The organism is Microbacterium sp. R1, from assembly GCF_015159725.1.
GTDB lineage: Bacteria > Actinomycetota > Actinomycetes > Actinomycetales > Microbacteriaceae > Microbacterium > Microbacterium oxydans.
Map to the genome: position 1 here is coordinate 111640 of NZ_JADDUD010000004.1, position 55775 is coordinate 167414.

Consider the following 55775-nt stretch of genomic DNA (forward strand, 5'->3'; position numbering starts at 1 on the left):
CCCTAGCGGGTCGCGGCGCGCAGCGCGATGCGGATCATGTCGCCGAAGGTCTGCTCGCGCTCCTGCGCGGTGGTCTCCTCGCCCGTGATGATGTGGTCGCTGACGGTGCAGATGGCGAGGGCGCGCCGACCGTGGTACGCCGCGAGCGTGTAGAGCCCGGCGGCCTCCATCTCGACACCGAGGATGCCGTGCTGCACGAACGGCTCCGTGAGTTCGGGGCGCGTGCTGTAGAACTGGTCGCTCGAGAACAGCTGCCCCACGTGCACCGTCGACTCGAGCGGTTCGGCCTCACTCGCCTCGACAGCGGCACGCAGCAGCGAGAAGTCGGCCACGGGTGCGTAGTCGAGTCCGTGGAAGCGCACGCGGTTGATGCCGGAGTCGGTGCTGGCGCCGTTCGCGATGATGATGTCGCGGATCTTCACCCGCTCGGTCAGGGCGCCGCACGAACCGACTCGCACGATCGTCTGCACGTCGTAGGAGTCGAACAACTCGTTCGCATAGATCGCCATCGACGGCTGGCCCATGCCCGAGCCCTGCACCGAGACGCGGTGCCCTTCCCAGGTGCCGGTGAAACCGAGCATGCCGCGCGTCCCGGAGTACAGCGCTGCATCGTCGAGGAACGTCTCGGCGATCCACTTCGCCCGCAGCGGGTCGCCGGGGAACAAGACGATGGGGGCGATCTGACCGGGCTCTGCGGCGATGTGCGTGCTCATGGCCTCAGCGTAGCCAGCCTCACCCCGGTGCGCCGGCGAGCCCCAGTGCGGTGATGAGCTCGTATGCAGCCGAACGGGCCTGCACGATCACGGTCCCGACCTGCACGCCCTTCGCCGAGACCGAGAGGAGCAGCTGGCCGTAGGGGGCGAGGATGAAGCTGAGCAGCGACAGCTGACTCTGCCCGATCGACACCGAGACGACGGCGGAGAGGCTCGGCTCCGTTCCGCGCGAGATGATCTCGGCCTCGGCCCTGGCGACGGCGAAGAGCGAACCGTTCATGGCGGCCAGGCGGTCTCCGGTCTCGGCGAGGGTGCCGACGGAGGCGATGTGCAGGCCGTCGGCGGTCGAGAGGACGGCTGTGGTCAGTTCGGGGAATCGCTCCTCGAGATGACGCAGCCGGGTGAGCGCGGCCTGGCTCACGACGCCCGACCAGAGCGCCCAGTTCGCCGCGAGATCCGGATGCATGAGCACGCCGTCCTGCGTCGGCCCCGACTCGCCGGTCGACGCGGGGTCGTCCGCTCGGATGGGGACGTTCATGACTCTCCTCCCGGGAGGTCGAGGGCCGCGCACGCCACCCGCATGACGCTCTCGCGGTCGCGCGCGTCGGCGGCGAGCACGCGAGTGAGGGGTATCCGATACCTTTCGAGGCTCGCACCGAGCGTCCGGCGCACCTCGTCGAGGGCTTCGGCGGCCACATGCGTGACCGCGATCACCGTCCGCTCGTGGTCGCCGGTGAGACCCGCGAGCCACTCGTCGGCGTCCGCAGAGATGCTCCCGCGGTCTGCACGCAGCCACAGCAGCATGCGGGTGTCGGAGGCGGAGACGCTCTGCCGGGCATGGGCGAAGCGGTCCTGGCCGGGAACGCCGATGAGCGCGACCGAGATCTCGTCCGTGGGCTTCCACGTGCCGTAGTCGAGCCCCACCGTGGTCGTCGTCTTGTCCGTATCGCCGTACTCCGCTGAGCCGGCCGAGATCGGGACATCGGTATCCACGGTGACGACATCGCTCAACGCGCGGACCGCCGTGGTCTTCCCGGCACCGACCGGCCCGGCGAAGACGAGGCGGAACCTCGTCGGCAGATTCCGACGTCGTCGGCGCACGCGTGTGGCCGCCGGTTCTGCGGCGGTGTCGACGGTCGAGGCTTCGGAGCCGGTCAAGCGTTCAGCGCCACCACGTGGCGGTTGACGGCGGACCGGAGCAGGGCGATGTTCGTCGCCTGGCGGTCGGCGGCGAGGTAGATGAACGTGTCGTCGTCGATCATCTTGAGCAGGTGCAGCTGCGTGTCGAGCGTCAGCAGCATGTCCTCGAGTGCGGCCTCGAGGCGGAGCGCTTCGATCGTCTTCCGCTTGCTCTTCACCATCTCGCTGTTGTACGCGCTGGCGACATCGAGGTCGAAGTCCGGCCGGACCGAGTTCGACGCGAGCGGCAGACCCGATTCGACGTCCACCACGGAGGCTCCGATGAACCCGTTGATGTCGTTCGCGATGTCGGCGATGAGTGCGTTCAGTTGATCTTGCGTGGCCATGATGAGGCATCCCCAGTTCCGTCGTCGCGCAGGTGACCGCACCGTGCGGCCACCCCCAGTGCGCAGACGAACGGATAAAGTGTATAACGTTACCGACTGTGCTGCGCGACGGTGGTCGGACACGCCTGGCGAGGAGTGATCGCCCGGGGAGGCTCAGCCCTCGCGGCGGCGCACGATCTCATCGATCCAGAGCGGGGCGAACGGTGAGGTGCAGCCGGGCGCGGTCGGGTAGTCGGCGAGCACCTGCAGGCGCTCGCCGATCTCCCGCGCTCTGGCGCGATGCTCGGGGTGGAAGATCCCGATGTTGGCGAGGGTCTCGTTCATGGCCCATTGCAGGCGTGACGGCGCCGTCGCCAGATCCCGCTCGATCAGATCGAGCAGCTGCGAAAGGTCCAACCCCTCCGCGTCCTTCATCACGCGCACGGTCGTGAGCGACCACGCGGCGGCGGCCACTGTCGGGTCGGGGTCGTCGAACCAGCGCAGTCGCAGCTCCTCGGCGAGTGGAGTCTTCTTGGCGACGTAGTTGACGAACCAGTCGTTGACCTTGGGGGCGCGGGTCTCGCGCAGCATGGCGTCGAGCTGGTCGGCGCCGAAATCCCTGGGGCGACAGATCAGGAGGGCGAGCAGCCGCGCAGGTGTCTCGCCCGTGGCCCACAGATCTTCGGCGAGGTGCTGATCCGTCTTGATGCGCTTCGCCAGGGCGCGCAGTCGGCTGAGGTTGATGCCGTGGTCGTCCCCGCGCTTCTCGTTGGCTGCGCGCACCTTCGGGTCATCCAGCGCGGCCAGTTCCCCGAGCGCTTCGACGGTGTTCATCTTCCCAGCGTAGGCCGGTTCGAATCGCGCGGATGGTTCGATTCCGGCGCCGGATACCACCCCGTTGCGCGATTCGAAGACCGCTCAGTCCTCGTCGACCAGCTCGCCGCGGATGCGACGGAGGTCTTCCATGAGCGACCCGATCAGGATCCAGTGCTGTGATGACGGCGGACGGATCACCAGGGGAGCGGTGAGGGCGGGGATCGCCGACGTCATGTCGTCCGGCTCCGGAAGCGCCTCCGCGATCTGCACGGCGAGACGCACGTCGTGGCCGGCTCGCCGCAGCTGCTCGGCGATCGCCGTGACCGCCGGCTCCTCGCCGATCGTGTCGTCGTAGTGGTCGAAGTACGCGCGGGTCATGCCGATGGTCTGCGTGACGATGGGGGAGAGCCGGTCGAGCAGTGCCCGCAGCTCGCGCAGGTCGGCGCGGTGGGTCGAGCGCCGCGGGTTCAGGGTGAGCGACTCCTCTCCCGCGGCGATCGCGGCTTCCGCCGCCTCCTTCATCGGACGCAGCAGTCGCACCTCCAGCATCAGCTCCTGCAGTCTCGCGGGCGTCTGCGGTTCGGGCAGCGCGTCGGCCAGGCGGTCGAGGCTCGCGGCGAGCTCGCGGCCCAGCAGGCCCACATCCCGGCGGGCGGGTGCGACCAGCACCGGTGGCACGATGAGTGCGTTCACGACGATGCCGATCACCACGCCGATCAGCGTCTCCACGATGCGGGCGAATGCGTACTCCGGGCTGGAGGACCCCAGAGCCAGCACCAGCATCGCGGAGATCGCGACCTGGTTCCCTGTGCCTGGAGACGCGCGGAAGATCCAGGCCACCAGCATGGCGACGACGATCGCGAGCAGCACGATCCAGCTCGGCGACCCCAGCAGCAGACCCAGCGCCACGGCGATCACGACACCCGCGATCACCCCGATGCTGCGCTCGAGCGCCTTCGACAGCGACTGGTTCACACTGGGCTGCACGACCAGGAGGGCGGCGATCGCGGCGAAGACGGGCAGTTGCGCCGGGAAAACCCATCCGGCGATGAGCCAGGCGGCGATGGTCGCGGCTGCCGACTTCACGACCTGCAGCAGCGGAGAGCGCTGTGAGGCACGGATCGCGGCGGGGATGCGCATGACCTCAACGCTAGTCGTGTCGGTCGGTGCGTCGGGGAGCGCCGCTACGGGGCCGGATGAGGGTCGCCCATCGCGCGTCGACCGGAATGTCGGGGAACCGGCGGCGGATGTCAACCCCGTCGCCGATCCCCGCGATCTGCGGCTGAATGGGATCACACGAACGACGAACAGTGAGGAGCATTCCATGGTGCAGATCATCGAGACCATCGACGTCGACGTTCCCGTCCGCACGGCCTACAACCAGTGGACGCAGTTCGAGAGCTTCCCGAAGTTCCTCGACGAGGTCGAATCGATCACCCAGATCGACGACACGCACACCCACTGGAAGGTGAAGGTCGGTGGCGCGACTCGCGAGTTCGACGCCGAGATCACCGAACAGCACCCGGACGAGCGTGTCTCGTGGAAGAGCACGGGAGGCGAGAGCGAGCACGCGGGCGTGGTGACGTTCCACACGCTCACCGACACCTCGACGCGGGTCACGGTGCAGCTCGACTGGGAACCTGAGGGACTGCTCGAGAAGCTGGGCTCGCTGGTCGGCGTGGGGGGACACGCCGTGAAGAAGGACCTCGAGAACTTCAAGGAGTTCATCGAGGGCCGCGGGGTCGAGACCGGCTCATGGCGCGGCGACGTGGAAGCCTGACCGGAGATCAGATGCAGAGAAGGCCCGACGGCTCAGCCGTCGGGCCTTCTCCATGTCGGAGGATGTCGGGCTCGGTCTTGCGAACCAGGAGGTGCGGGGTTACGCTCTGCCTAACTAATAGTCGTTAGGCACTCACATGACCAGAGCAACGATCCTCGCGGAAGCACGCACGATCTTCGCGCGCCAGGGCTACGCGGAGACGAGCCTGCGCGAGATCGCCGAGGCCGTCGGGATCAAGACCCCCTCGCTCTACGCGCACTTCCCGAGCAAGGAGGCGCTGTACGCGGAGGTGTACGCCGCGGTCTCGGTCGAGCACACCGCCTTCTTCGACGAGCTGGTGCGCAGCAGCAGCACCCTCGAGCCGCTCGCTCGTCTGCAGCACCTGCTGGGCGGGATCGAGGCGTACTACCGCGACCGTCCCGACCTCGCGGAGTTCAGCCTCAGGGCCGCGGTCTCCGAGTACGGGCCCGGTGGCGAGCAGCTGCGTCAGATCTTCCTCGACTCGGAGTCGACCCTGGCTGCAGCCGTGCGCGAGACCTACGACGACGGCGTCTCGGCTGGGGCCTTCGTCCCCGGCGATGCCGACGGCTTCACCGCGCTGGTGTTCGTCGTCATGGATGGTCTGTTCCTGCAACTCACCCATTACACGCCGGAGATCTACCGCGAGCGCTTCGACCAGGCCTGGCGGCACCTTTCCACGATCCTCTCCCGATGAACCCTGCCGCACAGATGCGGTGACCCTCGACGATCGCCGGCAGGGAGCCACGAGCTCCTTCCGGCACCGCGTCACCCGGCCGCACCGCGAGCCGACCCCCCCCGACCCGCCCTGCGAGGCGTCCGCACTCCGGGAACCCGAATCCCCGCCGACGCACTCGCAGGGCCACATCCCAAGGAATGATGATGACCACCACCGACTACGAGCACGGCGTCGTGCCCCAGGACCAGCGCAAGAGCTGGCTGTCGATCGCCACCGTGTGGATCGCGATCGGCATCGACCTCTCCGGGGCGTTCCTCGGCGTCTCGCTCGCATCCGGAATGGCCTTCTGGCCGGCGATCGCCGCGACGATGCTCGGTTCGCTCCTGCTCGGTCTGCTCGCGATGGCATGCGCGTACGTCGGAGCGGCCACAGGACTCTCCACCGCGATGATCTCGCGCGCCGTGTTCGGCCGGGTCGGTGGTGCGATCCTCGCCCTGGCGATCGCCGTCAGCCTCGTCGGCTGGTACGCAGTGCAGGCGGGCTTCTTCGGCGCCAACGCGCAGATCGCCTTCGCCGAGTTCACCGGCATCGATGTGCCCGTGCAGGTGTTCACGGCGATCGGCGGCGTGCTGATGGCCATCACCGCGTTCTGGGGCTACCGCTCGATCAACCGCCTCAGCACCCTCGCCGTGCCGTTGCTGCTCCTGCTCCTCATCGTCGGCGTCATCGTCGCATTCACCGTGAACGGTGCGGCGGGGCTCGATGCTCCGGTCGAGGCGACGTTCACGTTCGGCGGTGCGGTCTCGCTCGTCATGGGCATCTTCATCCTGGGCGTCGTGCTCGCCCCCGACATGGCGCGCTGGGCCAAGACCCCGAGACAGGCCATGATCGCCGGCTTCGTCGGCTTCTTCTTCGGCAACTCGATCATCCTGGTCGTCGCGATCCTGCTCGCCCGCATCATGGACGGCACCGAGCTGATGGCGATCTTCTTCGCGCTCGGCCTCGGTGGCGTCGCGGTGATCGTGCTGATCCTGGCGCAGCGGACAACGAACACGACCAACCTCTACTCGGCGGGTCTCTCGTTCGCGTCGATCAGCGAGCGGCTGAGCCGACGCACCGTGACCGTCGTGCTCGGCGTGATCGGCATCGTCGTCGGCGTGATCGGGGCCGCCGACTACTTCGTGCAGTTCATCCTCGTCATCGGCACCATCATCGCCCCCTACGGCGGCGTGTACCTGGCATCGTTCTTCACGGGCCGCAAGACGGTGCGCTGGGCCCATGGCGCCACCGTGCCGATGGTCGACGGCTGGTCGATCGCCGCCTGGGTGGTCGGCATCTTCGTGGCGGTCGCGACCACGAACCCGGCGGACGGACCCGGCTTCGGATGGTTCACCCTCACGTCGATCTCGGCCCTCGACGGACTGCTCGTCGGCTTCGTCGCGTACCTCGTGCTGCTTCCGCTTCGCCGCCGCGTCGCTCCCGATGCGCCGGCTCCGGCCCCGGACGAGGTGATCGCATGAGCGCTGTCGTCACGACGCCCATGATCACCGAGGCCGACATCGACGAGATCGCGCTCGGTGCCGCCGTGCTCGGCACCGGTGGCGGAGGAGACCCGCACGTGGGATCGCTCATGGCCAAGCGGTTGATCCGCCTGCACGGACCCGTACGACTGCTCGCGGTCGATGAGCTGACCGACGACGACTTCGTCATCCCGATCGGAGGCATCGGCGCGCCATCGGTGAGCGTGGAGCGCATCCAGGCCGAGTCCGAGCTCAGGGCGGCGCTGGACGCCATCGAACGCGCGGTCGGTCGCACGCCCACGGCCGTGATGCCCATCGAGGTCGGCGGAGGCAACTCGATGATCCCGATCGCCGCGGCCGCCCTCGCCGGGCTGCCGGTGGTCGACGGCGACGCCATGGGTCGTGCCTTCCCCGAGGCGCAGATGGTCACCTTCCACCTGGCCGGCTATGGACCCGGGACGACAGTGCTCGTCGACCATCACGGCAACGAAGTGGTCAGCCGTCCTGTCGACGGTGCATGGTCGGAGCGCATCGCGCGGTCCGTCACCGTCGAGATGGGCGGAGGGGCGACCATGATCGACTACGCGTACGGCGGCGACGTGGTGCGCGAGTGCGCGATCCCTGGCACGCTCGGGCTGGCCCAGCGCATCGGTCGTATCCTGCGCGGACGGGATACGGCCGGCAGGGAGCTGCGCGACGACGAGCGCATCGACGCCCTGTGTGCCGACCTCGACGCCGTGCGGCTGTTCGACGGGAAGGTCGCCGACCTGCAGCGCGCCGTCGACGGCGGCTTCACCCGCGGTGCGGCTGAGCTCGTCGGTGTCGGCGACGACCGGGGGAGCGCGTTCCGGCTCGACTTCCAGAACGAGATGCTGCTCGGACGGAGGGACGGTGTGCTGGCTGCCGTCACTCCCGACCTGATCGCGGTGCTCGACCTGGCCACGGGCATGCCGATCACGACCGAGTCCCTGCGCTACGGCGCCCGGGTCGCGGTCATCGCGATCCCCAGTCACGAGAAGTGGCGCACGCCGATCGGTCTGGAGACAGCGGGACCCGCTCACTTCGGCTACGACGTGCAGTGGGTTCCGGTGGAGGACATCGCACAGCGGTCCGCTGCGCGCACGACGGACGGGGAGGTCGCGTGATGGCCGGCAGGTATCGCATCGGCATCGACGTCGGTGGCACGAACACCGACGCCGTGATCCTCGACGAGCGTCTAGAGGTGGTGGCCTCGGTCAAGCGTCCGACGACGGCCGATACGGGCGATGGCGTGGCTGCTGCGATCGACGCCGTGCTGGCGGCCTCGGGTGTCGACGCCGCGCTCATCGGCCATGCGATGCTCGGGACGACGCACTGCACCAACGCGATCGTCGAACGGCGCGGTCTCGGCCGCGTCGGCATCCTCCGCCTCGGGGCACCGGCCACCACGGCTGTCCCTCCCCTGGAGGGGTGGCCGGACGATCTGCGGGCGGCGATCGGCGAGCACGTCCACCTGCTGGCCGGCGGATTCGAGGTCGACGGCCGCGTGCTCTCCCCTGTCGACGAGGAGGCGGTGCGCGCAGCCTGTCGGAAGATGCGCGGCGAGGTCGACGCGGTCGCCGTCGTCGGCGTGTTCTCCCCCATCGATGAGAGCCAGGAGGAACGCGTCGCCACGGTCGTGGTCGAGGAGCTCGGCGTCCCGGTCTCGCGGTCGGCACGGATCGGCTCGCTCGGGTTGCTCGAGCGCGAGAACGCGACCGTGCTGAATGCCGCGCTGATGCAGACGCTCCGGCAGATGGCCGCGGGCTTCGTCGCGGCTCTGCGGGACCGGGGCATCCCTGCCACGCCGTACTTCGGCCAGAACGACGGCACTCTCATGCAGCTCGAGTACGCGCTCGAGTTCCCCGTGCTCACCATCGGCTGCGGGCCCACGAACTCCATCCGCGGAGCCGCGCACCTCTCGGGTGCCACCGACGCCCTCGTGGTGGACATCGGCGGTACGACGACCGACATCGGCGTTCTCGTCGACGGGTTCCCCCGCCAGTCGGCGCACGCGGTCGAGATCGGCGGCATCCGCACGAACTTCCGCATGCCGGATGTGCTCTCGGTCGGCCTCGGCGGCGGCACGATCATCCGTGAGACCCCGGCGGGTGCCACAGTCGGTCCGGACAGCGTCGGCTATCGGCTCCCGCAGGAGGGACTCGCCTTCGGTGGCTCCACGCTCACGGCGACTGACGTCGCCTTGGCGGTCGGCGGGGCTGCGATCGACGGCATCGACGCGCCCGTCGTCCCCGCAACGGTAGGAGCGGCGGCCTGGAGCGCGATGCGGGCGATCCTGGAGGACTCGATCGACCGGATGAAGCCGAATGCCGCCCCCGTCCCGGTGATCCTGGTCGGCGGTGGGGGGATCATCGCCCCGACCGTGCTCGACGGCGTCGCCGAGCTGATCCGTCCCGACCACTTCGGGGCTGCCAACGCGGTCGGCGCCGCCCTCGGCGAGGTCGCCGGACAGATCGAGAAGATCTACCGCGTGGACTCCGCCGACCAGCGGGCCTCTCGGGCGGATGCTGCGGCGGAGGCGACAGAGCGTGCCCGACTCGCCGGTGCCGACCCGGCGACGATCGAGGTCGTCGCGGTGGAGGAGCTGCCCGTCGCGTACTCCGACGGTACGGCCGTGCTGATCCGCGCTCGAGCGGTGGGGCGCCTGGCCGCCTGACGTCCCCGTCGCACGCCTCGGACGGGTGGGGTTCCGCCCGTCCGAGGCGCGTGCTTGCATGGGCGCATGGAGCACGACGCGAAGCTGCGCGGCGAGACGAGGGCGATCTGGGCGACCGCGCTCTGCTTCGTGGTCGGTGCCGTCGCGGGCATGCTCGTGCTGGGCGGTGACGCGCGCCCGCTCACGGGGGGAGGTGCGCTCGCGATGCCGGCGGCGGTGGTCGCCGGGGGCATCGCAGCGGGGGCGTTCCTCACGAGCACCCTGGTGCACCGCCGCGGCGAGACCGCCTCGATGCCGCGGTGGCAGGCGGTGGTGTCCGATCTCTCGACCGGAGCCCTGACCATCGCGTTCGGGGCCGTCACCGTGATGGGGGTGCTGCTCGCGGCAGAGGTGCTGGCGGCCGGTCTCCAGGGCTTGCAGCTCGCGGCGGTCGGTGGCGGGGTCCTGACCGGCGTGGCCGCGGCGGTCGGCGGGCGCTTCGCGTTCGGGGCCGGCATCGACCTGCGCACGTCCGACCTCGCTGCGCTCCTGTTCGGCTTCCTCGTGATCGGCACGCTTTTCGCGATGGTCACCGCCGCCGATCCGCGTTGGTGGGAGCAGAACTTCTCCCAGCTCGGCGTCGGATGGGCGTTCAACGGCACCCTCGTGGTCGCCGGTCTGCTCGTCGCGACCGTCGGCTCGTACATCGGCCGCGACCTGCACCGGATGCTCGGCGACGCCGTGCTCTCCCGCATCGCCCTCGTCGTGGCGCTGTGGGTGGCGTCCGGGATCGCGCTCGCCGCCGTCGGGCTGCTGCCGCTGCACCGCGTGCCGGTTCCGCACGACATCGCGGCTCTCGGCGCGCTCGTGCTGTTCGCCGCGGCCGCTGCCACCACGGTCGCGAGGGTCCCTGGACATCCTCGCGCGCTGTCGATCACCTCGGTCGGTGTGGGTCTGCTGGTCGTGATCGCGCTGGTCCTGTGGGTGCCCTTCGGCGTGTACTCCACCACTGCGGTCGAGGCGATCGTCGTCGGACTCGGGCTGCTGTGGATGGCGACACTCGTGCGTGTGCTCGCGATCCTGGTGCCGGCCGGGTCTCGACCATCCGGGCGTCTGCGGCTGATGCGGGCGGGCGCGGGGCCGGGCGAAAGATAGGGCATCTGTCCGATGTACCGGGGGTACCTCAGAGCGGAGTGTAGGGATACAGCGAACCGTCGAGGAGAACCCCATGTTCGAGCACCCCTATCTCCACCAGCAGCTCACCAGGCATGACCAGGAGCAGATGGAGCGCGCCGCTGCGAGGCGCCTCTCCCTGATCGAGCACGCCGACCAGATCGTGCCGCGGCCGGAAGGAGCGATCCGACGGATGCTTCGCCACGCGTTCGGTCGCTCTACGGGCGACTCGGCAGCGACGGCGCCGGGGAAGGCGCGGGTCACGGCCGCGTGCGACACGGCAGCGGCGGCGCACGCGCAGTGAGCAGAACCATCGCGCACAGCGCACATCCGACGGACCCGAATGTCGGTCGGGGGTGGGACGATGAGTCCATGCCCCCTTTCGCGTCGAGCGCTGCGATGGTCGGCCGTGAGGCCGAGCTGGCAGAGGTGCGTCGATCGTTCGCGGGGGTGCGCGACGGCATCCCCGCAGCCTTGCTCGTCGAGGGCGAGGCGGGTATCGGCAAGTCACGGCTGCTGCGGGAGTACGCCACCGAGATCGCACCGACCGCCGACGTGCACGTGGGGTGGTGCCTCGACTTCGGCGCTTCGCGCACGCCGTACGGTCCCCTCACCGGAATCCTCCGCTCGATCGTGCTGCGCATGGGTGTCGACCGGGTGCGAGAGTCGGTGGGTGTGGGTGTCGAGGCTCTCGGCATGCTGCTCCCCGAGCTCGTCGATTCCCCGACCGACCGCGATCGCACCAGCCCCGAGCGTCTGCGCGACGCCATCGCCTCACTCATCGAAGCGGCTGCCGAACGTGCCCCTCAGGTGCTCGTGGTCGAAGACCTGCACTGGGCGGACGAGTCCACTCTCGCCATCCTCTCCTTCCTGCTGCGGGCCCTCAGCCGCGGCCGCATCCTGCTGCTTCTCACCTGCCGCACCGACGACGTGCGTCGTGGCGATGCCGTGAGCCGCTTCATCGGCGAGGCCACCAGAGCCCGGCTGCTCGAGCGCCTCACTCTGGGCCGCCTCGACGAGACCGCCGTGCGGGAGCTGGCCGAGCAGATCACCGGCCGTGCGCTCACCGCGAGTGCGCTCGACCGTATGCAGGAGCGGGCCGAGGGCGTGCCCTTCTTCATCGAGGAGATCGCCGGATGTTCGAACGGCCCGCTCCCCGATGGCCTTCGTGATCTGCTGCTGGCTCGTTTCGATCGCCTCGGCGACGACGCGCGCCACGTCGTGCAGGTCGTCTCCGGTGCGGAACGCCCGCTCTCGCATCCGCTCATCACGAGCCTGGTCGAGCTGCCGGAGCAGCGGCTCGACGAAGCGATCCGCGAGGCGACCCGCAGCGGCATCCTCGTTGTCGGCGACGACGACTACCGTTTCCGGCACGCTCTGCTGCGCGAAGCCGTGCATGACGACCTGCTCCCCGGCGAGCGGGCGCGACTGCACCGCGCATACGCCGAGGCGCTCGAAGCGCAGTGCGCCGGGTCCGATTCCAGCGATGCCGCCGCGCTCGCGTACCACTGGCAGCTGGCGCAGGACGATCGGAAGGCCCTGGTCGCCGCCGCCGACGCGATGCGTCACGCGAAGGGACAGTACGCGTTCGCGAGTGCCGCCCGTTTCGGCGAGCTGGCCCTGGAGCTCTGGCCGCTCGTGCCCGACGCCGCAGACGCGGCCCGCATCGAGCGTCTCGAGCTGCTGCTGGTGCTGGGCTCCATCCTGCGCAATGCGGGTGATGGTGAACGGGCGCTCGCCGTGGCCAACGTCGCGCTCGCCGAGGTCGACCCGGAGACGGTCGATCCGCGGCTGCACGCTCGCCTCCTCCGCAACAAGGCGCTGTATCTCGTCAACCTCGGGCGCCTCGGAGCCATCCCGCTGCTGCAGCAGGCTCTCGCGATCGCCGACGAGCGGATCGGCGATGAGGTGTTCCGGGCGGAACTGCTCAACCAGCTGGCGAGCCGCCGGATGATCGCGGGCGATCGTGAGGAGGCGATCCGGCTCGCTGACGAAGCCGAGCGCGGGGCGGCCGGAGCCGAATCCACGGATCAGCTGTCGATCGCCGCGAACGTGCGCGGAGGTTCGCTGGCGCACCTGGGTCGCATCGACGAAGGCGTGCGCGAGTACGAGCGTGCGCGTGAGCTCGCGACGGGTTCCAACGCCGAGATGCGCTATCGGGTGAACTACTCCGACCTGCTCACGCTGTTGGGGCGCTACCGAGAGGCCGTCGAGGTCGCAGAGGAGGGGCTGCGGCGCGCTCGCGAACTCAGGGTCGAACGCACCTCGGGGTCGATCATGGCGCAGAACATGGTCGTCCCCCTGCTCGAGCTCGGCGAGATCGACCGGGTCGAGGAGATGCTGTCGCGGGACTTCGTGCAGGGGACTCTGCGCGTGTTCCGCATGTACATGAGCATGACGCGCGTGCGGGTGCTGGCGTGGCGTGGGCGGTCGGCGGAGGCCGCAGAGCTCCTGCAGGCCTGGCTTCCCGCGTTCGAGGAGACGGGCGTCTCCGAAAGGCAGATCTGGTACGACCGCGTGATGATGATCGTCGCCGTCGCCGAGAGTCGAGGAGACCTCCGCGGGGCGCTCGACACCATCCTCGAGATGCTGGAGAACGATGAGCCGGCGCTGCTGCACCAGCGTCGTCTGCTGCTGGAGGGAGGCGCGATCATCGCCGAGCTGCGGGCGGCGGGAGTCGACGTCTCGGGGGCGTCCACCGCGATCCGTGCCGCGTGGTCCAGCCAACCGGCGCAGCTGCAGCACGACGCATGGGAGACGATCCTCGACGCCCTCCTCGACCCGCACCCTGACGCTCTCGCCGAGGCGCTGCGGTGCGCGGAGGGGGAGGACGTGCCGGTGATCTTCCGCGCCGTCCTCCGTCTGGAGCAGGCACGCGTGCTGGTCCGCGAAGGAGACCGGATCGCTGCGGGCGCTGTGCTCGCCGAGGCTGAAGCCCTCGCGGAGTCTCTCGGCAACGCTCAGCTCCAGTCCGCCGTCTCCCGGTTCGCCACAGGCGCGGGGTTGAGGGGAGACGCGGTGTCAGCGTCGAGCACCGACCCGCTCACCGCGAGGGAGCGGCAGGTGCTCGAGCTCATCGCCGAAGGCCTGAGCAACCGCCAGATCGGTGAGCGCCTGTTCATCAGCGTGAAGACCGTGAGCGTGCATGTGTCCGCCGTGCTGCGCAAGCTCGGCGTGAGCACACGCACCGAAGCAGCTCTCCTGAAGAAGAATGACCAGCCCCGTACTGCGGCGGAGCCTGCCGTGGTAGCGTGACAGTGCGCGCGTCTCGGATGTTCCGGTTCGGCGTAGGCCGTGAAAACGGCTAAGTCAACAGAAAGTAGAAACACATGGCCACTGGCACTGTGAAATGGTTCAACGCGGAAAAGGGCTTCGGCTTCATCGCTCCCGATGACGGCTCGGACGACCTTTTCGCCCACTACTCGGCTATCGCCGGCTCCGGTTTCAAGGAGCTCCGCGAGAACCAGAAGGTCGAATTCGACGCTGAGCGTGGCCCCAAGGGCATGCAGGCGGCGAACATCCGCGCTCTCTGAGCGCGCGCTGACTTCCTGAAACCGGTCGGACCCTCACGGGTCCGGCCGGTTTTTTCGTGCGCTGCCGCCGTTCGAATCGCGCGAATGGTTCCATCCGGCGGCAGTTCACTCCCATTCGCGCGATTCGAACGGGGAATCTCAGGGTGAGGATCACCTAACCTCCGTGTTAGATTAGGCCAGGCTTACCAAAGGCTGGGCGCATCACCCGTGTCGCCCCCTCACCCCGAACCGAAGGAACGCCTGTGCGCACCTCTCGAATCCTCGCCATCGGCGCGGCCGCCGCGCTCGCCATCGGCCTCTCCGCCTGCGCATCCTCCGCGCCGGAGTCGACCTCGACCGCCGGCGGCAACCCCGCCTCCGACGACGCCTTCCCCGTCACCGTCGAGCACGTCTACGGCGAGACCACGATCACCGAGAAGCCCGAGCGCGTCGCGACCGTGGCCTGGGCGAACCACGAGGTGCCGCTGGCACTGGGCATCGTTCCGGTCGGCATGAGCAAGGCCGCCTGGGGCGACGACGACGACAACGGTGTGCTGCCCTGGGTCGAGGAGAAGCTCGACGAGCTGGGTGCCGAGACGCCGGTGCTGTTCGACGAGACGGACGGCATCGACTACGAGGCCGTCGCCGACACCGAGCCCGACGTGATCCTCGCCGCCTACTCCGGTCTGACGCAGGAGGAGTACGACACCCTCTCCAAGATCGCCCCGGTCATCGCCTACCCGAAGGTCGCCTGGGGCACCTCGGTCGACGACATGATCGAGATGGACTCCAAGGCCCTCGGCCTCGAGAAGGAGGGCAAGGCCCTGATCGAGCAGCTCGACGCCGACGCGCAGAAGGCCCTCGAAGCGAACAGCGTGCTCAAGGACAAGAAGGTCCTGTTCTCCTACATCGATCCGACCGATCTCAGCCAGATCGGCTACTACACCGCGATCGACACGCGTCCCGGCTACCTCCACGACCTCGGCCTGCCGTTCCCCTCGATCGTCGAGGAGAACAAGGACAGCGACCAGTTCTACCTGACCGTCAGCGCGGAAGAGGCGCAGAAGTTCGACGACGTCGACCTGTTCATCACGTATGGCGATGAGTCGATCATCCCGCTGCTGCAGGCCGACCCGCTGCTGTCGAAGATCCCGGCCATCGCCGAGGGACGCATCGCCGTCCTTCCCGACGCCACCCCGATCGCGGCCTCCGCGAACCCGTCGCCGCTGTCGATCCCGTGGGGACTCAGCGACTACCTCGCACTCCTGGCCGCGCCGCTGTCCAAGTAGCCGTTCCATCCGCAGCAGCGGAGTGAATGCTCAGTGACCTCAGCAACCGTCATCGCACCAGCACCGGGCGCCGCAGACCTGCGGCGCCCGGTGCTGGTGCGAACCATCTGGCTCCTCGTCGGGCTGGTGGTGCTCGTCGTCCTCAGCGTCCTGTCGATCTCCTTCGGCGTGCGCGCGGTCTCGTTCGACGACATCGTCGCCGCGCTCACGGGCCACACCGACACGATCGCCGAGGCCGCGATCGTGAAGCGCATACCGCGCACCGTGCTCGCCCTCCTCGTCGGCGCTGCACTCGCCCTCTCCGGAGCGACCATGCAGGCGGTCACTCGGAACCCGATCGCCGACCCCGGCATCCTCGGCGTCTCGAACGGCGCCTCCCTGGCGGTCGTCTGCGGCATCGCCTTCTTCGGACTCGCCGACCCCTACGGGCAGATGGCCTTCGCGATCGTGGGTGCCGGCGTCGCCGCCGTCTTCGTCTACACGGTGGGCTCGCTCGGGCGCGGGGGAGCGACCCCTCTCAAGCTCGCCCTCGCGGGGGCGGCGACATCGGCCGCCTTCGCCTCGCTCATCAGCGCCGTGATGCTGCCCCGCGTCGACCTGCTGCAGACGTTCCAGTCCTGGCAGATCGGCGGCGTCGGCGGAGCGGAGTGGCCGCGCATCGCCCTGACCGCGCCGGTGCTCGCCGTCGGCGCCCTCATCTGCTTCCTGTGCTCGCGGGGCATGAACTCCCTCGCCCTCGGCGACGAGATGGCCAAGGGTCTCGGCGAGAACGTGTTCCGCACCCGCATGATCTCGGCACTCGGCGCCGTGATCCTCGCCGGGGCCGCGACCGCGATCGCCGGACCCATCGGATTCGTCGGGCTGATCATCCCGCACGTGTGCCGCATGCTGGTGGGGACCGACCACCGCTGGCTGCTTCCGTTCTCGGCCATCGCCGGCGCCGCCCTGCTGACGGCGAGCGACATCGTGGGCCGCGTGATCGCCCCGTCGTCCGAGGAGATCCAGGTCGGCATCATCACCGCCATCATCGGAGCGCCGTTCTTCATCTGGATCGTCCGTCGGCAGAAGGTGCGTGAGCTGTGAGCACGACCGAGCACACCGAGCACACCCTCGAACGCCGCGAGGAGTCCGCCTCCGCCCGCATCACGCGGATCGTCGCGGGCCGACGCTCGCGCCACCGTCGTCACGCGATCGCCACTATCGTGCTCGGCGTCCTGGTCCTCGCCCTCTTCGCGGTCGCCCTCATGGTGGGGAACACGTTCTACACGCCGGACGAGGTGATCCGCGTGATCCTCGGCGAGACCGTGCCGGGGGCGTCGTTCACGGTGGGCGACCTGCGGCTGCCGCGCGCGGTGCTCGCCGTCCTCACCGGCATCGCCTTCGGCATGGCGGGCGTCTGCTTCCAGACGATGCTGCGAAACCCCCTCGCCTCGCCCGACATCATCGGCATCTCCAACGGCGCCGGAGCTGCAGCCGTGTTCGGCATCATCGTGCTCTCCGTCAACGGGCCGGTCGTGTCGCTGCTCGCGCTCGTCGGTGCCGTGGTCACGGCCTTCGTGATCTACCTCCTCTCGATCAAGGGCGGCTTCGCCGGCACACGACTCATCCTGATCGGGATCGGCATCGCGGCGATGCTGCAGAGCGTCATCTCCTACCTGCTGTCGCGCGCGGCGAACTGGGACATCCAGACCGCGATGCAGTGGCTCACCGGAAGCCTCAACAACGCATCGTGGGAGCGGGTGCTGCCGATGGCGATCGCCGCGCTGATCATCGTGCCGCTGATGCTGTCACAGGGCCGTGCACTCGGAGCGCTCCAGCTGGGAGACGATTCCGCGGCGGGACTCGGCATCCGCGTCAACGCCACCCGCCTGCTGCTCATCCTCGGTGCGGTCGCGCTGCTCGCATTCGCGACGGCCGCCACCGGGCCCATCGCCTTCGTCGCGTTCATGGCGGGGCCCATCGCCGCGCGCATCACGGGTCCAGGCGCGAACCTGCTCCTGCCGTCGGCGTTCGTCGGGGCTCTGCTCGTGCTCGCCGGCGACCTCATCGGCCAGTTCGCCTTCGGAACCCGCTACCCCGTCGGAGTCATCACCGGTGTCGTCGGTGCGCCGTACCTGATCTATCTCCTCATCCGCACCAACCGCTCCGGGGGTTCGCTTTGACCGTCTCGCACAGCCTGTCCGCCGAGGGCGTCACGCTCGCCTACGGCGACCGCACCATCATCGACGGTCTCGACCTGCAGATCGCCCCCGGCCGCATCACGACCATCGTGGGAGCGAACGGATGCGGCAAGTCGACGCTGCTGCGTTCGCTCGCCCGTCTGCTGTCGCCGAGCGACGGGCAGATCGTGCTCGACGGCAAGTCGGTGCACGCACGCCCGACCAAGGAGGTCGCGCGCATCCTCGGGCTGCTTCCGCAGTCGCCCGTCGCGCCGGAGGGCATCGCGGTCGCCGATCTGGTCGGCCGCGGACGGCACCCGCATCAGAAGATGCTCGCCCGCTGGAGCACGCACGATTACGAGGTGGTGGCAGACGCCCTCGACGCGACCGGCATCTCCGACCTCGCCGACCGCAGCGTCGACGAGCTCTCGGGCGGTCAGCGCCAGCGCGTGTGGATCGCGATGGCGCTCGCGCAGGAGACCGACATCCTGCTGCTGGACGAACCGACGACCTTCCTCGACGTCGCGCACCAGGTCGAGGTGCTCGATCTGCTCACCGACCTGAGCGTCTCGCGCGGCACCACGATCGTGATGGTGCTGCACGACCTCAACCTCGCGGCCCGCTACGCCGACGAGCTGGTGGCGATGAAGGACGGGCGGGTGCACGCGACCGGTGCGCCGCAGGACATCGTCACCGCCGAACTCGTCGAAGAGGTCTTCGGCCTCGCCAATCAGATCACCATCGATCCGGTCTCCGGCAAGCCGATGGTCACACCCATCGGGAGGCACCATGTCCGCTGAGACGACCACGACCGAGCGCCCGACCTACATCCTCACCCGCGCCGAGGTGCGGGCCGTCGCGCGTGTCTCGCCCTCCTTCGTGCGGGTGACCTTCGGTGGAGACGAGTTGAGCGAGTTCGGCACACCGGGCGAGGTGTTCGACAGTCGCATCAAGCTGGTCTTCCCGCCCGCGTCCGGGGCGCTGCCCGACCTCGACAGGGCATCGGACAACTGGTGGCAGGCCTTCCTCGCCGTGCCGGAGGAGGAGCGCGGATCCATGCGCACCTACTCCGTGCGCGAGCTGCGGGTCGACGACGAGACCGGCACCGAGGTGGACGTCGACTTCGTGCTGCACCTCGAGCCGGGTCTGACCGGGCCGGCCTCCCTGTGGGCGAGCCAGGCCGCGGTCGGGCAGGAGCTGTACCTGGTCGGTCCGCGTCGTGGCGTGGACGTGGACGCGCACGGAGGGGCCGAGTTCGCCCCCGGTACCGCGGCATCGGTCGTGCTCGCGGGCGACGAGACGGCTGCTCCGGCGATCGCCCGCATCCTGGAGGACGCGCCGCGTGACCTGCGCGGTGTCGCCTTCATCGAGGTGCCCTCGCCTGCCGACATCCTGCGCATCGACGTGCCCTCAGGGGTCGAGGTGCACTGGCTTCCCCGTGATGCGGGCGAACCGCACGGGCTGCGACTGATCCCCGCCGTGCTCGGCCACCTCGGAGACGCCGACGCTGCGGACGAGATCCGGGTGAAGGACATCGACGGTGAGGACCTGCTGTGGGAGACGCCGGAGTACTCCGGTCTCGGCGAGGACATCGCCACGGCCGACGCTCCGGCCGAACGCTACTTCTGGATCGCGGGGGAGAGCGGCGTGGTCACCACGCTGCGTCGCCACCTGGTCAAGGACCTCGGCATCGACCGCAGCCAGGTGGCCTTCATGGGCTACTGGCGCCGCGGTGTCGCCATGCGCGGCTGACCCCCCTCCTCCCTCTTCCTGCCCTTTCTCCTTCCTGCCCTTTCTCCTTCCTGCCCTTTCTCCTTCCTGCCCTTTCTCCTTCCTGCCAAAACGGAGACGACCCGAGCATCCGCCGGCGTGTCTTGTGTGGACGCGCCGCCCGGATGCCGGGTCGTCTCCGTTTCGGCCTGCCTGCCCCGGAGGACGGACGGCTGGCGGGGGCGGGGTTACTTCGCGAGGAAGGTCTTCAGTGCGGCGTTGACCTCGTCGGCGTGGGTCCAGAGCAGGCCGTGCGGGGCGCCCTCGACCTCGACGTAGTCGGCCTCCGGGACCGCCTGGTGGAAGCGGCGCGCGGTGGCATCGATCGGGAGGATGTTGTCCTTCGTGCCGTGCAGGATGAGCGTGGGCTTCGCGGCCGCTGCCACAGCCTCGACGTCGGAGCGGAAGTCCTCGATCCAGGCGGGCACGACGGCGTAGGCAGCCACGGGCGCGCTGCCGATCGCGACGTTCCAGCTGCCGGTCACGGCCTGCTCGCTGATGCGCGAGCCGAGGTTCTCGTCGAGGTTGTAGAAGTTCTTGTAGAAGTCGGTGAACCACGCGAAGCGATCGCCCTTCGCCGCGGCCTCGATGCCGTCGAAGACCTCCTGCGGCACGCCCTCGGGGTTGTCGTCGCGCTGCACGAGGAACGGTTCGAGCGAGGCGAGGAAGGCGAGCTTGGCGACGCGGTCGTGCCCGTAGCGGGCGACGTAGCGGGCGAGCTCGCCGGTGCCCATCGAGAAGCCGACGAGCACGACGTCGCGCAGGTCGAGGGTCTCGAGCACAGTGTTCAGGTCGGCGGCGAACGTGTCGTAGTCGTAGCCGGAGTTCACCTTTGAGGACTGGCCGAATCCGCGGCGGTCGTAGGTGATGACGCGGTAGCCCTGGGCGAGGAGTTCGCGGGTCTGGCGCTCCCAGCTGTGCCCGTCGAGCGGGTAGCCGTGGATCAGGACGACGGGCTGACCGGCTCCCTGGTCTTCGTAGTAGAGCTCGATCGCGGTGCTGTTCTCGTTTCCGACGGTGATGTAGCCCATGTCCTGATCCTTTCGGTTCCGGTGAGAACGGTCGTTCTCGCTCGATGTCCTCAATCTAGAGAACGTTCGTTCTCGTGTCAAGTAGACTTCTGGACATGACCGAAGACGAGGCTCGCGAGCGCATCCTGTCCGCCGCGGAGGAGCTCTACTACCGCAAGGGCTACGCCGCTGTGGGCATGGACGAGCTGCGCTCGGCCGCCGGCGTGTCGCTGCGCCGCCTCTACGCGCTCTTCCCCGCTAAGAGCGACATCGTCGCGGCCGTGCTGGCGCGCAAGCACGCGGAGTGGGAGTCCGGCCTTTCGGGGGCGGTGTCGGATGCGGGGGATGACCCCCGTGCGCGCATCCTGGCCGTCTACGGGTACCTCGAGAACTGGTTCTGCGCCGACGACTTCCGTGGCTGCGCCTTCATCAATGCGTTCGGCGAACTCGGCGGCACCAATGCGGAGGTCGCGGAGATCGTGCGGGCGCACAAGGCGTCATTCCAGGAGTACATGGCCGGCCTCGTCGCCGACACCGGAGCTCCGCCCGCGCTCGCCGCGCAGCTGTCGATCCTCGCCGAAGGAGCGCAGAGCACCGCGGCGATCTCGGCCGATCCGGCCGTCGCCGCACAGGCGCGGGGTGCGGCCGAGGTGCTGATCGACGCGGCTTTCGCCCGCTCCTGAACTCTCGCCCGGCGCATCATCCATATTTTGGCTAACCTGGTTAGCGAAACGGCACACCTCTGTCAAGGCCGGTGCGACCGAGGAAGGACAGCCGTAGCCTTCGGGGCATGGAATCACGCACGAAGGGCATCGGTCGTCAGGCGCTGATCATCGCGGCGGCGACATTCATGGTGATCGCGGCCGCTGTCGGGGCCGGAGCATTCGGCGGCGCGTCCGTCGACGATCTGCAGGACGGGGCGCTCTCGGCTCAGGGCTCGTACCTCGCGCCGGCGGGGCCCGCATTCTCGATCTGGTCGCTGATCTACCTCGGGCTGATCGCCTACACGGTGTGGCAGGCGCTCCCCGCTCAGCGGCAGGATCCGCGTCAGCAGGCCGTGGGCGGGTGGATCGCCGCCTCGATGGTGCTGAACGGGCTGTGGCTGGTGACCGCCCGGTTCCTGACGCTTTGGCTCACGGTCGTCGTGATCGCGGCGCTCCTGGCCGTGCTCGCGCGGGTGATCGTGCTGCTCGGCCGCTTTCCCGCCCGGAACCTCGCCGAACGCATCCTCACCGACGGCGCGAACGGCCTGCACTTCGGTTGGGTCACCATCGCGACGGTGGCGAACACGGCCGCGTGGTTCACGCAGATCGCTCCGGAGAGCTGGGCGCAGGCAGCGGATGCCTGGGCCATCGCCGTGCTCATCGTGGTCCTGGTGATCGGGGCTGCCGCGGCGTGGGCCACCGGACGCATCGCTCCTGCCCTCGCGACGGCCTGGGGTCTCGCCTGGCTCGCGGTCGGTCGCCTCACGGGAGAGCCCGAGAGCACCGCGACGGCGATCGCCGCGATCATCGTGGCCGTGCTGCTCGTGCTCACCGGGGTCGCGGCGGTCGTGCGCCGGTCGCGCATCCGGAGCGCGGGGGCTCAGAGCACGAGCCGGTAGCCCATGCCCGATTCGGTGAGTAGATGCACCGGAGCACCCGGCTCCTGCTCCAGCTTCTTGCGCAGCTGCGACATGTACAGGCGCAGGTAGCCGGAGTCGGACACCTGCTCACTGCCCCAGATCTCCTTGAGCAGATCCTGGCGGGTGACGAGTGCGCCCGGGTGCCGGGACAGGTGCTCCAGCATGCGCCACTCGGTCGGCGTGAGGTGCACCCTCGTGCCGCCGCGGGTGACGGTCTTGGTCGAGAGGTCGACCACCACATCGCCGAAAGCCACCGTGGACTCGCCGCCTGCCGGAGCAGACCGTCGTGACAGCGCCCGCAGACGTGCCAGCAGCTCGTCCACCTGGAACGGCTTGGTCACGAAGTCGTCGGCCCCGGCGTCGAGTGCCTCGACCTTGTCGGCGGACCCCGTGCGTCCCGACACCACGATGATGGGCACGTTGGTCCATCCGCGAAGCGCCTGGATGACCTCGATGCCGTCGAGGCGGGGCATGCCGAGATCGAGCATGATGAGATCCGGATGCGTCTGAGCGGCTGCGGCGATCGCGGCCGCTCCGTCGGGGGCGACCACCACGTCGTAGCCGTGGGCGGCGAGGGTGATCCGCAGGGCGCGGACCATCTGCGGATCGTCGTCGGCGATGAGGAGCTTCACTCCGTGCCTTCCATGTCGCGGGATCCTGCGGCCAGCGGCAGGGAGATGACCATCGTGAGGCCGCCGCCGGGGGTGTCCTCGGGTGTCAGGGTACCGCCCATGCCCTCGGTGAACCCGCGCGACAGGGCGAGTCCCAGACCGAGTCCCGTGGTGTTGTCGGTGTCGCCGAAGCGTTGGAACGGCTGGAAGATGCGGTCGCGCCGCTCGGGCGAGACGCCTTCCCCGCGGTCGATGATGCGGATCTCGGCACGGTCGCCGAGAGCGCTCGTGGAGACGATGATGCGTGAGTCGTCAGGGGCATGCCGGTGGGCGTTGGCGATCACGTTGACCAGCACGCGAAGCAGCAGCACGGGGTCGGCGTGCAGCGGGGGCAGATCGGGGTCGAGGGCCAGCTCGACGTCGGACGGGCCGAGACCCAGCTCGTCGACGGCTGTGAGCACGATGCCCGCAGCGTCCATCCGGGACGATGAGACCGCCAGGACTCCGGCCTGCACGCGGCTCACGTCGAGCAGATCCGTGACGAGCGTCGACAGCGTCGCGAGGCTCTCGTCGGCGGTCGCGAGCAACTCGGCGCGGTCGGACTCGGACAGTCCGTGGGCACCGCGAAGACCACCGATCGCGGCGACCGCGGAGGCGAGCGGACGCCGAAGATCGTGGCTCACGGCCGACAGCAGAGCGCTGCGCACCTGATCGGTCTCGGCCAGAGCCTCAGCCTCCCTGGCGGTGGCCCGCAGATCGGTGTGCTCGATCGCGGCGGCGAGCTGGGCGACGATCGCATCCAGCAGCCGACGCTCGGGACCGGCGAGCGGCTCTCCGTTCAGCTCCAGCACCGCACGGGGACCCCCGCCGGTGACGACTCCGACCGGGATGGTCGTGGCGCGTCCGTCGGCCACGGGCTCGCCGTCGCTCGCCAGCACCTCGCCATCCGGTGCGAGCAGGCGCACGCCGCTCAGGCCGAACGCCTCTCGGGTGCGGCTGACCAGGGCGAGCACCGCATTGTCACCGCGCAGCACGTTGCCGGCGACGGCGGCGAGCAGCTCGGCTTCGGCGGCCGCACGTTGGGCGGTGCGGGCTCGACGGGCAGCCTGGTCGACGATGATGCTGACCAGGATCGCGATCACGACGTAGAGCGCGAGAGCCAGCACGTGCAGCGGGTGCGCGATCGTGATCGTGAAGAGCGGCGCGACGAAGAGGAAGTCGAGGGTGATGCCCGAGAGCACGGCGGCGAACACCGCGGGACGGATGCCGCCGATGAGGGCGACCACGACCACGAGCAGCTGGTAGGCGAGCACTTCGGCGGTGATCGACTCGGGACTGCGATACGTGTACATGATCCACGACAGGATCGGACCGAACACCAGGGCGACGCCGAACCCCAGCAGCTGCCGCCGCCAGCCCAGAGCCCCGCCCTTGATGCGCGGGAGCACCATCCGCCCGCCCGCCGCGGCATGGGTGACGATGTGCACGTCGATGTCGCCGGAGCGCCGGATGACCTCCGAGCCGATGCCGGGACCGGTGAGAGCGGCGGCCAGTCGGCTGCGTCTGCTGACGCCGATCACGAGCTGAGTGGCGTCGGCGCCCTGTGCGAACTCGACGAGCGTGGCAGGGATGTCGTCGCCGACGACCTGGTGATAGGTGCCGCCGAGCGATTCCACGAGGGTGCGCTGTGCGGCGAGGGCACCGGGCGTCTCGTCGCGCAGACCGTCCTGCGCGGAGATGTGCACGGCGAGCAGTTCCCCACCGGCGGAGCGGGCCGCGATCCTGGCTCCACGGCGGAGGAGGGTCTCGCCCTCTGGCCCTCCGGTCAGGGCGACGACCACGCGCTCCCTGGCCTGCCATGTGCCCTCGATGCCCTGCTCGGCACGGTAGCTGCGCAGCGCGCTGTCGACCTCGTCGGCGAGCCAGAGCAGGGCCAGCTCGCGCAGTGCGGTGAGGTTGCCGAGGCGGAAGTAGTTCGACAGGGCGGCGTCGATCCGCTCGGCGGGATACACGAGTCCTGCCGACAGGCGATCACGCAGGGTCTGCGGGGCCAGATCGACGACCTCGATCTCGTCGGCGGCACGGACCACGGCGTCCGGAATCGTCTCCTGCTGTGCGATGCCGGTGATCTTCTCGACCACGGCGTTGAGCGACTCGATGTGCTGCACGTTGACCGTGGTCACCACGTCGATGCCGGCGTCCAGCAGCTCGTCCACGTCCTGCCAGCGCTTCGCGTTGCGGGAGCCGGGGGCGTTCGTGTGCGCCAGCTCGTCCACGAGGGCGATCTCGGGCGCGCGGTCGAGCACGGCGTCCACGTCGAGCTCGGTCAGCGCGACTCCGCGGTGCAGGTCGACTCGCCGTGGAACCTCGGGGAGCCCTGCAGTCTGCGCCTGTGTCGCGGCGCGCTCGTGCGTCTCCACGATCGCGATCACGACATCGTGGCCCTCGTCGAGCATCCGCCGTCCCTCGGCGAGCATCTCGTAGGTCTTGCCGACGCCGGGGGCGGCCCCGAGCAGGACTCGGAGCCGCCCCCGGCGCTGGTGGCCCTGGGCTCGACGAAGAGGTGCTGCGGTCATTCGCCCTCCCGGTCATCGAGCGCGAGGTTGAGTTCGGCGACGTTGATGCGTTCCTCGCCGAGGAATCCCAGATCCCGCCCTTGAATCCTAGACTCCACGAGGTCGCGCACCTCCTGTTCGGAGAGTCCGCGGGCGTCGGCGACGCGCGGCACCTGCAGCAGCGCGTACGCGACGCTGATGTGCGGATCGAGCCCCGAGCCGGATGCCGTGACCGCGTCGGCCGGCACCTCCGACGGGTCGACGCCCTCGCGTTCCGCGATCGCGGCCTTGCGTTCGGCGATGGCGGTCACGAGGTCGGGGTTCTCCGGCCCGAGGTTGCTGCCGCTGGAGCCGGCTCCGTCGTATCCGTCGCCCGCGGCGGAGGGGCGTGACTGGAAGTACTCCGGGAGCGCCTCGCCGTCTGCGTCTGTGAAGGACTGGCCGATCAGCGAGCTGCCCTTGTCGTCGGGCAGCGGCGAGCCGTTGGCCTGCCACGGAAGCAGGAGCTGGCCGATGCCGGTGACCAGGAGTGTGTAACCGACGCCGAGCACGAGGGTGAGGACCACCATCGCGCGGAGGGCGACACCGGTGGTGCGGAGAGCGGTGCGAGTGGATGACATGTTCTGGATTCCGTTTCAGAGCCGGGTCAGAAGCCCGGGATGAGGCTGATCACGAGGTCGATGAGCTTGATGCCGATGAACGGGGCGATCACACCGCCGAGACCGTAGATCAGCAGGTTGCGCTGCAGGATCTGCGAGGCGCTCGCCGGGCGGTACTTCACCCCTCGCAGGGCCAGCGGGATCAGGAACACGATCACGATCGCGTTGAAGATGATCGCACTGGTGACAGCGGACGCCGGCGAGTGCAGCTGCATGATGTTCAGGGCCGCGAGTCCGGGGAAGACCCCCATGAACATCGCCGGGATGATCGCGAAGTACTTGGCGATGTCGTTCGCGAGCGAGAACGTGGTGAGCGCTCCGCGCGTGATGAGCAGCTGCTTGCCGATGCGCACGATGTCGATCAGCTTGGTGGGGTCGGAATCGAGGTCGACCATGTTGCCCGCCTCTTTCGCCGCCGAGGTGCCGGTGTTCATCGCGACGCCGACATCGGCCTGCGCGAGGGCGGGGGCGTCGTTCGTGCCGTCACCGGTCATCGCGACCAGGCGTCCTCCTTCCTGCTCCCGCCGGATGAGCTCGAGCTTGTCTTCGGGGGTGGCCTCGGCGAGGAAGTCGTCGACACCGGCCTCCTTCGCGATGGCGGCGGCCGTGAGCGGGTTGTCGCCCGTGATCATGACGGTGCGGATGCCCATCGCCCGCAGCTCGTCGAAGCGCTCGCGCAGGCCGTCCTTCACGATGTCCTTGAGGTGCACGACGCCGAGGATGCGGGCGTCCGCGCCAGGGCCTTTCACCGCGACGACGAGAGGAGTGCCGCCGCTCTCGGCCACGGCGTCGGTGCGACTCGTGAGTTCGAGGTCGTCGCCGTCGAGTCCGAGCCAGGCGCGGACAGCGGAGCCGGCACCCTTGCGGATCTGCGTGCCGTCGGCCAGGTCGAGGCCCGACATACGGGTCTGTGCCGTGAACGGAACGACAACGGCGTCATCGGGGGCGATCACCCGGATGCCCTGCGCGGCCGCGAGTTCGACGATCGAGGCACCCTCTGGGGTGGGGTCCGCAAGAGACGACAGCGCCGCGTCGCGCAGCAGCTCGTCTGCATCGACACCCGGAAGAGCCAGCACCTCGTGCGCCCGGCGGTTGCCGTACGTGATGGTGCCCGTCTTGTCGAGCAGCAGGGTGGTGACATCTCCCGCGGCCTCGACCGCACGACCGGACATCGCGAGCACGTTGCGCTGCACGAGCCGGTCCATGCCGGCGATGCCGATGGCCGAGAGCAGCGCACCGATGGTGGTCGGGATCAGGCAGACGAGCAGGGCGATGAGCACCGGGATGCTGACGGGGGAGGCGGCGTACGACGCGATCGGGTTCAGGGCCAGCACCACGACCACGAAGATGATCGACAGGCTCGCGAGCAGGATGTTCAGCGCGATCTCGTTGGGAGTGCGCTGACGGCTGGCACCTTCGACGAGCGCGATCATGCGGTCGACGAAGGTCTCGCCCGGCTTCGAGGTGATGCGCACCACGATCCGGTCCGACAGCACCCGGGTGCCACCGGTCACCGCACTGCGGTCGCCACCGGACTCTCGGATCACCGGAGCGCTCTCGCCCGTGATCGCCGACTCGTCGACGGTGGCGATGCCCGAGACGATGTCGCCGTCGCCGGGGATCAGCTCGCCCGCCGTGACGATCACGATGTCGTCGCGCTGCAGCTCGGCCGACGAGACCTGAGCGGTCGCTGCGTGCTCGGCCGCGGCATCCGCCGTGCCGTCGTAGCCGACCACGCGCCGGGCCATCGTGCTGGTGCGGGTCTTGCGCAGGCTCGCGGCCTGCGCCTTGCCGCGGCCCTCGGCGACAGACTCGGCGACGTTCGCGAACAGCACCGTCAGCCACAGCCAGATGGCGATGCCCCAGGTGAAGGGCGCGGGCACCGGGGTGCCGCCGGAGTCCGCCGGGCCGCCCACGAACGGCTCGGCGATCGCGAGCACCGTCGTGAACGCGGCGCCGACCCAGACCAGGAGCATGACGGGGTTGCGCACGAGAGCTGCCGGGTTGAGCTTGCGCACGGCGCCGGGAAGGGCCTGCACGAGCTGCGACCAGCCGAAGGAGCGCGGTGCGGTGGGGGCGGATGCCGCAGCATCCTGTTGTTCGGAGGAGGATTCCGCGGGGGTGGTGATGAGGGTCATGGTCAGACGAGTCCTTCAGCGAGCGGGCCCAGTGCGAGCACAGGGAAGTAGGTGAGCGCGGTGACGACGACCGTCACGGTGAGGAGCAGACCGACGAACTGGGGTCGGTGCGTCGGCAGGGTGCCGGAGGTGGCGGGGATGCGCTCCTGCGCCGCGAACGAGCCGGCGAGGGCCAGCACGAGCACGATCGGCAGGAACCGGCCGAGCAGCATCGCGATGCCGAGGGCGGTGTTGAACCACGGGGTGTTCGCGGTGAGTCCGGCGAAAGCGGAGCCGTTGTTGTTCGACGCCGAGGTGAAGGCGTAGAGCACCTCGCTCATGCCGTGCACTCCGGGGTTCAGGATGCTGGTGGACTCCACGTCCTCCCTGATGCCGGGAATCGCGAAGCTCATGGCCGTGCCGACCAGCACCAGGGTCGGCGTCACCAGGATGTACAGGCTCGCGAGCTTGATCTCCCGCGGCCCGATCCGCTTGCCGAGATACTCCGGGGTGCGCCCGACCAGCAGTCCGCCGACGAACACCGCGATGATCGCGAGCACGAGCATGCCGTACAGGCCCGAGCCGACGCCACCGGGAGCGACCTCGCCGAGCATCATGTTCAGCATCGGCATCATGCCGCCGAGCGCCGTGTACGAGTCGTGCATCGAGTTGACGGCGCCCGTCGAGGTGAGGGTGCTCGCGCTGCCGAACAGGGTCGAACCCAGGATGCCGAAGCGCACCTCCTTGCCCTCCATCGCGGCCCCGGCGAGCTCGGGCGCCGTGCCGCGGCCCGCGAGCTCGAGCGCCGAGAGGGCGAAGGTCGAGACGAGGAAGATCGTGCCCATGACCGCGGCGATCGCGTAGCCCTGACGATGATCGCCGACCATGCGGCCGAACGTGCGGGGCAGTGCGAACGGGATCACGAGGATCAGCAGCACCTGCAGCAGGTTCGTGAAGCCGGTCGGGTTCTCGAACGGGTGCGCGGAGTTGGCGTTGAAGAAGCCGCCGCCGTTGGTGCCGAGCAGCTTGATGGCCTCCTGCGAGGCGACAGGGCCGCCGGGGATGGTCTGCGTGCCGCCCGACACCGTGGTGACGTCGGTGAAACCGGCGAAGTTCTGGATCACGCCGCCCGCGAGCAGGGCCACGGCGCCGATCAGGGCGATCGGGAGGAGGATGCGGCCGAGACCGCGGATCAGATCGACCCAGAAGTTGCCGATCGTGGTCGAACCCCGGCGGGCGAGACCGCGGATGAGGGCGATCGCGATGGTGAGACCGACCGCGGCCGAGACGAAGTTCTGCACCGTGAGACCAGCGAGCTGCACGGTGTAGCCCATCGTCTGCTCGGGGGAGTACGACTGCCAGTTGGTGTTCGCGACGAAGGAGGCCGCGGTGTTGAACGACAGCCCCTCCGGCACAGCCGGGAGCCCGAGCGACTGCGGCAGGAAGGCCTGCAGCCGCTGAAGCCCGTAGACGAGGAGCACCCCGACGACCGAGAACGCCAGCACGCTGCGGGCATAGGCGCGCCAGGTCTGCTCGGACGACGAGTCGACCCCGATCAGCCGGTAGACGCCGCGCTCGACCCGCAGGTCGCGTGCCGAGGTGTAGACGTGGGCGATGTAGTCGCCGAGGGGGCGGTAGAGGAGCACGAGCACGACCACGACGGCCGCGACCTGCAGGATGCCGAACCAGATCGTCGCGTCCATCAGAACCTCTCCGGGCCGACGAGCGCCACCACGAGGTAGACGACGGCGGCGACCGCGAGGGCGGCCGCGAGGATCTCGAAGACGATCACAGTCGCTCCACCCCCTTGGCCGCCAGGGAGACGAGGGCGAACAGCGCGAGAGTCAGCGCGATGTAGATGATGTCGAGCACGGATCCGATACAACTCCCGCACGGCCCCCATCGCCGCGATCCTCACGCTTCCCCTACGCCCTCCGCCCCGATGCATGCGGGTTGCTCACGGTTGGGCCCTATGCTCACGAGGTGGGAATCAGAAGGATGCGCATCGGGACCGGGACGTGGATCGTCGCCGCCCTCGTGGTCGCGGCGCTCGTGTGCGTGCTCACGGGGTTCCTGCCGCGGGCCGATGCCGGTGCGCTCGGCGAACGGATCGCACCCGTGCTGGGGTTCGTCGTCGCGATCACGATCGTCGCCGAGCTCGCCCGCGACGCGGCGGTGTTCGACGTCGTCTCCCAGCGTCTCGCACGCTGGGGCCGGGGCCGCGTCGCGGTGCTGTGGGCGTTGGTGGTCGTGCTCGCCGTGGTGAGCACCGTGTTCCTCTCGCTCGACACCACTGCCGTGATCGTCACCCCGGTGGTCGTCGTGCTGGCGCAGAGCATCGGCGTCTCCCCGTTGCCGTTCGCCCTGGCCACCGTCTGGCTCGCCAACACGGCATCTCTCGCGCTGCCGGTCTCGAACCTCACGAACCTGCTCGCCGCGCCCGCCATGGGGGAAGGGCCAGGGGCGTTCATCGCGCTGAGCTGGGCGCCCACGCTCGTGGGGATCCTGGTGCCGGTCGCGATCCTCACCGTCCTGCATCGGCGCACGGTCTTCGGTGCGTATGAGACGCCCGTGCCGCGGCGGCCGGCCGATCCGACGCTGTTCTGGAGCGCCACCGGCATCCTCCTCGTGCTGATGCCGCTGCTCGCGCTCACCCACGACGTGTGGATCCCGGCCACGGTCGCGGCTCTCGCGTTGATCGTGCTCTTCGCCGTCCGTCGACGCCGCGCCCTGCGGCTCTCGCTCGTCCCGTGGCAGGCGATCGCGCTCGCCGCGTCGCTGTTCGTGCTGGTCGAGGCCGCGCACGCGCAGGGGCTGCTCGACTTCCTGACCTCGCCCACCGCGAGCGGCGACTCTCCCGGCGACCTGTTCCGGCTGGCCGCGCTCGGGGCCGTGAGCGCCAATGCGATCAACAACCTCCCGGCGTACCTCGTGCTCGAGCCTGCCGCCGGTGATCCCGTCGCCCTGATGGCCCTGCTGATCGGCGTGAACATCGGCCCGCTCATCACCCCGTGGGCATCGCTCGCGACGCTGCTCTGGCACAACCGGATCGTCGCGCTGGGCGTGACGATCCGGTGGAGCCGCTTCATGCTGTGGGGCGTGGTGGCCGCCGTCCCGACCGTGCTCGCCGCGGTGCTCGTGCTGATGCTGGTCGCGGGCTAGCCCGCTCACCTGCCGCGTCAGGCTCAGGGTCGACAGCGTGCCACCGGCTGGGGTGACTAGTGTCACGACCCGGTCAGCGGGGAGCCTCGCCGACCCGACGCATCTCGGCTGCGAGGGCCGCGTTGGTCTCGGTGAACTGCGCGGTGATGCGCTCTCGCACCTCAGGTGACTTGTTCTGGCTGAGTTTGGCGCGGGCGTCGAACCGGGCGACGCGCATCCGCAGACCGACCGTCCCCTTCGCCGCTCGTCGTGTGCCCTCCTCGTCTTCCGACAGGTGGCGGCCGTGCGCCCGGTGGTCCTCGAAGTGGTCGGTCAGCCGCGTGAGCATGGCGTAGTTCTCCTCCTCGCTGAGGATCTCGGGGATGCCGTAGAGGTGCGCGGTGACGTGGTTCCAGGTCGGCACCAGGTCGCCGGGCGCGTAGAGGCTCGGCGACACGTAATCATGCGGTCCCTGGATGATCACGAGTATCTCGTGCCGACCGAGCTCGTGGAGTTGCTCATCCGGCCGTCCGAAGTGGCTCGCTATCACGATGTCGTCCTCGTCCTCGACCAGCAGCGCGGGGTAGTGCGAGGCGATGAGTCCCGTGCTCGTCGGGGAGACGAACGTCGCCCAGGGGTTGCCGCGGATCAGGCGCTTCACCTCGACGGGGTCGGTCATCAGGTAGCGGGGTGTGTGACGCATCAGGACTCCTTCGTGTGGGGCGTGGGCGTGCGGCGGGTGGTTGTCGGGTGACCGATCAGGCGGGTGCGCACCGCGAGCGCGGCGCACGCGATCACGATGAATCCGCCGACCGCGGTGGCCCAGCCGATCGGCTCGTGCAGCAGGAGTGCAGCCCAGGCGATGCTCATCACGGGCTGGACGAGCTGGATCTGGCTCACCTGTGCCATCGGCCCGATCGCGAGACCGCGGTACCAGGCGAAGAAGCCGAGGAACATGCTCACCGCAGCGAGGTACGTGAACGCCAGCCACTGCACGGGGGTCGCTGCAGGAGGCTGCTGGACCGCTGCCACCACGGTCAGCACGGCCATCAGCGGAGCAGCGACGATCAACGCCCAGGAGATGGTCTGCCAGGAGCCGAGCTCGCGGGCGAGCAGTCCTCCCTCCGCGTATCCGATCGCCGCGGCGACGACGGCACCGAACAGCAGCAGGTCTGCTCCGGTGAGGGAGCCGAGCCCGCCGTTCTGCAGTGCGGCGAAGGCGACCGCGGCGACGGCGCCGAGGAGCGCGAACACCCAGAAGGATCGGGCGGGGCGTTCCCCGGTGCGGAGCACCACGGCGACCGCGGTCGCGGCGGGAAGCAGGCCGATCACGACGGCGCCGTGGCTGGCGGGGGTCGTGGTCATCGCGAAGGAGGTGAGCAGGGGGAACCCGGCCACCACTCCGCCGGCGACGATCGCGAGGCGTGCCCATTGCCGTCCGGTCGGTGTCCGCTGGCGGGTCGCGGCCAGGGCGATCCCGGCGAGGAGGGCGGCGATGACCGCGCGGCCGGATCCGATGAAGAGCGGCGTGAGCCCGCCGATCGCGATGCGCGTGAACGGGAGGGTGAAGGAGAAGGCGAGAACGCCCAGGAGCCCCCACCACAGGCCGGCGCGCGTCGATAGCACTGTCGATCGCGAGGCGATAACGCTACTGTCTACTTTCATGAGTCAGGATAGCAGTGACCGCATCGTCGCCGGCGTGCGCGCGTGGATCGCCTCGGCGTCGCCCGGTGCACGGGTGCCATCGAACCGGGCCCTCATGGCCGAGTACGGGGCGAGCCCGGTGACGGTGCAGAAGGCGATGCAGCAGCTCGTCCGACTCGGCCTGGTCGAGTCGCGACCCGGAGCGGGGACGTTCGTTCGTGCCGTGCCGCGTGCCCGCTCGGTCGACTACGGCTGGCAGACGGCTGCCCTCGGCACGGCGCCCACGGGCCTCATCGGCCTGTCGTCGACGCAGCGCACTGTCGCCCCCGACGCGATCGGTATGCACTCGGGCTATCCCGCGGTCGACCTGTTGCCGGAGCGGCTCGTGCGGCAGGCGCTCGTGCGCGCGGCTCGCTCGGACGCGGCACTGACCCGTTCCCCCGCTGCGGGTCTTCCGGAGCTGCAGGCCTGGTTCGCCGGCGAGCTCGCATCCGCCGCTCCCGTCGGCATCACCCCGGCCTCCGCGCGGGACGCGCTCATCATCTCGGGAAGCCAGAGCGGGCTCAGCTCGATCTTCCGCGCGGTCGTGGGCGTCGGGCAACCGCTGCTGATCGAGTCGCCGACGTACTGGGGCGCGCTGCTCGCCGCGGCGCAGGCCGGTGTGACGCTGGTGCCGATCCCCTCCGGCGCGCACGGCCCCGATCCCGACGACATCGAGCGGGCGTTCGCGCAGACCGGGGCTCGGGCGTTCTACGCGCAGCCGACGTTCGCGAATCCGACCGGGGCGCAGTGGCCGCTTGCCACGCGGGAGGCCGTGCTCGAGACGGTCCGCCGCCACGGAGCCTTCCTGATCGAAGACGACTGGGCGCACGACCTGGGGATCGATGCCGACCCGCGTCCGATCGTCGCGTCCGACGACGACGGCCACGTGGTCTACCTGCGCTCGCTCACCAAGAGCGCCTCGCCCGCCCTGCGCGTCGCCGCCGTGATCGCGCGCGGCCCGGCACGGGATCGCATCCTCGCCGATCGGGCGGCCGAGTCCATGTACGTGAGCGGGTTGCTGCAGGCCGCCGCGCTCGACGTGGTCACCCAGCCCGCGTGGCGCACGCACCTCCGCGGATTCCGGGAGCACCTGCGCGCGCGCCGCGACCTGCTGCTCGCGAGCCTGGCGACGCACGCACCCTCCGCGCACGTCGAGGGCGTTCCGGCGGGGGGCCTCAACCTGTGGGTACGGCTGCCCGACGGGACGGATGTCGTGCAGGTCGTGCGCGAGTGCGAGGTGCGCGGGCTCATCATCGCGCCGGGGTCGGAGTGGTTCCCGGCCGAACCGTCCGGTTCCTACGTGCGACTCAACTACGCCAACGCCGACCCTGCCCGCTTCTCCGAGGCCGCCGTCATCCTGGGTGCCGTGCTCGACGGAGCCTGAGGGCGTTCAGCGCTGTTCGGGCTTCGCGCCCAGGTCGGCCCAGAGCCAGGTGAGATCCACCGAGGTCGTCTTCGGTAGCGAGACCGAGGCAGGGTCGAGGGCCGGGCGGAAGATCGCGTCGTCGAGAGTGCTCATACTCTGTATTGCGCGATCCGCCCCGAAGAGTTCACGCTTCGGGCACGCCGTCCTGGGGCGGACCAGCGGGACGGTGCGCACGCCGACCGCTGACGACCACCGGGCGACCGCCCCGCTCCTGACCGGGCAGCGGACGGGAGCGGCGACCGTAGATGAGCTCCGACGAGTCGAGCAGCCACGGGACCAGCGTGATCGACACCCCGTGCACGAGCATGAGCTGGTTGGCGAGCCGGCGGGCGCGACGATTGTGCAGGAACGACTCCCACCAGTGGCCCACGATGTACTGCGGCAGGTACACGGTCACGACGGACGAGCCGTGCTTCTCGCGGTACTGCTTGATGAACTGCGTCACCGGCTGCGCGAACGAGCGATACGGCGACTCGACGATCACGAGCGGGATCGGCACCAGATGGTCTGCCCAGTCCTTCTGCAGTTGCGCCGCGTCGTCGGAGGCCACGGCCACGTGCACCGCGAGGGTCTTGCCGTGCTTCGCCGCGATCGCGTAGTCGATGGCCTTCACGACGGGCTTCTGCAGACGGTTGACGAGCACGATCGCCAGGTCGCCGGTCGCGCCGAACTTCGTGGTGTCGTCGATCGCGATCTCGTGTTCGACGTCGCGGTAGTACCGCTTCACGCCCAGCATCAGGAAGGCGAGGATCGGGATCGCGAAGAACACCAGATACGCACCGTGCGTGAACTTCGTGATCGTCACGATGACGAGCACCAGCACGGTCATCACGGCACCGGTGGAGTTGATGATGAGCCCGACCTTCGCCGAGCGGCGGTCCGCGGCCGATGCGCCGTCGATCCCCGGGCCGGCCTTGTCCTCCGTCGGCCCGCGCAGCACGCGTCGCCAGTGCCGCACCATGCCGATCTGGCCGAGCGAGAACGACACGAACACCCCGATGATGTACAGCTGGATCAGCGTGGTCAGCTTCGCCTGGAACACCAGGAGCACCACGATGGCGCCGATGCCGAGCAGGATCATGCCGTTCGAGAACACCAGGCGGTCGCCGCGGGTGTTGAGCGACTTGGGCGCGTAGCCGTCACGCGCGAGCACGGCCCCCAGCAGCGGGAAGCCGTTGAACGCGGTGTTCGCCGCGAGCAGCAGCACGCACGCGGTGGCGGCCTGGATGATGAAGAAGGGGATGCTGCCTCCGCCGAACGTCGCGGCGGCGATCTGCGCCATGAGGCTCGGCTGCGGGTTCGTGCAGTCGAAGCCGACCAGGTCGCACGGGTTCTCGGCGTAGTGCACACCCGTGATGAGGGCGAGCGCGGTCAGACCGGCGAACAGGCACGCGGCGATGCTGCCCATCAGCACGAGGGTCGACTGGGCGTTGCGGATCTTCGGGGCGCGGAAGGCGGGCACCCCGTTCGAGACGGCCTCGACACCGGTGAGGGCCGAGCATCCGCTCGAGAACGCGCGCAGGATCAGCAGGATCACGGCCGCCTGGCCGAGGCTCTCCGCCTGCACGCTGAAATCGTGGCTCGAGGCCACGGGGGCATCGCCGAGGAAGGTGCGGATGAGTCCGGTGACGATCATGATGCCGACCGACCCGATGAACACGTACGTCGGGATCGCGAAGACCAGAGACGCCTCGCGCACGCCACGCAGGTTCACCACGATGATGAGGATCACGAAGCCGACGGCGAGTTCCACGCGGAACGGGTCGAGACCGGGCACCGCCGAGATGATGTTGTCGACACCGGAGGCGACCGACACGGCGACGGTCAGCACGTAGTCCACCAGGAGGGCCGCAGCAACGATCACGCCGGGGATCTCGCCGAGGTTCTTCGACGCGACCTCGTAGTCACCGCCGCCCGACGGATAGGCCTTGATGAGCTGGCGGTAGCTGAGCACGACCACGACCAGCAGGACCACGACGGCGCCCGCGACGAGCGGCGTGAACGACAGGAAGGTGAGCCCGCCGATCAGCAGGATCATCACGAGCTCCTGCGGGGCGTAAGCCACAGAGCTGAGGGCGTCGGACGCGAAGATCGGCAGAGCCATCCGCTTCGGGAGCAGCTGGTCGTCGACCTGCTGGCTCGTCAGCGGTTCGCCGATGAGGATGCGTTTGGCGCGCGGCGGTGCTTCCGCGCCCTCCCTGTTTTCGTCTGACACGTCCGGCGACACTACGCCTCCTGATGGCATCCTCACGCCATCCTCACGGAATCCCTACGGTGGGATGGCGCGGTCCTCACGGAATCCTTACGCGCAAAGCTACACTGGCACGCGGTGGAAGATCAGGTGCTGCTCGGATTCATCGCGATCGCGATAGGGGTGGCTTTCGGCATCCTCCTGTTCGTGCCCTTCGTGGCGATCAGCTATCGCCGCCGCGGACGTCTCGGCCTCGGTCGCACCGTGCTGTGGCTCGCCGCGCTGATCTACTTCTGGGCCATCTGGACCTACACCCTGCTCCCGTTGCCCGACCCCGACACGATCCGCTGCGTCGGGGCGATCACCGATTCGATGTCGGTCGTGCGGGATGTGCAGAAGGCCTTCGCGGCGCCGGGCAACCCCCTTCGTCAGCCGGCACTGCTCCAGCTGGTGTTCAACGTGCTGCTGTTCGTCCCGCTCGGCTTCTTCGTCCGCGTGCTCGCGGGGCGCGGCGTGGTGACTGCGCTCGCCGCCGGTTTCGGCCTGTCGCTGCTGGTCGAGACGACGCAGTTGACCGGGGTGTGGGGCGTCTACCCGTGCGCGTATCGCTTCTTCGATGTGGGCGACCTCATGACGAATACCCTGGGTGCGGTCATCGGCTGCATCGTGGCGATCCTCGTCCCGCGGTCGCTGCGCGGTGCGAAGGCGAGCCCGGACGCCGATCTTCCCCGTCCGGTCACCCGCGGGCGTCGCCTGCTCGTGATGCTGTGCGACTTCCTCGCCTACGGGTTCCTGAGCATGGCGGCCGGTGTGACCGTGCAGGTGTGGCTGGAGTTCGTCGTGGACGATCGCGCTGCGGTGCTCGACGGCACCCTCGCATCCGCCGCCGCCACCATCGCCCCTTCGGCTCTGTTCCTGGCGCTGATCCTGATCAGCGGGCGCTCGGTCGGCGACATCGCGGTGCAGCTCCGATTCGCGGGATCGCGCCTGCCCGCACCGTTCGCGCGGCTCCTGCGCTGGGCGGGCGGCATCGGCGGAATCAGCGCGCTGCAGCTGCCCGGCGGGTTCTTCGGTTTCGCGGCGGCCGTACTGTTCCTCGCCGCGATCGTGCTGCCGTTCACGACGCGCGACGGTCGCGGGCTTCCCGGCATCGCCTCCGGACAGCACCTCGTCGACGCGCGAGCGGATGCCGCGGGCTCTGCGCCGATCGCGCCCGCCTCCGCTTCCCCGTCGCGCGACGCATGACGCACCGGTGGTTCGGCGTGCGCGCGCTCAACTCTCTGCGTGGGGGCGTGGCATGTACCACTCGGTGAACTCGGTCGCACGCCCGTCGGGTGCGAGCCGGATGATCCAGAGGTTGAGGTAGTCGCGTTCGGCCGGGTATTCCGTGCGCCCCTGGACGACCACGAAGCCGTCGACCTCGTGGAGGACCTCCCACTCGAACGTCCAGGCCCCCGGTTCATCGCCGTCTTCGATCCACCCCGACACGATCGCCTCGCGCCCGACGCGCGGCTCCGAATCGGGACTCGTGAGGTATCGGGCGTCATGCGTGAAGAGCGCCCCGATCCGTTCCGGATCGTTCGACTTCCACGCCTCGATGTAGGCCCTGGTCCAGTCCTCGCCTGCTGTCGTCATGTGCTCCGTTCTAGGCCGTGGTCGAGGCCGCGTCAACCCGTTTGAGAACCGTAGGGACATCGGGGATCCACAGCGGTTTCCGATCACGAAGCCGTAACGTCGAGGACATGACGACCGTTCACGTCACCGAGGACACGATCAACCAGGCCCGCGAGCTGCGCGACGAGCTGCAGCGGTTCCTGCGCGAGTACGAGTTCGGGATGCGCGAGGTCGAGACGAAGATCTCGATCCTGCGAGACGAGTTCACGCACGACCACGCGTACAACCCGATCGAGCACGTGAAGAGCCGTCTGAAGTCGCCCGACAGCATCGTCGAGAAGCTTGCCAGGAAGGGCATCGACGAGCCCGACTTCGACCGTATCCGTGCCGACATCACCGACATCGCCGGCGTGCGGGTGACCTGCAGCTTCGTCGCCGACGTGTACCGGCTGTTCGACCTGCTCACCGCACAGGACGATGTCACCGTGCGCACGGTCAAGGACTACATCGCCCACCCGAAGGCCAACGGCTACAAGAGCCTGCACGCGATCATCGAGGTGCCCGTCTTCCTGTCGACAGGTGCGCTCTCGGTGCCGGTCGAGGTGCAGTTCCGCACGATAGCCATGGACTTCTGGGCGAGCCTCGAGCACAAGATCTACTACAAGTTCTCCAACCAGGTGCCCTCGCACCTCGTCGACAGCCTCTCTGATGCGGCGGAAGCGGCGTCGGAGCTCGACAGCCGCATGGAGCGCCTGCACCGTGAGGCGCACGGGGTGCCGCAGCGCCAGCTCGCGCCCCCGCCGCCTCCGGCTCCGACGTCCACCCCGGACGCACCCTCCAGTCCCCGCGTCGTCGGAGTCTGACCGGGGCGCGCCCGCGCGCGACGCTGTTGCGCCCACGGGGCGGCCCTGGGAGCATCGGCAGGTGGTGAGAACGCAGGAAGCCGTGTCCGTCGACGATGGTCGCGCCGTCGACGAGCGACTCGACGTCGACGACCTCCCCGGCATCGATCGTGGGTCGCAGCGATGCGAGTGCGACCACGGCGACGATGACGGCTACCAGCCGTGCGGACGCAAGGCCAAGTGGCGTGTCACCGTGGACTGCGTGTGCGGCGAGGGCCACCCGCGTCGCGTCGAGATCCTGTGCTCGAGGTGCATGCGCACCCTGCGCCAGTTCCAGGGACGCGAGGCCATCACCGTGCGTCGTCTCTGACCGGCGGACACCGACTCCTGATCGGTCACATCCGATCTCGCCGTCGCTCCGAACAAGCGGGGAGCACATCGGAGACGGTGGAACAGGAGACGATCATGGCGCAACGCCGCAGTGGCAAGAGGTTCCTCGTCTGGGCGGCCCTGGCCGGTGTGATCGGCGGCGGGGTGTTCCTCGCCACGGCCGAGCTGTTCGCGCTGCTCTTCGCGCGTGCCGCCAGCCCGATCCTCGCGGTCGGCGGGTTCGTGATCGACATCGTGCCGCAGCCCTTCAAGGAGTTCGCGATCGCCACCTTCGGCGAGTACGACAAGATCGCTCTGCTGGCTGGACTCGGGCTCGCTGTGCTCATCGCCTCGGCGATCGCCGGCATCCTGCAGTTCGTGCGCCCGCCGCTCGGCGTGATCGCACTCGTCGTCGCCGGGGTGCTCTCCACCGCCGCCATCGTGACCAGGGCGGCCGTGTCGCCCCTGGCCTTCCTGCCTCCGGTGCTCGGAACCGTCGCCGGGTCGATCATCCTCGTGCTCCTCAGCCGCCGTCTGCGCGGGTGGAGGGACGCCCGCACTGCCGTCGGGGAAGCCGGCCGAACCGCCGGGGCGGAAGCCGGCAGCACCGCCGGGGCGCAAGCCGCCGGTGCCCATGACTCCGGCGCGGTAATCGCCGAGCCGGAGGACGGCGGTGTCGGGCCGGCGGATGTCGAGCCCGCTCGACCCGGCATCGACCGACGCCGATTCTTCGTCCTCGCCGCGCTCGCCGGAGCATCCGCGCTGGTCGTGGGGATCACGGCACGGACGGTGAGCATGGCCGTGTCGTCGGTCGAGGCGATCCGTAGCGCGCTCAAGCTCCCCACCCCGAAGACCACGGTCACGGTGCCGCAGGGTGCCGAGCTCGACATTCCGGGCCTCAGCAAGCTCTTCACCCCCAACAAGGACTTCTACCGCGTCGACACCGCGCTCACGGTCCCCTCGATCGACCCGGACACCTGGCGACTCGTGATCGACGGTATGGTCGACCAGCGCGTGGAGATGAGCTTCCAGGACCTCCTCGACATGGGGCTCGACGAGTATGCGATCACGCTCACCTGCGTGTCGAACGAGGTCGGTGGCGAGCTCGTCGGCAATGCGAAGTGGCTCGGTGTGCCGTTGCGCGACGTGCTGAAGAAGGCCGGCGTGAAGTCCGGTGCCGACATGGTGCTGTCGCGCAGCGTCGACGGCTATACCGCGAGCACCCCGCTCTCGGCACTCACCGATCCCGACCTCGATGCGATCCTGGCGGTCGGCATGAACGGAGAGCCGCTGCCCCTCGAGCACGGCTTCCCGGTGCGGATGGTGGTGCCAGGGCTCTACGGCTACGTGTCGGCGACCAAGTGGCTCACCGAGCTGAAGGTCACGACCTTCGCCAAGGACGAGGCGTATTGGACGCCCCGCGGGTACAGCGCAGAGGCCCCGATCAAGTTCGCCTCGCGCGTCGACACCCCCAAGATCGGGGAGGCGGTCGCGGCGGGGAAGATCCCGATCGCCGGTGTCGCCTGGGCCCAGTCGGTCGGGATCGAACGCGTCGAGGTCAGCATCGACAACGGTGACTGGATGCCGGCGACGCTGTCGGCTCCGATCAACGACGACACGTGGGTGCAGTGGTTCATGGAGTGGGATGCCACCCCTGGCACGCACTACGTCGCCGTGCGCGCGGTCAACAAGAACGGCGATCTGCAGATCGAGGAACGGGCCCCCATCGCTCCGAACGGCTCGTCGGGGTGGCAGCGTTCGCTCATCCGGGTCAACTGAGACCGGTGCACAGCCGACCTCGCGGGCCTAGGGTGGGAGCCATGGGCCCGCTCCCCGCACTCGTGATCACGGTTTCCGACCGATCCTTCTCGGGGGAGCGTGAGGATCGGGGAGGTCCGATCGCCGTGGGGTTGCTGCGTGACGCGGGATGGCACTGCCCCGACGCCGAGATCGTGGCGGACGGAATCGATTCGGTGGCGGACGCCCTGCGCAGAGCCGTCGCCCGTGGCATCCGCCTGGTCGTGACCACCGGCGGTACCGGTGTCGGGCCGCGCGACCTGACGCCGGAGGGCACCCGGCGCGTGATCACCAGGGAGATCCCGGGGGTCGCGGAGGAGCTGCGTCGCAGCGGACTCGCCGACACCCCGCTCTCGATCTTGTCGCGCGGTCTCGCCGGCGTCGTCGATCCCGCGGGGATGCTCGTGGTGAACCTGCCCGGATCCACGCGAGCCGTGGCCTCCGGCGTACCCGTGGTGCTCGGCGTCGCCGGGCACATCCTGGACCAGGTGGAGGGCGGAGACCACTCATGAACGACGTACGAATCGCTGCGGTGACGGAGGAGCGCCTCGACCTCGACGCGCACCTCGCCGCGGTCGAAGACCCTCGACTCGGCGCGGTGACCACCTTCGTCGGCCGGGTGCGCGACAACGACCCGGATGCCGAGACGCCGGTTGTCGGGCTGGAGTACAGCGCCCATCCCGATGCCGAAGCCGCGCTGCGAAGCATCGCCGCCGAAGCGGGGGCCGGATCCGAAGCCCCTGCCGTGGTGGCGGTGAGTCATCGCATCGGGCGGCTCGATGTGGGCGATGCGGCTGTCGTGATCGCGGTCGCCTCCGAACACCGCGCCGAGGCGTTCGAGGTGTGCCGAGCGGTCATCGAGGCGATCAAGAGCGACCTCCCCGTGTGGAAGCGTCAGCTCGAGGTCGACGGGACCTCGTCGTGGAAGGGCATCGGCGGCTGACTCCGTCGCGGCACTTGCATGAGCTTTTGACGTCTGCCGGAGGAAACGCCGCCCAGCGATCATGCAGGTGTCCCCCGGTCATGCATGTGACCAGCAGACGCGGCAGGTCGCGCGCGGTCAGCCGCCGGCGAAGGGCGGGAGCACGTCGATGAGCTCTGCGTCGTCGAGGGCGAGGTCGTCGTCGCTGCGCACTCCATCGACCATGACGGCGCAGCGCGGAAGGATGTCGGCCAGCGCCGGATGCTCGGCGACCACGGCGGTGCGCAGCGCGACGAGTGTCGTCTCGGCGCGCTCCTCGGAGTCGACACCGGCAGCCTCCGCGGCCGCGGCGAAGTAGCGCACCCGAGTCATCGGGCGTCTCCATCGGCGTGGGTCTCTCGGGGAGATGCTTCGCCGGGACGCACCCAGTCGCCGGAGCGCCCACCCGACTTCGCCACGATGCGCACGTCCTCGATCACCACGGCGCGGTCCATGCCCTTGATCATGTCGACGACCGCCAGAGCGGTGACCGACACGGCGGTGAGCGCCTCCATCTCCACACCGGTGCGATCGGCGGTGCCCACCGTGGCCTCGATGCGCACGCCGTCGTCGACGATCTCGAGGTCGACGCTCGCCCGGTGCACCCCGATCACGTGTGCCAGCGGCAGCAGCGCAGGGGTGGACTTGGCCGCCTGGATACCCGCGATGCGTGCCACGGCGAGCACGTCGCCCTTCGGCATCGTCCCGTCGCGCAGGGCGGCGATCACATCGGTGCTGCAGCGCACGAAGCCGCGGGCGGTGGCGGTGCGGACGGTCGGCTGCTTCGCGGTCACGTCGACCATGTGCGCGCGGCCGGCCGCGTCGAGGTGAGGGAAACTCATCCGACCAGCATGACATCGATCACGTCGCCGACGGCGACCGTCTCGACCTCGGCCGGCACGATCGCGAACGCGTGCGCGCGAGCGAGGCCTCCGGCGAGGTGGGATCCCGATCCGCCCGCGGTCGCCGGACGCACGGTGCGCGCGGCGAGGTCGACGACGGCGGGAAGATACTGGCGGCGGCCAGGGGGAGGCGTCCACGAGGCATCCGCGGTGAACGGCGCATGCGGGCGGTGGATCTCGCTCCGTCCCTGCATCGCGAGCAGCGCGGGTCGCACGAACACCTCGAACGACACGGCGACGCTGACGGGGTTGCCCGGCAGGCCGAACACCAGGCACCCGCCCTCGATCACCCCGAAGGCCTGAGGCTTGCCCGGCTGCATCGCGACCGCGCTGAACTCGACCTGTCCGCCGCCGTCGAAGGCCCCGCGCACGGGCTCGTAGGCGCCTGCGCTCACGCCGCCGGTGAAGACGATCACGTCCGCGCCGAGGGCCATGGCTTCGGCGGTGACGGCTCCGACGGCCTCGGGCTCGTCGGGAACGCGCGCGACCAGAACGACCTCGGCGTCGGCGTCGGCGACCAGCTGCTGGAGCAGGGGGCCGTTCGAGTCGGGGATGCGCCCGCGCACCGGTGCGTCTCCCGGTCCGAGCAGTTCGCTTCCGGTCGACACCACGACCACGCGAGGCGCACGGGTGACCGAGACCGCCTCGACGCCCGCGGCGACCGCTGCGGCGAGCTGGAAGGGCCCGAGGCGTTCACCCGCGTGCACGACCTCATCGCCTGCGTGCAGGTCGGCGCCGCGCCGGCGTACGAACACGCCGGGCCTGGCGGGGGCGCGCAGCACCGTCACCTCTCCGAGGGAGTCGGCGAGGCCACCGGCCGTGTCCTCGAACGGCACGATCACGTCGGCATCGGTGGGCGTGGGAGAACCGGTCATGATGCGGGCGGCTTCGCCAGGGCCGAGCGCCGGGTCGAGGGCGACGCCGGCAGGGAGGTCGGCGACCACACGCAGCGTCACCGGGTTCTGCTCGGAGGCCGACGCGACGTCCGCACCGCGCACCGCGAACCCGTCCATCGCGGAGTTGTCGAACAGGGGGATGTCGTGGGCGGCCGCGGCGGGTGCGGCGAGTGTGCGTCCTGCGGCATCCGCCACCGGGAGCGTGACCTGCTCGACGACGCGAACCGCGTCGAGCACGCGGGAGAGCTGCTCCTCGACCGTGCGGCGGCCGCTCATGCCGACACCCCCGATGCTGTGGATGCCGGGCGGATCGAGATCTCGTGCTGCCGGGAGGTCAGCGCATCGATCATCGCGAGCCGCCCGAGCAGCGGTTCACCGGCGCCGGTGACGAGCTTGATCACCTCGCCGGCCAACATCCCGCCCACCTGCACGCACAGCGCCCCGAGCACCCCGACCTGGGCACAGCTGGGTGGCTCGCCCTCGGTGCCCAGCGGGAAGAGGTCCGCGAGCACCACCGACTCTCCCTCCGGCGGGGTCGACCAGAAGACAGTGACCTGCGCGTGCCACTCCTGCACGGCACCCCACACGAGCGGGAGTCCGAGCTCCTCGGCCGCAGCGGCCACATCCCGGCGGGTCGCGAACGAGTCGCTCGTGTCGACCACGAGATCGGCGCCCGCGAGGAGCCGCTCGGCGTTGGCGCTGTCGAGGCGTTCGAACACCGGGTGCACGACGGTCTGCGGGGCGAGAGACGCGATCGCGCGCGCGGCGGATGCGGTCTTCGCGACACCGATGTCCTCCACCCGATGGGCGAGCTGACGCTGCAGGTTGGTGAGCTCCACCACGTCGTCGTCGATCACGGTGAGCGTGCCGACCCCCGCGGCGGCGAGGGCGAGCAGCACGGGGGAGCCGAGCCCGCCCGCGCCGACGACGGTGACACGAGCCGCGCTCAGGCGGCGCTGGCCTTCCTCGCCGATGCCGGTGAGGACCGCATGCCGCGCAGTGCGGACGAGTTCTTCCGGCGCCAGCGCGGCGGCAGGGGCGACGAGAGGCTGCATGGGTTCAGCGTATGCCCGCTCCGCCGACTGTGTCTTCAGCCCTCGGTCTCCGTCATCGCACCGAGCTCGGAGGGATGCGTCAGCCGCCACCACTCCGTCGGCTGGTCGATGCTGCCCGAGATCGTGACTGCAGCGGTGACGGTGTTCGGGCCGGCGGTCCAGGTGACGGTTCCCACCTCCGTGCCGTCGCGATAGGTCGGCGGGGTCTTGATGTCCATCGTCACGACGACCGGTGTGTCCGACCAGGTGAAGATCGTCGCGTCCTCGTCGATGAGCAGCTGGGCACTGTCTCCCCAGGGTGTCGTGATCGTGCCCACCCTCTGCCCTGCCGACGCGACCGGCATCTGGTGGAACCCGGCGCGGATGCTGTCGAGCACCGCGAGCACACCGGCGTTGACCGACTCGCGCGACGCTCCCCCGAGTACGACCCCGGTCACTGCGAGCGGCTCGGCCGTGCCGACGGCCAGACTCGCGGTGTACAGCAGGCTGTAGGTGCCCTCGCCCAACGTGCCCGTCTTCAATCCCGTGATCCCCGTCGTCCCGAGGAGGCCGTTGGTGTTGTGGAGCAGGCCGGCGCCGGGAAGCGTGATCGACGGAGTCGCCACGATCTGGGCGATGACGGGGTTCGCCGCGGCGAGTTTGCCGATCGCGAGGAGATCGGTGGGTGTGCTGGTGTTGCGGGGACTGATGCCCGTGGGCTCGGTGATCGTCGTGCCGGTCAGTCCGTGGGCGGCGAGCCAGTTTCGCGTGGCGCCGAGGAACGCGTTCTGCGACCCGAAGATCCGGGAGGACAGTGCATCGGCGTAGTTGCTGGCCGAGGGGATGAGCATGGCGGCCAGGGCATCGCGCAGCGACATCGAGGTGCCGGTGGGCATGGGTGCGATCGTCGCCCCGAGGACGTAGTAACGGTCGTAGAGGTCGTGATCGGCCTTGCTGAAAGTGATGGTGGGACCCGGGTCGTCGGCGGAGGCGAGCGGGGAGGCATCGAGGATGACCAGGGCGGTGATGAGCTTGGTGATGCTCGCGATGGGCAGGGGCTCGCCCGTGCCGCTCGACGACCAGACGCCGTTCGCCGTTTCGCCGAGATAGACGTCAGCGCCCGCGACGCTGAGCGCCGAGGCATCCGCCGGGGGCGTGGTGATCGATGCCGGAGCGGCTGCCGGGACCTGCGGCATCTGCGTCGACACCGCCGGCGGACTCACGGGAGCGGTGAGTGCCCACCCGACGTAGCCGCCCGCCGCGGCAAGCAGCAGCACGACGACGATGGCGGTGGCGACGAGGCCGCGGCGCCGTCGCCGTCTGCGTACCTCCGGGGGGATCCGGTCAGGGGTGGAGAACTCCTGTTCGCGGGCCATCAGCTCCGCGAAGTCGGACAGCCCGTCCTGTGGTTGATTCGGCGCCGTCATCGAGAGCCATCATGGCGGAGAACCCGCCCGCGCGGTATCGGCCATTCGGGGGACACGACGGAGTGTCGCAGAATCGGAACTATCGACCTGATCTCTCCGCTCGTGCGGTAGATTCCTGTCATGCAGACCTATCGGATCGCCCGGGCCGCGCAACTGCTCGGCGTCAGCGACGACACCGTCCGTCGCTGGATCGAGCAGGGATTGCTGCCGGTCACCGATGCGGCGCCGGCGGAGATCCCCGGTGACGCGCTCGCGGCACGGGCCGAGGCGCTCGCCGCGGAGGAGACGGATGCCGGGAGCGTGCTCTCCAGCGCCCGCAATCGTTTCCTCGGCATCGTGACGCGCGTGCAGATCGACGGGCTGATGGCGCAGGTTGACATCCAGTCAGGGCCGCATCGCGTCGTTTCGCTCATGTCCGCCGAGGCGGCCCGCGATCTGCAGCTCGAGGTGGGCTCACTCGCCACCGCATCCGTCAAGGCGACGCAGGTCGTCGTCGAGGTCCCGAAAGACTGACATGAACCGCACGCTCCGCCGCTCCACCGTCCTCGTCCTCGCCGCCGCCGTCCTCGCCCTGGGCGGCTGTGCGAGCACGGCAGGGAGCACGCCGTCGCCATCGGCCACCACCGAGCAGAGCAGCCTGAGTGGAGACCTCACGGTCTACGCCGCCGCATCGCTCAGCGGCGCCTTCGATGCCATCGGCGAGGCGTTCGTCGCCGAGAATCCGGAGGTGCGGTTCAGCCCGGTGTACGACGGCTCATCCACACTGGTCACGCAGATCCTCGAAGGCGCACCGGCCGATGTGTTCGCCTCGGCCGACGAGGCGAACATGGACAAGGCCGCCGACGTCACCGCGGATCCGACGCTGTTCGCCTCCAACACCCTCGTCATCGCGGTGCCTTCCGGGAACCCGGGCGGCGTCGAGACGCTCGCCGATCTGGCCGACGTGACCACGGTGCTGTGTGCACCGGAGGTGCCGTGCGGTGCCGCTTCCGCGAAGCTGCTCGCCGCCGCGGATGTGACGGTCGATGCGTCCAGCCTCGAGCAGAACGTGACGGCGGTGCTCACGAAGGTCGCCGCGTCCGAGGCCGATGCCGGACTCGTGTACGCCACTGACGTGATCGGGCGTTCCGATGTCGAGGCAGTCGTGCCCGATGGTGCGGACGAAGTCGTCAACCATTACCCGATCGCCGCGCTCTCGGACGCGCCGAACGCCGAGGCGGCTGATGCGTTCGTGGCGTTCGTGCTGTCGGACGCCGGACAGAAGATCCTGGCGGACTTCGGCTTCGGAGCCCCATGAGTGCAGCAGGGGGTCGAGGGTACGCTCCGCGGGCGCTCGCCATCCCCGCTGCGATCGGTCTGGCCTTCCTGATCCTGCCGTTGATCGCTCTCGTCGCGCGTGTGCAGTGGTCGACGTTCCTGGCCGATGTGACGTCGCAGGCAGCCCTCTCTGCTCTCCTCCTCTCGCTCGGCACCGGTCTCGTCGCCACGCTGCTCTGCATCGTCGTCGGCGTTCCGCTCGCGCTGTACATCGCCCGTTCCGGCCCCCGGCTCGCCGCCGTGCTCCGCGCCGTCGTCACGGTGCCGCTGGTGCTGCCGCCGATGGTGGGCGGCGTCGCGCTGCTGTACCTGTTCGGACGTGCGGGGTGGTTCGGCGGGCTCGGCCTCTCCTTCAGCACTCCCGCCGTGGTGCTGGCGCAGACCTTCGTCGCGCTGCCCTTCCTGGTCCTGGCCGTCGAGGGTGCCGTGCGCACGTCGGGCGTGGACCACGAGCGCACGGCCGCGGCCCTCGGAGCCGGACGATGGACGATCCTGCGCCGCATCACCCTGCCGATCGCGGCACCGGGGATCGTGGCTGGCGTCGTGCTGTGCTTCGCGCGGGCGATCGGGGAATTCGGTGCGACGGCGCTGTTCGCAGGCAATCGACCGGGAGTCACCCAGACGATGCCGCTCGCGATCTACACCGCGTTCAACGGTGCGGGAGTCTCGCAGGGCACGGCGGTCGCGCTCGCCCTGTTGCTGCTCGCGACCGCCATCGTCGTGCTGCTTCTCGTGCGCGGCTGGCGACCGGGGGCCGCACGATGACGGGAAGGGAGACCCGGGCCGAGGCGCCGGGGCTGCGCGCACACATCGTGGTCGATCGCGAGCACTTCGCCGTCGACGTCGCTCTGCAGGTGGCGGTGGGGGAGACCATGGCCATCATGGGGCCCAGCGGCGCGGGCAAATCGACCCTGCTGCACGCACTCGCGGGCCTCGAGCCGCTGAGCGCGGGAGAGATCGAGGTCGCCGGCCGGGTCGTCGACCGCGTCGCCTCACCACGGGTGCGGACGCCGCCGATGAACCGCGGGGTCGTGCTGCTCGGCCAGGATGCGCGTCTGTTCCCGCACCTGTCCGTCCGCGAGAACGTCGCCTTCGGCCCTCGGGCGGCAGGCACGGACGCCCGTGCCGCGCGAGACTCTGCCGATGAGTGGCTCGCACGCGTCGGGCTCGCCGGATCCGGGGACCGGATGCCGCGTGAGCTCTCGGGTGGTGAAGGGCAGCGCGTGGCCGTCGCCAGGGCGCTCGCCGCCTCTCCGCGCGCGGTGCTGCTCGACGAACCGCTGGTGGCGCTCGACCCGGTGACGGCGGGCGAGATCCGACAGATGCTGCGCGACCAGCTCGCCGGGGTCACCACGATCGCGGTCACCCACGATGCCGCTGATGCTGTCGCGTTGGCCGAGCGCCTCCTGGTCGTCGAGTCGGGGCGGGTCACACAGAGCGGGCCGGTCCGCGACGTGCTGTCGGCACCCGCGTCGGGCTTCGTCGCCTCGATCGCCGGCGTCAATCGCCTGGTCGGCGTCGCGAGTGGGGGCGCGTGGCGGGGTGGTGAGGTGCGGCTGACCAGCGCGGATCCCGCTTCGCGCGCGCTCGCCGAGGACGATGGAACGCCGCTGATCGCCGTGTTCCGCCCCGAGCACGTGCGGTTGGTCGACGGCTCGGACGGCGGTGGATGGATCGCCGAGGTCGACCGGCTCGAACCCACGGTCACCGGCGTCCGGCTGCAGACCGGGTCGTGCGTCGTCGACCTCTCTGTCTCCGATGCCGCAGGACTGCTCGTCGGCGAGACCGTCCAGCTGCGGATCGAGCCCGAGCATGTGCGGTTCGTTCCCCTGCGCTGAGTCGTCGCCCCGGGCGGTCGTGGGCGGAACACTGACAATGTGCCGGTCGTCGCCGCCGAGCCGCCCCCGCGCGCTGCTCCGGGGGTTAGTCTCGGAACATGACGGGGAGCGGGGGAGCACCGTGACGGCCGTGCCGGTGGTCATCGGCATGCGCGCGCCGCGCACCGAGCCCGCATCTCATGCCGCCGGCCTCACGGGAGGTCTCGTCGACACGCATGGCCGTGTGCATCGCGATCTGCGCATCTCCCTCACCGATCGCTGTTCGCTGCGTTGCACGTACTGCATGCCCGAGCAGGGCAACGAGTGGCTCGCCCGCACGAGCATCCTCTCCACCGACGAGATCGTCGAGGTGGCGGAGGTCGCCGCAGCTCTCGGCATCCGCACCTTCCGTCTCACCGGCGGCGAACCGCTGCTGCGCACCGACATCGTCGACGTCGTGCGGCGCATCTCCCGCATCGAGGGGGAGGAGGGCCCTGTCGAGGTGGCGATGACCACCAACGGCATCAGCCTCGCCCAGAAGCTCCCGGCCCTGATCGATGCCGGGCTCACACGCCTCAACATCAGCATCGACACGGTCGACCGCCAGCGCTTCGCCGACCTCACCCGCCGCGACCGCCTCGACGACGTGTTCGCGGGTATCGAGGCGGCTGCGGCCTCGTCCCTCCGTCCCCTCAAGCTGAACGCGGTCGCCATGCGCGGCGTGAACGACGACGAGCTGGTCGATCTCGTGGAGTTCGCGATGGGCGTGGGCGCTCAGCTCCGATTCATCGAGCAGATGCCGCTGGACGCCGGGCACACCTGGGACCGCGCCTCGATGGTCACGCGCGAGGAGATCCTCGCCTCGCTGGGAGAACGCTGGCACCTCGAGCCGGTCGAGGGCCGCGGTGGCGCTCCCGCCGAGAAGTGGCGGATCGACGGCGGGCCGCACGAGGTCGGCGTGATCGCCTCGGTCACCGCCCCGTTCTGCGGCGCCTGCGATCGTCTGCGGCTGACCGCCGACGGGCAACTGCGCAACTGCCTGTTCTCGCTCGCCGAGTACGACCTGACCGGGCTGCTGCGCGGAGAGTCGGCCTCCGCGCCGGGGCAACGCGCGGATGAGATCGCCGCACTGCTGCGTTCGTGCGTGCATGGCAAGCTGCCGGGGCACGCGATCGACGACCCCTCGTTCCTGCAGCCCGCGCGCGGCATGAACGCGATCGGCGGCTGAGCGAAGAAGAGCGAGCTGAAGACGCTCTCTCGATATGTAGGGGTGAACGGATGTGGGAGACGATCCGGCCGGGGACCGACGGGTACCGGTTGACGATCCGGGCGACACGAGTCTCCATGATCCAGCTCGTCGCGATCATCGTCGGCTGCATCATCGTGGGAGGAGGCGGTGCCGCGGCGGCGTTGATCGCCATCTCGCTGGAGACCGACGTCATGTTCGGCCGATCCGGTGTCGTCCTGGTCGCCGGCGGCCTGGGGATCGTCATCGTGCTCGCCCTGCTGTGGATCTTCGCCTGGCGGAGGAAGCGCTACGTCATCGAGTGGGACGACGAGGGGCTACGAATCGTCGGAGCCGGGTCGGAGCGATCGTTCCCCTGGGAGTCGATCTCTCGAGTACTGATCCGCCTCGACACCGACTATGCCCGCGTCGAGGTGAGGGACACGGACGACGGGTCCATGACGCTGTTGGCCGGCTTCGGCTCGCAAGACGTCAAGCGGACCAACGCGATGGACCGGATTCCCGTCGGTGTGACAAACCTCCTGCGACGTCATCTCCTCATCGAGCAACGGAGCAAGCGAAACGCACTCGACCTGCACGTCTTCCTGCGGGAGCGGCGAGCAGACACGTGAACCAGATCGTTCCGATCCTTAGGCGAGGAACTCCCGGGCCGCGGCCGACAGAGCGGTGACGCCGACCTCGATCGTCGGGTGGATCTCCGGTGCGAAGAACGGCGAGTGATTCGTCGGGATGTCCTCGCCCAGGCGTCCCGCAGCGACGGCCTCGGCGAACCGGGCGGGGTCGATACCGCCCCAGAACCAGAACACGAGGGGTGCTCCGGCATCGCGGGCGAACCATGACACGTCCTCGCTGCCGGTGAACATGCCGGGGTCGATCACGGCCGCCTCGCCCAGGGCGCGCTGCAGCGCCGCGGTGACCCGGGCGGTGGCATCCTCGTCGTTGATCGTGGCGGGCAGCGTGTGGTCGGTGCGGATCTCGGGCTCCCGCTCGGCGCCGGAGGCCGTGGCCTCGGCCCGCACGATGCGCTCGACACTCGCGAGCACCTTGTCGCGCGTCTCCTCGTTCGGGTAGCGCAGGCTGAGCTCGAGCTTCGCCTCGGCGGGGATGATGTTGTTCTTCAGTCCCGCGTGGATCGACCCGACGGTCACGACGGCGACGCCCTGCGGGTCGATCTCGCGTGAGGCGATGGTCTGCAGACGCATCACGGTGGCGGCGGCCATCACGACGGGGTCGATCGTGGCGTGCGGGCGGGAGCCGTGTCCGCCGCGGCCGTGCAGGGTCACGGTGAGTCCGTCGGAGGCGGCCATCTGCGTGCCGCTGCGCACGCCGATCACACCGGCGGGGAGCGGAGTCACATGCTGACCGAGCACCACGTCGGGTTTCGGGTAGCGGTCGAGGATCCCGTCGTCCAGCATCGCGCGCGCTCCGGCGCCGTACTCCTCGGCGGGCTGGATCAGCACGACAAGGGTTCCCGACCAGTCGGACCGCTCGGCGACGAGCCTCTCGACCGCGCCGATCATGGCGGTGACGTGCATGTCGTGGCCGCAGGCGTGCATGACGGGAACGGTCGTCCCCGCGGGGTCGACGCCCTTCGCTGTGCTGGCGTAAGACAGGCCGGTCTGCTCCTCGACGGGGAGCGCGTCCATGTCGGCGCGCACCCACACCACCGGACCTTCGCCGTTGCGGAGCACGCCGACGACGCCGGTGACGCCGACACCCTCTTCGACCTCGAGGCCGAGGTCGCGCAGGTGCTGGGCGGCGATGCCGGCGGTGCGCGTCTCCTGGAACGAGAGCTCGGGGTGCTGGTGCAGGTCGATGTAGAGCGCTTCGAGGTCGATCGTCATGGCCCGAGCCTAGCCGGGCAGCCCCGCGTTGCCGAGACCCATGGTCGCCGCCCAGACCCACTGTCACAAGCGTCTGGCTCGATGGGTCTCGGCGCGGCGCATGGGTCTCGGTGCCGCGGGTAGGGGGGATCAGGCGGGGGATGTGTAGGTCGTGAGGTCTGGGCCGGGGTGCAGCACGGCGTTCACGATCGCCCGGATCGCGAACTCGCTGGTCGCGCCCAGTTCGATCGCCCCGGGGTGCAGGAGCCACTGCAGCTGCAGCCCGTCCATCACGGCGAGGATCGCGGCGGAGGCGGCAGCGACCGAGTCGGGGTCGCGCACGCCCTCCTGGGCGCACAGGTCGTGGAACGCGGCCGTGACCTCGCGGCGCAGTGTCGTGTACCTCTCCTCGAAGAACGGGCGCGAGGGATGCTCGTCGGTGACCGACTCCGCCGAGAGTACCGTGTAGGCCTGCACGATGCCCGGCCGCTTCTCGTTCGTGAAGGCGGTGCGCACGAGGTGCAGGAACAGTTCCGGTCCCCCGGGGATGTGCTTCTGGGCGAGGCCGGCGACATCGTCCCTGTCTCGGTAAGCGAGCACCTCGAGTAGGAGCTTCTGCTTCGAGCCGAAGTGGTGGAGCACGCCGGCGTGCGTGATGCCGACCTGCTCGGCGACGTCCGCCAGGGTCCCGTTGGTCGAGCCCTTGTTGCCGAAGATCTCGATCGCGGCCTTGAGGATCTGCTCGCGTTTCTCGAGCGTCGCCGGGCGCACGCGCACTGTCTGGTCGCTGTCTGCCACCGCGGCCTCCTCTCCATCGTCGGACTGTGCTTGCGGTCAAACTTACTACTCGGTAACCTCACGGAAGCTTACTTTCTCGACAGTAAGCAAATCACGACGGCCGGCGGACCCCGTTCGCCGGCGACACAGCACAAAGACCCGTGCCTAGGAGAAGCAATGAAGCTCAGAAAGTCTCTGATCGCCGCGACCGCGATCACCGCGCTCGGTGTGTCGGCCCTCGCCGGCTGCTCGGCCGGCGGTGGATCCGGCGACGGCGCCGGATCCGCATCCCTCACCATCGCGAAGCCCGACGGTGCGATCACCACCGAGTCGAACAACCCGTTCGTCGGCGACTCCGCCGCGTCGAAGTACGGCTACGCCAAGGTCGTGTTCGAGACCCTGGCCCTGGTGAACCAGACGGGAGATCGCGGTACCACGCCATGGCTCGCCGAGAGCCTCGAGTGGAACGACGACTACACGCAGCTCACGGTCGTCCCGCGCGCGGACGTCACCTGGAGCGACGGCGAGCCGTTCACGGCCGACGACATCGTCTTCTCGTTCGAGACCGCCTCGATCCCCGCCCTCGACACCGCCGGCCTCAAGTACGAGGGCGCCGAGGTCGACGGCGACAAGGTCGTGCTGAGCTTCGGCGACTCCAAGTACGTCAACCAGGCACGCGTGCTGCACGTGCCGATCGTCCCCAAGCACATCTGGGAGAAGTTCGAGGACCCGGCCACCGACCCCGTCAAGGGCGACGACCTCGTCGGCACCGGCCCCTACACGATGGCGAACTGGTCGACCGAGTCGGTCACGCTCGACGCGCGCGACGACTACTGGGGCGGCGACCTCGCCGTGCCCGAGCTGCACTACGTCTCGTACGGTGACAACACCGCCCTCACCACGGCCCTCGCGAACGGCGACGCCGACTGGGCGCAGGCGTTCATCCCGCAGATCGAGGAGCAGTTCCTCTCGGCCGACCCCGAGCACAACAAGTTCCTCGCCTCCCCGACCACCGGCTCGGCCACGCTGTTCATGAACCTGCAGCAGAAGCCGTTCGACGACCCCGCCTTCCGTCAGGCGCTCGCCTGGGTGATCGACCGCGACGCCTACGTCGACATCGCGCGCGAGGGTGCCAGCGAGCCGGTCTGGTCCGTGACGGGACTGTCGTCGATCCTCGAAGACGAGATCCAGCCGGAGTTCGAGGGAGTCGACTACAAGGTCGACGCCGAGAAGGCGCGTGACCTGCTGGAGACCGCCGGATACACCTGGAAGGACGACGCCCTGATCGACCCCGACGGCACGCCCGTCTCGTTCACGCTCTCCGTCCCGTCCGGCTGGAGCGACTGGAACACGGCGCAGGAGCTCATCGCCGAGGACGTGAAGGACAGCATCGGCGCCGAGGTCAAGATCGACATGCCCGACTGGGGCGGCTGGGCCGATCCCCGCGACAACGGCACGTTCTCTGCGATCATCCACTGGCTGGAGGACAGCGGCACGGCGTACGGCCTCTACACCTCGACCATGGATCCGCGGTGGATCTCCCCCGAGGGCAAGGCCGGCTTCAACTTCGGTCGCTTCGACGACCCGGAGGCGACCGCCGCGCTGAACACGTACGCGAACGCCTCGTCCGACGAGGAGCGCACCACCGCCATCGACACGCTGCAGACGATCTTCTCCGAGCAGGTGCCGGCCATCCCGCTGGGCGCCCACCCGCTGCTGGGCGAGTTCAACACGCGCAACTACGTCGGCTGGCCTTCGGAGGACGACACCTACGCGTCCGCCGACCCGACGCAGCCGAACATCGTGCAGATCCTCACGAAGCTGAAGCCCGCCGAGTAGGACCTCGACAGGCTCAGCCACCCACAGCCGGGACTTCGACAGGCTCAGCCACCCATCTGGGTCCCTGAGCCTGTCGAAGGGCCCGCCCCCACGAAGGACACCCCCATGCCAGACCCCCTGCTCACCGTGCGCGACTTCTCCGTCGTGTACGACGTCGATCCGCCCGTCGAGGCGGTGAAGAACGTGACCCTCGAACTGCAGCGCGGCGAGATCCTGGGCCTCGCCGGGGAGAGCGGATGCGGCAAGACCACGCTCGCCTACGGGGTGCAGCGCCTGCTGCGCGCTCCGGCCGTCATCACCGGCGGCAGCGTGACCTTCCACGACGTGACCGGCATCGACATCGACATCAACGCTCTGGACGTCGACGCGATGCAGCGATTCCGCTGGGACAAGGTGTCGATGGTGTTCCAGGGCGCGATGAACGCCCTCAACCCCGTCGCGACGATCGGCTCGCAGCTGGAGGACGTGTTCGAGATCCACCGCCCC

At 69.5% G+C, this 55775-nt stretch carries 58 protein-coding genes (2 of these 58 only partly in view); 33 read left to right on the plus strand and 25 right to left on the minus strand.

The window, feature by feature from the left end; translation table 11 throughout:
• Nucleotides 1-6, plus strand: partial view of a sodium/proline symporter PutP gene (putP, locus tag ILP86_RS15885; RefSeq protein ID WP_193762419.1) — the end only. It extends 1506 nt beyond the left edge of the window; the window shows 6 of its 1512 coding nt (coding positions 1507-1512); its start codon lies off the left edge, out of view; it ends in the stop codon at nucleotides 4-6.
• Here the strand turns inward: putP and deoD are convergent.
• The 6 genes from deoD to ILP86_RS15915 form a co-directional block, all read right to left on the minus strand.
• The gene (deoD, locus tag ILP86_RS15890) at nucleotides 3-713 is read right to left on the minus strand and encodes a purine-nucleoside phosphorylase (RefSeq protein WP_193762420.1); all 711 of its coding nucleotides are present in this window, start codon (nucleotides 711-713) and stop codon (nucleotides 3-5) included. The genes putP and deoD overlap by 4 nt on opposite strands.
• A gap of 19 nt (nucleotides 714-732) precedes the next feature.
• A complete protein-coding gene (locus ILP86_RS15895; RefSeq protein WP_058632026.1) occupies nucleotides 733-1251 on the minus strand; it encodes a hypothetical protein in 519 nt (172 codons plus the stop codon).
• Nucleotides 1248-1871 (minus strand): ATP/GTP-binding protein, encoded by a 624-nt coding sequence (locus ILP86_RS15900; protein WP_193762421.1) that lies wholly within the window; start codon nucleotides 1869-1871, stop codon nucleotides 1248-1250. The genes ILP86_RS15895 and ILP86_RS15900 overlap by 4 nt, the downstream gene beginning before the upstream one ends.
• Nucleotides 1868-2239, minus strand: coding sequence for a hypothetical protein (locus ILP86_RS15905; protein ID WP_113681086.1), 372 nt, complete (start codon nucleotides 2237-2239; stop codon nucleotides 1868-1870). The genes ILP86_RS15900 and ILP86_RS15905 overlap by 4 nt, the downstream gene beginning before the upstream one ends.
• A 153-nt stretch (nucleotides 2240-2392) precedes the next feature.
• Nucleotides 2393-3052, minus strand: coding sequence for a DNA alkylation repair protein (locus ILP86_RS15910; protein ID WP_113681090.1), 660 nt, complete (start codon nucleotides 3050-3052; stop codon nucleotides 2393-2395).
• A gap of 84 nt (nucleotides 3053-3136) precedes the next feature.
• Nucleotides 3137-4174, minus strand: coding sequence for an aromatic acid exporter family protein (locus ILP86_RS15915; protein WP_046746884.1), 1038 nt, complete (start codon nucleotides 4172-4174; stop codon nucleotides 3137-3139).
• A gap of 184 nt (nucleotides 4175-4358) precedes the next feature.
• Between ILP86_RS15915 and ILP86_RS15920 the strand changes: the two genes are divergently transcribed.
• From ILP86_RS15920 to ILP86_RS15985, 14 genes are all read left to right on the plus strand, one after another.
• Nucleotides 4359-4814, plus strand: a complete 456-nt coding sequence (locus ILP86_RS15920) for an SRPBCC family protein (protein WP_193762422.1) — start codon at nucleotides 4359-4361, stop codon at nucleotides 4812-4814.
• Nucleotides 4815-4950: 136 nt separating this feature from the next.
• A complete protein-coding gene (locus tag ILP86_RS15925; protein WP_052748621.1) occupies nucleotides 4951-5529 on the plus strand; it encodes a TetR/AcrR family transcriptional regulator in 579 nt (192 codons plus the stop codon).
• A gap of 185 nt (nucleotides 5530-5714) precedes the next feature.
• Entirely contained in the window at nucleotides 5715-7031 is a 1317-nt protein-coding gene (locus ILP86_RS15930; protein WP_227751325.1) for a cytosine permease, read from the plus strand.
• Nucleotides 7028-8176 (plus strand): DUF917 domain-containing protein, encoded by a 1149-nt coding sequence (locus tag ILP86_RS15935; protein ID WP_113681088.1) that lies wholly within the window; start codon nucleotides 7028-7030, stop codon nucleotides 8174-8176. The genes ILP86_RS15930 and ILP86_RS15935 overlap by 4 nt, the downstream gene beginning before the upstream one ends.
• Entirely contained in the window at nucleotides 8176-9726 is a 1551-nt protein-coding gene (locus ILP86_RS15940) for a hydantoinase/oxoprolinase N-terminal domain-containing protein (RefSeq protein WP_058632022.1), read from the plus strand. Before ILP86_RS15935 ends, ILP86_RS15940 begins: the two co-directional genes overlap by 1 nt.
• A gap of 66 nt (nucleotides 9727-9792) precedes the next feature.
• A complete protein-coding gene (locus ILP86_RS15945) occupies nucleotides 9793-10860 on the plus strand; it encodes a DUF998 domain-containing protein (RefSeq protein WP_193762424.1) in 1068 nt (355 codons plus the stop codon).
• A gap of 73 nt (nucleotides 10861-10933) precedes the next feature.
• Nucleotides 10934-11182 (plus strand): hypothetical protein, encoded by a 249-nt coding sequence (locus ILP86_RS15950; protein WP_058632021.1) that lies wholly within the window; start codon nucleotides 10934-10936, stop codon nucleotides 11180-11182.
• Nucleotides 11183-11250: 68 nt separating this feature from the next.
• Nucleotides 11251-14133, plus strand: a complete 2883-nt coding sequence (locus ILP86_RS15955; RefSeq protein WP_193762425.1) for an AAA family ATPase — start codon at nucleotides 11251-11253, stop codon at nucleotides 14131-14133.
• Nucleotides 14134-14207: 74 nt separating this feature from the next.
• A complete protein-coding gene (locus tag ILP86_RS15960) occupies nucleotides 14208-14411 on the plus strand; it encodes a cold-shock protein (protein WP_017831237.1) in 204 nt (67 codons plus the stop codon).
• Nucleotides 14412-14653: 242 nt separating this feature from the next.
• Nucleotides 14654-15679: an iron-siderophore ABC transporter substrate-binding protein gene (locus ILP86_RS15965; protein ID WP_061016188.1), complete on the plus strand. Its 1026-nt coding sequence runs from the start codon at nucleotides 14654-14656 to the stop codon at nucleotides 15677-15679.
• A gap of 33 nt (nucleotides 15680-15712) precedes the next feature.
• Nucleotides 15713-16762: an iron ABC transporter permease gene (locus tag ILP86_RS15970; RefSeq protein WP_061016191.1), complete on the plus strand. Its 1050-nt coding sequence runs from the start codon at nucleotides 15713-15715 to the stop codon at nucleotides 16760-16762.
• On the plus strand, nucleotides 16759-17841 hold the full coding sequence (locus ILP86_RS15975) for an iron chelate uptake ABC transporter family permease subunit (protein ID WP_193762426.1): 1083 nt from the start codon (nucleotides 16759-16761) through the stop codon (nucleotides 17839-17841). Before ILP86_RS15970 ends, ILP86_RS15975 begins: the two co-directional genes overlap by 4 nt.
• On the plus strand, nucleotides 17838-18638 hold the full coding sequence (locus ILP86_RS15980; RefSeq protein ID WP_045262087.1) for an ABC transporter ATP-binding protein: 801 nt from the start codon (nucleotides 17838-17840) through the stop codon (nucleotides 18636-18638). The genes ILP86_RS15975 and ILP86_RS15980 overlap by 4 nt, the downstream gene beginning before the upstream one ends.
• Nucleotides 18628-19590: a siderophore-interacting protein gene (locus ILP86_RS15985; protein ID WP_193762427.1), complete on the plus strand. Its 963-nt coding sequence runs from the start codon at nucleotides 18628-18630 to the stop codon at nucleotides 19588-19590. Before ILP86_RS15980 ends, ILP86_RS15985 begins: the two co-directional genes overlap by 11 nt.
• Before the next feature lie 206 nt (nucleotides 19591-19796).
• Here ILP86_RS15985 and ILP86_RS15990 read toward each other — a convergent pair whose 3' ends face one another.
• Nucleotides 19797-20639, minus strand: coding sequence for an alpha/beta fold hydrolase (locus ILP86_RS15990; protein WP_061016195.1), 843 nt, complete (start codon nucleotides 20637-20639; stop codon nucleotides 19797-19799).
• A gap of 95 nt (nucleotides 20640-20734) precedes the next feature.
• On the opposite strand from ILP86_RS15990, the gene ILP86_RS15995 reads away from it, so the two are divergent.
• A complete protein-coding gene (locus ILP86_RS15995; protein ID WP_061016198.1) occupies nucleotides 20735-21301 on the plus strand; it encodes a TetR/AcrR family transcriptional regulator in 567 nt (188 codons plus the stop codon).
• Between the two features lie 107 nt (nucleotides 21302-21408).
• Nucleotides 21409-22221, plus strand: coding sequence for a tryptophan-rich sensory protein (locus ILP86_RS16000; RefSeq protein ID WP_193762428.1), 813 nt, complete (start codon nucleotides 21409-21411; stop codon nucleotides 22219-22221).
• Here ILP86_RS16000 and ILP86_RS16005 read toward each other — a convergent pair.
• From ILP86_RS16005 to ILP86_RS19940, 6 genes are read right to left on the minus strand one after another with little or no spacing between them, the layout of a single operon-like run.
• The gene (locus tag ILP86_RS16005) at nucleotides 22203-22874 is read right to left on the minus strand and encodes a response regulator (RefSeq protein ID WP_046746772.1); all 672 of its coding nucleotides are present in this window, start codon (nucleotides 22872-22874) and stop codon (nucleotides 22203-22205) included. The two genes, ILP86_RS16000 and ILP86_RS16005, sit on opposite strands and share 19 nt — an antisense overlap.
• Nucleotides 22871-25429 carry an ATP-binding protein gene (locus ILP86_RS16010; protein ID WP_193762429.1) on the minus strand — a complete coding sequence of 853 codons (2559 nt, stop codon included), beginning with the start codon at nucleotides 25427-25429 and terminating at the stop codon, nucleotides 22871-22873. Before ILP86_RS16010 ends, ILP86_RS16005 begins: the two co-directional genes overlap by 4 nt.
• On the minus strand, nucleotides 25426-26028 hold the full coding sequence (gene kdpC / locus ILP86_RS16015; RefSeq protein ID WP_113681986.1) for a potassium-transporting ATPase subunit KdpC: 603 nt from the start codon (nucleotides 26026-26028) through the stop codon (nucleotides 25426-25428). Before kdpC ends, ILP86_RS16010 begins: the two co-directional genes overlap by 4 nt.
• A 26-nt stretch (nucleotides 26029-26054) precedes the next feature.
• Nucleotides 26055-28205: a potassium-transporting ATPase subunit KdpB gene (gene kdpB, locus ILP86_RS16020; RefSeq protein ID WP_193762430.1), complete on the minus strand. Its 2151-nt coding sequence runs from the start codon at nucleotides 28203-28205 to the stop codon at nucleotides 26055-26057.
• 2 nt (nucleotides 28206-28207) lie between these two features.
• On the minus strand, nucleotides 28208-29887 hold the full coding sequence (gene kdpA, locus ILP86_RS16025; protein WP_058632009.1) for a potassium-transporting ATPase subunit KdpA: 1680 nt from the start codon (nucleotides 29885-29887) through the stop codon (nucleotides 28208-28210).
• Nucleotides 29887-29976, minus strand: a complete 90-nt coding sequence (locus tag ILP86_RS19940; RefSeq protein ID WP_193762431.1) for a potassium-transporting ATPase subunit F — start codon at nucleotides 29974-29976, stop codon at nucleotides 29887-29889. The genes kdpA and ILP86_RS19940 overlap by 1 nt, the downstream gene beginning before the upstream one ends.
• A gap of 206 nt (nucleotides 29977-30182) precedes the next feature.
• Between ILP86_RS19940 and ILP86_RS16035 the strand changes: the two genes are divergently transcribed.
• Nucleotides 30183-31346, plus strand: coding sequence for an SLC13 family permease (locus tag ILP86_RS16035; protein WP_061016208.1), 1164 nt, complete (start codon nucleotides 30183-30185; stop codon nucleotides 31344-31346).
• 73 nt (nucleotides 31347-31419) lie between these two features.
• Here the strand turns inward: ILP86_RS16035 and ILP86_RS16040 are convergent, their stop codons facing one another.
• Complete coding sequence (locus tag ILP86_RS16040) at nucleotides 31420-32028, minus strand: FMN-binding negative transcriptional regulator (RefSeq protein ID WP_193762432.1); 609 nt, start codon at nucleotides 32026-32028, stop codon at nucleotides 31420-31422.
• A complete protein-coding gene (locus ILP86_RS16045) occupies nucleotides 32028-32990 on the minus strand; it encodes a DMT family transporter (RefSeq protein ID WP_193762433.1) in 963 nt (320 codons plus the stop codon). The genes ILP86_RS16040 and ILP86_RS16045 overlap by 1 nt, the downstream gene beginning before the upstream one ends.
• On the opposite strand from ILP86_RS16045, the gene ILP86_RS16050 reads away from it, so the two are divergent.
• Entirely contained in the window at nucleotides 32989-34395 is a 1407-nt protein-coding gene (locus ILP86_RS16050; RefSeq protein ID WP_046746780.1) for a PLP-dependent aminotransferase family protein, read from the plus strand. The two genes, ILP86_RS16045 and ILP86_RS16050, sit on opposite strands and share 2 nt — an antisense overlap.
• A gap of 6 nt (nucleotides 34396-34401) precedes the next feature.
• Here the strand turns inward: ILP86_RS16050 and ILP86_RS19835 are convergent, their stop codons facing one another.
• Together ILP86_RS19835 and ILP86_RS16055 are read right to left on the minus strand one after the other, a co-directional pair.
• Nucleotides 34402-34530 (minus strand): hypothetical protein, encoded by a 129-nt coding sequence (locus tag ILP86_RS19835; RefSeq protein WP_257022224.1) that lies wholly within the window; start codon nucleotides 34528-34530, stop codon nucleotides 34402-34404.
• A gap of 31 nt (nucleotides 34531-34561) precedes the next feature.
• Nucleotides 34562-36682 (minus strand): APC family permease, encoded by a 2121-nt coding sequence (locus ILP86_RS16055; protein ID WP_218867851.1) that lies wholly within the window; start codon nucleotides 36680-36682, stop codon nucleotides 34562-34564.
• Between the two features lie 84 nt (nucleotides 36683-36766).
• Between ILP86_RS16055 and ILP86_RS16060 the strand changes: the two genes are divergently transcribed.
• Complete coding sequence (locus ILP86_RS16060) at nucleotides 36767-37873, plus strand: VanZ family protein (RefSeq protein ID WP_193762434.1); 1107 nt, start codon at nucleotides 36767-36769, stop codon at nucleotides 37871-37873.
• Between the two features lie 27 nt (nucleotides 37874-37900).
• Here the strand turns inward: ILP86_RS16060 and ILP86_RS16065 are convergent, their stop codons facing one another.
• Nucleotides 37901-38263 (minus strand): nuclear transport factor 2 family protein, encoded by a 363-nt coding sequence (locus ILP86_RS16065; protein ID WP_193762435.1) that lies wholly within the window; start codon nucleotides 38261-38263, stop codon nucleotides 37901-37903.
• A 107-nt stretch (nucleotides 38264-38370) separates the two neighbouring features.
• Between ILP86_RS16065 and ILP86_RS16070 the strand changes: the two genes are divergently transcribed.
• From ILP86_RS16070 to ILP86_RS16090, 5 genes are all read left to right on the plus strand, one after another.
• Entirely contained in the window at nucleotides 38371-39105 is a 735-nt protein-coding gene (locus ILP86_RS16070) for a GTP pyrophosphokinase family protein (RefSeq protein WP_046746784.1), read from the plus strand.
• 61 nt (nucleotides 39106-39166) lie between these two features.
• The gene (locus ILP86_RS16075) at nucleotides 39167-39454 is read left to right on the plus strand and encodes a hypothetical protein (protein WP_193762436.1); all 288 of its coding nucleotides are present in this window, start codon (nucleotides 39167-39169) and stop codon (nucleotides 39452-39454) included.
• 95 nt (nucleotides 39455-39549) lie between these two features.
• Nucleotides 39550-41232, plus strand: coding sequence for a molybdopterin-dependent oxidoreductase (locus ILP86_RS16080; protein WP_193762437.1), 1683 nt, complete (start codon nucleotides 39550-39552; stop codon nucleotides 41230-41232).
• A gap of 41 nt (nucleotides 41233-41273) precedes the next feature.
• Nucleotides 41274-41762: a molybdenum cofactor biosynthesis protein B gene (locus ILP86_RS16085; protein WP_193762438.1), complete on the plus strand. Its 489-nt coding sequence runs from the start codon at nucleotides 41274-41276 to the stop codon at nucleotides 41760-41762.
• Nucleotides 41759-42193: a molybdenum cofactor biosynthesis protein MoaE gene (locus tag ILP86_RS16090; RefSeq protein ID WP_046746787.1), complete on the plus strand. Its 435-nt coding sequence runs from the start codon at nucleotides 41759-41761 to the stop codon at nucleotides 42191-42193. Before ILP86_RS16085 ends, ILP86_RS16090 begins: the two co-directional genes overlap by 4 nt.
• Nucleotides 42194-42310: 117 nt before the next feature.
• On the opposite strand, the gene ILP86_RS16095 is transcribed toward ILP86_RS16090, so the two are convergent.
• From ILP86_RS16095 to ILP86_RS16115, 5 genes are read right to left on the minus strand one after another with little or no spacing between them, the layout of a single operon-like run.
• Complete coding sequence (locus ILP86_RS16095; RefSeq protein ID WP_046746788.1) at nucleotides 42311-42544, minus strand: MoaD/ThiS family protein; 234 nt, start codon at nucleotides 42542-42544, stop codon at nucleotides 42311-42313.
• Nucleotides 42541-43053, minus strand: coding sequence for a cyclic pyranopterin monophosphate synthase MoaC (gene moaC / locus ILP86_RS16100; protein ID WP_193762439.1), 513 nt, complete (start codon nucleotides 43051-43053; stop codon nucleotides 42541-42543). The genes ILP86_RS16095 and moaC overlap by 4 nt, the downstream gene beginning before the upstream one ends.
• The gene (gene glp, locus ILP86_RS16105) at nucleotides 43050-44285 is read right to left on the minus strand and encodes a gephyrin-like molybdotransferase Glp (protein ID WP_193762440.1); all 1236 of its coding nucleotides are present in this window, start codon (nucleotides 44283-44285) and stop codon (nucleotides 43050-43052) included. Before glp ends, moaC begins: the two co-directional genes overlap by 4 nt.
• A complete protein-coding gene (locus tag ILP86_RS16110) occupies nucleotides 44282-45064 on the minus strand; it encodes a HesA/MoeB/ThiF family protein (RefSeq protein ID WP_058632001.1) in 783 nt (260 codons plus the stop codon). The genes glp and ILP86_RS16110 overlap by 4 nt, the downstream gene beginning before the upstream one ends.
• Before the next feature lie 35 nt (nucleotides 45065-45099).
• Entirely contained in the window at nucleotides 45100-46470 is a 1371-nt protein-coding gene (locus ILP86_RS16115; protein ID WP_193762441.1) for a D-alanyl-D-alanine carboxypeptidase family protein, read from the minus strand.
• A 120-nt stretch (nucleotides 46471-46590) separates the two neighbouring features.
• Here ILP86_RS16115 and ILP86_RS16120 point away from each other — a divergent pair, with 120 nt between their 5' ends.
• The 6 genes from ILP86_RS16120 (at nucleotide 46591) to ILP86_RS16145 (ending at nucleotide 51461) form a co-directional block, all read left to right on the plus strand.
• Nucleotides 46591-46983 carry a molybdopterin-binding protein gene (locus ILP86_RS16120; protein WP_127011671.1) on the plus strand — a complete coding sequence of 131 codons (393 nt, stop codon included), beginning with the start codon at nucleotides 46591-46593 and terminating at the stop codon, nucleotides 46981-46983.
• Between the two features lies 1 nt (nucleotide 46984).
• Nucleotides 46985-47767, plus strand: coding sequence for a molybdate ABC transporter substrate-binding protein (modA, locus tag ILP86_RS16125; RefSeq protein ID WP_193762442.1), 783 nt, complete (start codon nucleotides 46985-46987; stop codon nucleotides 47765-47767).
• Nucleotides 47764-48552 (plus strand): molybdate ABC transporter permease subunit, encoded by a 789-nt coding sequence (gene modB, locus ILP86_RS16130; RefSeq protein ID WP_141370719.1) that lies wholly within the window; start codon nucleotides 47764-47766, stop codon nucleotides 48550-48552. Before modA ends, modB begins: the two co-directional genes overlap by 4 nt.
• Nucleotides 48549-49625: an ABC transporter ATP-binding protein gene (locus ILP86_RS16135; protein ID WP_193762443.1), complete on the plus strand. Its 1077-nt coding sequence runs from the start codon at nucleotides 48549-48551 to the stop codon at nucleotides 49623-49625. The genes modB and ILP86_RS16135 overlap by 4 nt, the downstream gene beginning before the upstream one ends.
• A gap of 121 nt (nucleotides 49626-49746) precedes the next feature.
• Entirely contained in the window at nucleotides 49747-50832 is a 1086-nt protein-coding gene (gene moaA, locus ILP86_RS16140) for a GTP 3',8-cyclase MoaA (RefSeq protein ID WP_374168962.1), read from the plus strand.
• A 50-nt stretch (nucleotides 50833-50882) separates the two neighbouring features.
• Nucleotides 50883-51461: a PH domain-containing protein gene (locus ILP86_RS16145; protein WP_227751327.1), complete on the plus strand. Its 579-nt coding sequence runs from the start codon at nucleotides 50883-50885 to the stop codon at nucleotides 51459-51461.
• Between the two features lie 18 nt (nucleotides 51462-51479).
• Here the strand turns inward: ILP86_RS16145 and ILP86_RS16150 are convergent, their stop codons facing one another.
• Nucleotides 51480-52694, minus strand: a complete 1215-nt coding sequence (locus ILP86_RS16150; protein WP_193762445.1) for an amidohydrolase — start codon at nucleotides 52692-52694, stop codon at nucleotides 51480-51482.
• 129 nt (nucleotides 52695-52823) lie between these two features.
• Complete coding sequence (locus ILP86_RS16155; RefSeq protein ID WP_193762446.1) at nucleotides 52824-53471, minus strand: TetR/AcrR family transcriptional regulator; 648 nt, start codon at nucleotides 53469-53471, stop codon at nucleotides 52824-52826.
• A 156-nt stretch (nucleotides 53472-53627) separates the two neighbouring features.
• On the opposite strand from ILP86_RS16155, the gene ILP86_RS16160 reads away from it, so the two are divergent.
• On the plus strand, nucleotides 53628-55289 hold the full coding sequence (locus ILP86_RS16160) for an ABC transporter substrate-binding protein (protein WP_193762447.1): 1662 nt from the start codon (nucleotides 53628-53630) through the stop codon (nucleotides 55287-55289).
• 105 nt (nucleotides 55290-55394) lie between these two features.
• Nucleotides 55395-55775: the 5' end (the start) of an ABC transporter ATP-binding protein gene (locus tag ILP86_RS16165; RefSeq protein ID WP_061015111.1), read on the plus strand. The gene runs 444 nt beyond the window's last position; 381 of the gene's 825 nt are visible here — the first part of the coding sequence; its start codon is at nucleotides 55395-55397; the stop codon falls past the right edge of the window.

Bases quoted from the DNA above. Each gene is read 5' to 3' on its own strand.
- ILP86_RS15935 (WP_113681088.1), top strand. From the start codon at position 7,028: ATGAGCGCTGTCGTCACGACGCCCATGATCACCGAGGCCGACATCGAC.
- ILP86_RS15920 (WP_193762422.1), top strand. From the start codon at position 4,359: ATGGTGCAGATCATCGAGACCATCGACGTCGACGTTCCCGTCCGCACG.
- ILP86_RS16145 (WP_227751327.1), top strand. From the start codon at position 50,883: ATGTGGGAGACGATCCGGCCGGGGACCGACGGGTACCGGTTGACGATC.
- ILP86_RS15930 (WP_227751325.1), top strand. From the start codon at position 5,715: ATGACCACCACCGACTACGAGCACGGCGTCGTGCCCCAGGACCAGCGC.
- ILP86_RS16050 (WP_046746780.1), top strand. From the start codon at position 32,989: ATGAGTCAGGATAGCAGTGACCGCATCGTCGCCGGCGTGCGCGCGTGG.
- ILP86_RS16085 (WP_193762438.1), top strand. From the start codon at position 41,274: ATGGGCCCGCTCCCCGCACTCGTGATCACGGTTTCCGACCGATCCTTC.
- ILP86_RS16040 (WP_193762432.1), bottom strand. From the start codon at position 32,028: ATGCGTCACACACCCCGCTACCTGATGACCGACCCCGTCGAGGTGAAG.
- moaC (WP_193762439.1), bottom strand. From the start codon at position 43,053: ATGAGTTTCCCTCACCTCGACGCGGCCGGCCGCGCGCACATGGTCGAC.
- kdpC (WP_113681986.1), bottom strand. From the start codon at position 26,028: ATGTCATCCACTCGCACCGCTCTCCGCACCACCGGTGTCGCCCTCCGC.
- ILP86_RS15945 (WP_193762424.1), top strand. From the start codon at position 9,793: ATGGAGCACGACGCGAAGCTGCGCGGCGAGACGAGGGCGATCTGGGCG.
- ILP86_RS16070 (WP_046746784.1), top strand. From the start codon at position 38,371: ATGACGACCGTTCACGTCACCGAGGACACGATCAACCAGGCCCGCGAG.
- glp (WP_193762440.1), bottom strand. From the start codon at position 44,285: ATGAGCGGCCGCCGCACGGTCGAGGAGCAGCTCTCCCGCGTGCTCGAC.
- ILP86_RS15925 (WP_052748621.1), top strand. From the start codon at position 4,951: ATGACCAGAGCAACGATCCTCGCGGAAGCACGCACGATCTTCGCGCGC.
- ILP86_RS16080 (WP_193762437.1), top strand. From the start codon at position 39,550: ATGGCGCAACGCCGCAGTGGCAAGAGGTTCCTCGTCTGGGCGGCCCTG.
- ILP86_RS16045 (WP_193762433.1), bottom strand. From the start codon at position 32,990: ATGAAAGTAGACAGTAGCGTTATCGCCTCGCGATCGACAGTGCTATCG.
- ILP86_RS15910 (WP_113681090.1), bottom strand. From the start codon at position 3,052: ATGAACACCGTCGAAGCGCTCGGGGAACTGGCCGCGCTGGATGACCCG.
- ILP86_RS19835 (WP_257022224.1), bottom strand. From the start codon at position 34,530: ATGAGCACTCTCGACGACGCGATCTTCCGCCCGGCCCTCGACCCTGCC.
- ILP86_RS16095 (WP_046746788.1), bottom strand. From the start codon at position 42,544: ATGACTCGGGTGCGCTACTTCGCCGCGGCCGCGGAGGCTGCCGGTGTC.
- modA (WP_193762442.1), top strand. From the start codon at position 46,985: ATGAACCGCACGCTCCGCCGCTCCACCGTCCTCGTCCTCGCCGCCGCC.
- ILP86_RS16055 (WP_218867851.1), bottom strand. From the start codon at position 36,682: ATGCCATCAGGAGGCGTAGTGTCGCCGGACGTGTCAGACGAAAACAGG.
- kdpA (WP_058632009.1), bottom strand. From the start codon at position 29,887: ATGGACGCGACGATCTGGTTCGGCATCCTGCAGGTCGCGGCCGTCGTG.
- ILP86_RS16110 (WP_058632001.1), bottom strand. From the start codon at position 45,064: ATGCAGCCTCTCGTCGCCCCTGCCGCCGCGCTGGCGCCGGAAGAACTC.
- ILP86_RS16160 (WP_193762447.1), top strand. From the start codon at position 53,628: ATGAAGCTCAGAAAGTCTCTGATCGCCGCGACCGCGATCACCGCGCTC.
- ILP86_RS15995 (WP_061016198.1), top strand. From the start codon at position 20,735: ATGACCGAAGACGAGGCTCGCGAGCGCATCCTGTCCGCCGCGGAGGAG.
- ILP86_RS16120 (WP_127011671.1), top strand. From the start codon at position 46,591: ATGCAGACCTATCGGATCGCCCGGGCCGCGCAACTGCTCGGCGTCAGC.
- ILP86_RS16000 (WP_193762428.1), top strand. From the start codon at position 21,409: ATGGAATCACGCACGAAGGGCATCGGTCGTCAGGCGCTGATCATCGCG.
- ILP86_RS16135 (WP_193762443.1), top strand. From the start codon at position 48,549: ATGACGGGAAGGGAGACCCGGGCCGAGGCGCCGGGGCTGCGCGCACAC.
- kdpB (WP_193762430.1), bottom strand. From the start codon at position 28,205: ATGACCCTCATCACCACCCCCGCGGAATCCTCCTCCGAACAACAGGAT.
- ILP86_RS16090 (WP_046746787.1), top strand. From the start codon at position 41,759: ATGAACGACGTACGAATCGCTGCGGTGACGGAGGAGCGCCTCGACCTC.
- ILP86_RS15940 (WP_058632022.1), top strand. From the start codon at position 8,176: ATGGCCGGCAGGTATCGCATCGGCATCGACGTCGGTGGCACGAACACC.
- ILP86_RS16035 (WP_061016208.1), top strand. From the start codon at position 30,183: ATGCGCATCGGGACCGGGACGTGGATCGTCGCCGCCCTCGTGGTCGCG.
- ILP86_RS15950 (WP_058632021.1), top strand. From the start codon at position 10,934: ATGTTCGAGCACCCCTATCTCCACCAGCAGCTCACCAGGCATGACCAG.
- ILP86_RS15955 (WP_193762425.1), top strand. From the start codon at position 11,251: ATGCCCCCTTTCGCGTCGAGCGCTGCGATGGTCGGCCGTGAGGCCGAG.
- deoD (WP_193762420.1), bottom strand. From the start codon at position 713: ATGAGCACGCACATCGCCGCAGAGCCCGGTCAGATCGCCCCCATCGTC.
- ILP86_RS16150 (WP_193762445.1), bottom strand. From the start codon at position 52,694: ATGACGATCGACCTCGAAGCGCTCTACATCGACCTGCACCAGCACCCC.
- ILP86_RS15915 (WP_046746884.1), bottom strand. From the start codon at position 4,174: ATGCGCATCCCCGCCGCGATCCGTGCCTCACAGCGCTCTCCGCTGCTG.
- ILP86_RS15985 (WP_193762427.1), top strand. From the start codon at position 18,628: ATGTCCGCTGAGACGACCACGACCGAGCGCCCGACCTACATCCTCACC.
- ILP86_RS16010 (WP_193762429.1), bottom strand. From the start codon at position 25,429: ATGACCGCAGCACCTCTTCGTCGAGCCCAGGGCCACCAGCGCCGGGGG.
- ILP86_RS15990 (WP_061016195.1), bottom strand. From the start codon at position 20,639: ATGGGCTACATCACCGTCGGAAACGAGAACAGCACCGCGATCGAGCTC.
- ILP86_RS16115 (WP_193762441.1), bottom strand. From the start codon at position 46,470: ATGACGGCGCCGAATCAACCACAGGACGGGCTGTCCGACTTCGCGGAG.
- ILP86_RS15905 (WP_113681086.1), bottom strand. From the start codon at position 2,239: ATGGCCACGCAAGATCAACTGAACGCACTCATCGCCGACATCGCGAAC.
- ILP86_RS15895 (WP_058632026.1), bottom strand. From the start codon at position 1,251: ATGAACGTCCCCATCCGAGCGGACGACCCCGCGTCGACCGGCGAGTCG.
- ILP86_RS16065 (WP_193762435.1), bottom strand. From the start codon at position 38,263: ATGACGACAGCAGGCGAGGACTGGACCAGGGCCTACATCGAGGCGTGG.
- modB (WP_141370719.1), top strand. From the start codon at position 47,764: ATGAGTGCAGCAGGGGGTCGAGGGTACGCTCCGCGGGCGCTCGCCATC.
- ILP86_RS15960 (WP_017831237.1), top strand. From the start codon at position 14,208: ATGGCCACTGGCACTGTGAAATGGTTCAACGCGGAAAAGGGCTTCGGC.